Below are 57671 nucleotides of genomic sequence, written 5' to 3' on the forward strand. Positions count from 1 at the left end.
TGAGCAGCGCTGAGCTAACTCTGCTGCAGGCCCGCACCGAAGGCTGGATCACGGCATTGCACTTGGCGGCACTGGCATTGGCCCGACACCCGAATCGAGCAGCCTTTCTCGCGGGGTTGTCCGGTACCGAGCGCAACATCGCCGATTATCTGGCGAGGACGTGCTCGCCAGTCTGCCGGAGAGCTTGCAGCTGTTTCTTGACCAGACTTCGGTGCTCGATGAGTTCAATGCGGAGTTGTGCAATGCCCTGACTGGCAGGCGCGATGGCCTCGATATGCTGATGCGGCTACAAACGGAGCAGCTGTTCGTGATTCCGCTGGACGAGCAGGGTGAATGGTTTCGATTTCACCACCTGTTTGCCGAGTTTCTCCAGGGACGCTTGGCCAGGCGTAGCGATCCCGCGACGTTGCTGCATTCTGCGGCGCGCTGGTGTGAGAGCCATGACCTGCCGGATCGCGCGATCAAATACGCCTTGCGCGCCCGCGACTACAGCTTTGCGGCGGAGTTGCTGGAGCGGCAGGGTGCGCGACTGATCGCGAGTAATCGGGTCTATGGCATTCTCGCGATACTCAAGAGCGTGCCAACCGAGGTGATTCGCGAGCATGCCAGTGTTTCAGATTTTCTATGCCTGGCAACTGGCTTTCGAGCAGAAGTTCGCCGATGCCGAAGCGCTGATAGAGGAGGTCAGCACGCGCTTGCTGCAAGGCCGTGGCAAGGGTATGCACTTCGGCTTGCTGGAGTTGTTAGCGGCGGCGCAGGTCCTCAAGGCCTTGGTACTGCTGTATCAAGACAAATTGGAAAGCTGTTTGAAAGTCGCCCGGCAGTGGTTGGGTATGGCGCCGGATAACCAGCCGGTATTTCGCGCCAGCCTTTCCTGCGTGCAAGCGGCGGCTTATGCGCTACTCGGTGAATTCGGCGAAGCGGCCAAGTCGATTGCGCTGGCGCGTGACAACTTGCGCCTGTCGAAAGTGAATACCTGCATGTGATGACCAGCTTGATCGAGGCACTGATCTGCAAGGAGAACGGTGAACTCGAGCGCGGGCGCGCACTGGCCGAGGCCGCGCGCGGGCGGGTGGAGCGGGTGTTCGGTCGGCGCAGTCGGGTCGGCGGCCGTTGGCCCTGGCCTATGCGGATTTGCTCTACGAACAGGATCGGCATGCGGCCATTCTCGCCGAATTACCACTGGCCACGACCTGGCGCGACGTTGCGACACCGATCGAGTTGATTAGCCGGGGCAAATTGGTCATGGCACGGGCGCGTTTCTTCGCTGGCGAGCCCGAGCAAGGTCTGGCCCAGCTCGACGAATGGCTGGCAGAGCTGCACGGTGCAGGTTACGAACGCGTGTTTGCCCTGGGCATGAGTTGTAAGGTGCAGTTTCTACTCTGGTTGCGGCGGCCGAATGAGGCCGAGCGCGTGTGCTTGCAAATGCAGCGGCACTTGGCCGTGTTGCCGGCAGGGCGTTACCTCGATGCAGAGACTGCGCTGGCACTTTCCGAGGCACGCCTGGCTCTCTGCGAGCGGCGTGCGGATAAAGCGCAAGCCAGTCTGGAAGCCTGCTTGGCAAAACAAACCGCGGATCACCAGCGTGACCGCCGCTTGCGTCTGTCCTTGTTACTTTCTGTGGCGTATTGGCGCAAAGGTAACAGCGAAAAAGCCTTCGCCTTGTTTCAGCCAACCTCGAAGATGCCTGGAACAGTGGCTACCGCCGGTTATTCCAGGATGATGCGTTGTGGCTGCTACCGCTCTGGGACGCCTGGCGGGTGGCGGAACCGAAGCGTTCAGCCGCTTGGCAAGGGGTGGCGGAGTTGCTTCGTGAGCAATGCCGCCGGTTGGCCGTAGATCCTGAAAGTTTCAATGAGAATCAAGATGTTAGCCACCGCGAGCGGGAGATTTTGCGCTTCGTGGCGGCGGGCTTGTCGAACCGTGACATTGCCCAGGCGGTGCATTTGTCGGAGGCCACGATCAAATGGCATCTGCATAACCTGTTCGCCAAGTTAGGGGTGCGCAGCCGCACGCAAGCGGTACTCAAGGGTAAGAGCATGGGGTTGTTGAGCGAGGCTTGATCACGCGGTAGGGCTAGCCCTCGGCCGTGCTCCATCCCTTGGATGGGCTGGCAGGCGGGAGCGGGCCCAGTAGTTTTGTAACCAGGGCGGGAAGCACAGTGCTTCACGAGTCCAGAGCTGATGCGACTAGGGAAGCAGCGTCAGGCCTGGAGATCGGCGTGAGCCGATTCAGCTGCCAGTGACAGGAGTCGACGGTAGTGCCCGGGGAACAACCCATCTGTGATCTTTGGAGACAACAACAATGAAAAGCTTAAAACAACTGGCTCTTGTCGCTGCTGTACTGGCTGTTCCGTTCATGGCTCAAGCCGATCTGAAAGCGATGGATGACTCCGCTCTGTCGACTGTGACCGGTCAGGATGGGATCAGCATCTCCGGTAACTTCGGTGGCGCCATCGGCAACGTGGCCTACACCGATTCAGGCAATAGCCTGCACCTGAACAACATCGCTTTCTCTGGTTTCACTATTCTCGATACGGCCCCTGTGACCGTTGATGTGATCGATAACGGCGCCGGCTTGAAGCAACTGGCCATTGGCCTGCCGGGTATGACTGGCACCGTTTCCGTGGGCGGCATCTATGTCGGTGGCACCTATGCCGCCGGCGCCGTCACCGGCGCTGCCAGCATCGGCGCCCTGGCCATCAGCGACATGAACATGGCCGGTACCACTGTAAAGGTCTGGGGTCACTGAGTTAGTTTGGCAGGTTAGACCTGGAAAGCCTTATCGGCCTCGGCTGATAAGGCTTTTCTCCTAATAAAAGTCGCTCCATCAGGACTGCAAATGATCGAGATTCTCCTGGGTAGCCTGATCGGTGTATTTGGCTTCACCGAAGCGGTGGACACCAAGCCGCCGGCACAAGGCACCGTCAATCTCACCCAATCGCTGACGCCCAATGGCCCGCTGCGCGAGTCGGTGACGTTGGAGCCGATGAGCCAGTTGCAGTTTCGCAATGTGATCCGTCAGGCCTATGACTACAGCTGCGGTTCGGCGGCGCTGACCAGCATGCTCGACTATTTCCTTGGCCGTAATCTGCAAGAGCGGCAAGTGATGGAGGGGCTGCTGCGCTACGGTGAGGCGGACAAAATCGTCGAGCGGCGGGGTTTTTCGCTGCTGGACATGAAACGTTTCGTCGCCGCTTTGGGTTACAAAAGCGGCGGCTTCCGCGCGGCGTTCTCCGATCTGGACGAACTGGAGCATCCGGCGCTGGTGCCGATCGAATATGCCGGTTTCAAGCATTTCGTGGTGGTGCGCGATGTCTATAACGACCACGTCTTCGTCGCCGATCCGGCCCTCGGCAATATCAGTTTTACCCGTACCCGCTTCGAGGAAATCTGGGATCAGAACGTGCTTTTCGTGATCTTTCCCAGCGGGCAGGAACCGCATAACGCGATGGCTTTGACCGAGCGTGATTTGCGCATCATCGATGACCGTACGATAAGCCTGCTGGCCTTTCGCGAGTTCCCACAAATCACCAAGTTCTCCGAGAATCAGGCCACTGAACTGGGTTCCGGGGGCGATATTCAGTACATCCGGCGCAAGTGATGTTCACGGCAACCAATGCCCGGCATAACAAAAATAACTGGGGATAGCGTCATGGGTGTGAAGAGGTGTGCATGGCTAGTCATGCTGGCGCTAACTGTGGCGCAGTCGTTATGGGCTGCTGAGCCCTCGGTCGAGGATGCCCGTGAGGCGTTGAGCAAGAAGGAGGATGACGCTGACAGCGCCAAGGCGCTGGAACAGGTTTTTCAGGCGGCGGAAAAGAGCTACACGCTGCTGAAAAAGGGAGAGCGTACGCTGACCTATGGCTTCGACTACTCGCTGGTGCGCGACACCCAGATCCAGAGCGTGCGCACCGGCAACAATGTGTTCAGCGTGCTTGCGCAAAGCGAGGCACAGCATACCTTCACCAACTCTTTCACCTTCGATTACGGGGTCTGGGACAACCTGACCTTCAGCATGCGCCTGCCGTTTATTGCCAAGTACGACACCGAACGCGATTTGAACGCCTACAGCTTGGGCGATCTCTCTGCCAGCCTGCGCTGGCAGCCTTGGGCCTCGGTGCGTGGCAAGCCGGTGACGACCCTGTATGCCACCCTGGGTTTGCCCACTGGCACCAGCCCTACGACATCAACAGCGACAAAGACCTGTCGACTGGCAGCGGTTATTACAGCATCGGCGGTGGTGCCAACCTATCTTATGTGATCGACCCAGTGGTGCTCTTCGGCTCGCTGGGTTACACCTACAACGTGCCGGTGACCGACATCAATCAGGCGCGTGGCGGGCGCAAGCTGGAGAAAGTCGATCCGGGCTCGACCCTGTCGTTCAGCATGGGCTTTGCCTATGCGCTGTCCTATGACGTTTCGCTCTCCACTTCCTACCAGATGGCGCAGACCTTCAAGCCGACTTACACCTTCGCCGACACCAGCTTCGAGGGTACCGAGCAGACCAGTTCGATCATGAACTTCTCGCTGGGGCTGAGGACCTCGCCAGACTACATCGTCAACATCAATGCCGGCTTTGGCATGACGGAGGACTCGCCCGACGTGTTGTTGGGGGTGTCGATGCCACTGGATATCAAAGGCCTGAAGGCCCAATAACCCGCGAGCGAGCACGTCATGACTATGCGTATTTCGCCGCTGGCGCGGGCGATTGCCGGGATCGGCATGCTCTGGATGGGGGTCGCGCAGGCGCAACTGGCGCAGAACCTGACCATCGGCAACCCCAAGGCGATGGCCATGGGCAACGCGATTACCGCGGATTTCAGCGGTATCGACGCGGTGCATTACAACCCCGCGGCCCTGACTAAACTGAAAGGCCGGCAGACCACCGTCAAGTTCATCGCCGGGGTGATGGACATTCGTGCCGACTTCAACGCACCGCCCGGTTACGGCAGCAACTTTCTCGGTCTGAACGACGATCCAGTCGCCAACAGTTCCAGCCGCACCACGACGTCGGCCATGTATTTGCCGGGGTTGGGCGGCGCGACCGAGGTGCCGCTGTTGTTCGCGCCGCTGGCGGGCTTGTCGATCAATCCGCCGGGCTCGAAGTTCACCTTCGCCACCAACGTCTACACCCCGCAGGCGCTGGGTTATTCTCGCGATGACAACGATCCGGCGCGCTACCAGGGTAAGGAAGTGGTGCTGCAGCGCTTGACCTACTTTTCGCCCTCGCTGGGTTACCAGATGAATGACGAACTGTCACTCGGGTTGTCGATCGGCTTTTCCCATCAGGCGGTAGCGCTCAACCAGGATTTCCGCGCCCCCGGTGTGCTCACTGGTTTCACCGGCGTGGCCCAGGATGCGCTGTGCACCGTCGATGGCAACCCGTTCGAGGTGCTGCTGAACATTTGTGGCGGTGATCTGGGGCCCTTTACCGATATCGCCAACATCGATGTGGACATGCAACAGTCCTTGTCGCCGACCTGGAACGTCGGTTTTCTCTGGGAGCCGAGCGACTGGTTCGCCCTCGGCGCGGTGTATCAGAGCGAGGCCAAGATGCATCTGCAGGGCCAGTACCGGGTCGACTACTCGCAGGACTGGCAGGGCTTTTGGCAGGGCCTAGACAGCTCGCTGATCGGCGCGATCTTCAACAGCATCACCCGGATGGGGTGTTCGACGAGGAGAGGGGCAACGTCTCCATGGATCTGACCTATCCGGCGCATTTCGCCAGTGGGATCAAGCTCAAGCCGCATCCGCAATGGCAGATCAACTTCGACCTGAAGTGGACCGACTACAAGGCTTGGGAGAAGTTCGAGTTGGAGTTCGACCAGCCCCTGGATGTGCTTAAGATCGCCAGTCTGTTCTCACCGGACAATGCCACGGCGACCACCATCACCCTCGATCGTGACTACGAGTCGGTGTGGAGCTGGGCAGTTGGTGTCGAATATGAGCTCAATGAGCGCCTGAGCCTGCGTGTCGGCTATGAGCCGCGGCCTTCGGCCGTTCCAGGCAATAAGGCGGATATTCTTGCGCCGTTGGGCGATGCTCAGCTGTACGGGCTCGGCGCTGGTTATCGTTGGGACAAGGACACGGTGATCGATATCGGCTTCAACTATCTGGTCAGCAAGCAGAGCATTCCGGCACGCTCCAGTTGCAACATCAACTGCTCGGATATCGACAGCATGGTCTACAACCCCTATGCCGATCTCGATGTCGAAACCAGCGTCAAGGCTTATGTGCTGGCGCTGACTTATCGGACCACCTTCTGATATGCGTAGCCTACTGCTGCTCCTAACTCTCGTTGGTCTGGCCTCGGTGCAGGCCAGCAACGGCAAGTACTTGACCTGGGTCGATGATCAGGGGCGGGTGCACAACACCTTTGTCGATGGCAATTTCGCTAAACAGCAGCACCAGGCCGCGCGGCGAATCAGCCAAAGCGATCAGGCGCGGATGAACGATGATTCGGCAACGCGCTGGCCCGGCAGCAAAAACAATGGCGAAAGCAAACGCCGCTATTAACCTGGGTGGATGCCAGCGGCAATTTGCAGAACAGCTTCTATGCCGGCACCCAACAAACGGCAGGGAAGAGCGATGTGCTGCTGCCCAATGGCGAGCGTTCCGGTGAGTACATCGATGCCGATGTGCTGGAGGGGCGCAACTTTGTTCGCCCTGAGCACGGCAGCCCGTACTACACCTGGGTCGATGAGCAAGGGCGAATGCACAACTCAGCGGTGCCGGAGCAAGGTCGCGGGTCAGTGCAGAGGGCGACTGGTGACGGGCTGCCGGTCAAGTACACCGAGGGTCGCCAGGTCGAATTTGCCAACAAGACAGCGGTATTGCCATCCCTGGATGGCCAGCCCACGGCGGCGATGCAAGCATTATTGGCTGGAGCCCAGGGAAGCGCGGGGGATGGGCTCTATCAAAGCCTGCTGGACCAGTGCTGTGGGCAGCTGCCTGACGATGCGTTTACTGAACTGTCGGTGCAAGAACCTCGTTACGAGGAGCTCAATCGCTTCTCGCCGAGCTTTGATTTCCCCATGGGCCGCAGTTACTACGCGGCGCTGAAGCTGCCGCGCTCACAGCGTACGTATGGGTTGCGCGTACGCAGCTTTGCGAATAAGCAGGTGGTCTATCCCTCGCTACTGTTTCTCGATGAGGCCAAACGCCCAACGCGGCTAGTCAGCGATGCGGTCTATCAACTGCATGGCGAGACCTGGTATCGCTATGCCTTTATCGAAGGCACTGTGCCGGTCAAGGCTGCGGAAGGTGAACGCTACGTGTTGCTGCTCACCACGACGAGGATCGTCATCTACAGACCCTAGACAACAAGCTGTTCAAGCGGCCGTTACAGGACTGGCAGTGAATGACGCAGGAATGCAAACCCATGAGCATGCCGATCAGGGTGGTTTTGAGTTGGCGATCGTGCGTTAACCTCAACGCTGGCCAGCTAACTGCGAAAAGCCAAAAGCCCGCGCTAGGCCGGGCTTTTGGTGGTGGTGGTCAGCCTGCTCCTGGATCAGATCTCGCTTGATGCACATGGCCGAACAACTGCTGTGCGAAGCGCATGCGCTCTTCCGGGGTTTCCTGGATGCCTTGGGCTTTCAGTTCGCCAGCGCCTCGACAGGGCGCGATGTACCGCCATCGTTACGATCTGATTTCAGCGGGCGGGCGTTGAGTCAGAATCAACGGCCTGTCCTGATCAGCACCATGTCCAGCCGATAAACCCGCATAGTCAGCCGGAGCCATTGCATATCGTCGCGCAGCATGCAGGGCGTTGGGTTCGACTGGCAGGTACGCGCCAACAGTCAGCAACACCCACACCACAGCGGTGGACGCGTACAGCTCCGACTGGAGGCTTATGAAGCTGGCTTCCGGCTGCTATGAGCTATGTGGCCTGGGTTATATCGGCGTGGACATGGTGCTGGATCAGGACAAAGGCCCGTTGATTCTCGAACTCAACGCCCGCCCCGGCCTGAATATCCAGATCGCTAACGACTGCGGCTTGGTACATCGCGCCCATGCTGTCGAGGCGCGTCTGGCGGAACTGAAAGCCCAAGGCATCCAGGAAACCCCGGAAGAGCGCATGCGCTTCGCACAGCAGTTGTTCGGCCATGTGCATCAAGCGGAGATCTGATCCAGGAGCAGGCTGACCCACCACCACCAAAAGCCCGGCCTAGCGCCGGGCTTTGGCTTTTCGCAGTTAGCTGGCCAGCGTTGAGGTTAACGCACGATCGCCAACTCAAAACCACCCTGATCGGCATGCTCATGGGTTTGCATTCCTGCGTCATTCACTGCCAGGTCCTGTAACGGCCGCTTGAACAGCTTGTTGTCTAGGGTCTGTAGATGACGATCCTCGTCGGTGGTGAGCAGCAACACGTAGCGTTCACCTTCCGCAGCCTTGACCGGCACAGTGCCTTCGATAAAGGCATAGCGATACCAGGTCTCGCCATGCAGTTGATAGACCGCATCGCTGACTAGCCGCGTTGGGCGTTTGGCCTCATCGAGAAACAGTAGCGAGGGATAGACCACCTGCTTATTCGCAAAGCTGCGTACGCGCAACCCATACGTACGCTGTGAGCGCGGCAGCTTCAGCGCCGCGTAGTAACTGCGGCCCATGGGGAAATCAAAGCTCGGCGAGAAGCGATTGAGCTCCTCGTAACGAGGTTCTTGCACCGACAGTTCAGTAAACGCATCGTCAGGCAGCTGCCCACAGCACTGGTCCAGCAGGCTTTGATAGAGCCCATCCCCCGCGCTTCCCTGGGCTCCAGCCAATAATGCTTGCATCGCCGCCGTGGGCTGGCCATCCAGGGATGGCAATACCGCTGTCTTGTTGGCAAATTCGACCTGGCGACCCTCGGTGTACTTGACCGGCAGCCCGTCACCAGTCGCCCTCTGCACTGACCCGCGACCTTGCTCCGGCACCGCTGAGTTGTGCATTCGCCCTTGCTCATCGACCCAGGTGTAGTACGGGCTGCCGTGCTCAGGGCGAACAAAGTTGCGCCCCTCCAGCACATCGGCATCGATGTACTCACCGGAACGCTCGCCATTGGGCAGCAGCACATCGCTCTTCCCTGCCGTTTGTTGGGTGCCGGCATAGAAGCTGTTCTGCAAATTGCCGCTGGCATCCACCCAGGTGTAATAGCGGCGTTTGCTTTCGCCATTGTTTTTGCTGCCGGGCCAGCGCGTTGCCGAATCATCGTTCATCCGCGCCTGATCGCTTTGGCTGATTCGCCGCGCGGCCTGGTGCTGCTGTTTAGCGAAATTGCCATCGACAAAGGTGTTGTGCACCCGCCCCTGATCATCGACCCAGGTCAAGTACTTGCCGTTGCTGGCCTGCACCGAGGCCAGACCAACGAGAGTTAGGAGCAGCAGTAGGCTACGCATATCAGAAGGTGGTCCGATAAGTCAGCGCCAGCACATAAGCCTTGACGCTGGTTTCGACATCGAGATCGGCATAGGGGTTGTAGACCATGCTGTCGATATCCGAGCAGTTGATGTTGCAACTGGAGCGTGCCGGAATGCTCTGCTTGCTGACCAGATAGTTGAAGCCGATATCGATCACCGTGTCCTTGTCCCAACGATAACCAGCGCCGAGCCCGTACAGCTGAGCATCGCCCAACGGCGCAAGAATATCCGCCTTATTGCCTGGAACGGCCGAAGGCCGCGGCTCATAGCCGACACGCAGGCTCAGGCGCTCATTGAGCTCATATTCGACACCAACTGCCCAGCTCCACACCGACTCGTAGTCACGATCGAGGGTGATGGTGGTCGCCGTGGCATTGTCCGGTGAGAACAGACTGGCGATCTTAAGCACATCCAGGGGCTGGTCGAACTCCAACTCGAACTTCTCCCAAGCCTTGTAGTCGGTCCACTTCAGGTCGAAGTTGATCTGCCATTGCGGATGCGGCTTGAGCTTGATCCCACTGGCGAAATGCGCCGGATAGGTCAGATCCATGGAGACGTTGCCCCTCTCCTCGTCGAACACCCCATCCGGGGTGATGCTGTTGAAGATCGCGCCGATCAGCGAGCTGTCTAGGCCCTGCCAAAAGCCCTGCCAGTCCTGCGAGTAGTCGACCCGGTACTGGCCCTGCAGATGCATCTTGGCCTCGCTCTGATACACCGCGCCGAGGGCGAACCAGTCGCTCGGCTCCCAGAGAAAACCGACGTTCCAGGTCGGCGACAAGGACTGTTGCATGTCCACATCGATGTTGGCGATATCGGTAAAGGGCCCCAGATCACCGCCACAAATGTTCAGCAGCACCTCGAACGGGTTGCCATCGACGGTGCACAGCGCATCCTGGGCCACGCCGGTGAAACCAGTGAGCACACCGGGGGCGCGGAAATCCTGGTTGAGCGCTACCGCCTGATGGGAAAAGCCGATCGACAACCCGAGTGACAGTTCGTCATTCATCTGGTAACCCAGCGAGGGCGAAAAGTAGGTCAAGCGCTGCAGCACCACTTCCTTACCCTGGTAGCGCGCCGGATCGTTGTCATCGCGAGAATAACCCAGCGCCTGCGGGGTGTAGACGTTGGTGGCGAAGGTGAACTTCGAGCCCGGCGGATTGATCGACAAGCCCGCCAGCGGCGCGAACAACAGCGGCACCTCGGTCGCGCCGCCCAACCCCGGCAAATACATGGCCGACGTCGTGGTGCGGCTGGAACTGTTGGCGACTGGATCGTCGTTCAGACCGAGAAAGTTGCTGCCGTAACCGGGCGGTGCGTTGAAGTCGGCACGAATGTCCATCACCCCGGCGATGAACTTGACGGTGGTCTGCCGGCCTTTCAGTTTAGTCAGGGCCGCGGGGTTGTAATGCACCGCGTCGATACCGCTGAAATCCGCGGTAATCGCGTTGCCCATGGCCATCGCCTTGGGGTTGCCGATGGTCAGGTTCTGCGCCAGTTGCGCCTGCGCGACCCCCATCCAGAGCATGCCGATCCCGGCAATCGCCCGCGCCAGCGGCGAAATACGCATAGTCATGACGTGCTCGCTCGCGGGTTATTGGGCCTTCAGGCCTTTGATATCCAGTGGCATCGACACCCCCAACAACACGTCGGGCGAGTCCTCCGTCATGCCAAAGCCGGCATTGATGTTGACGATGTAGTCTGGCGAGGTCCTCAGCCCCAGCGAGAAGTTCATGATCGAACTGGTCTGCTCGGTACCCTCGAAGCTGGTGTCGGCGAAGGTGTAAGTCGGCTTGAAGGTCTGCGCCATCTGGTAGGAAGTGGAGAGCGAAACGTCATAGGACAGCGCATAGGCAAAGCCCATGCTGAACGACAGGGTCGAGCCCGGATCGACTTTCTCCAGCTTGCGCCCGCCACGCGCCTGATTGATGTCGGTCACCGGCACGTTGTAGGTGTAACCCAGCGAGCCGAAGAGCACCACTGGGTCGATCACATAAGATAGGTTGGCACCACCGCCGATGCTGTAATAACCGCTGCCAGTCGACAGGTCTTTGTCGCTGTTGATGTCGTAGGGGCTGGTGCCAGTGGGCAAACCCAGGGTGGCATACAGGGTCGTCACCGGCTTGCCACGCACCGAGGCCCAAGGCTGCCAGCGCAGGCTGGCAGAGAGATCGCCCAAGCTGTAGGCGTTCAAATCGCGTTCGGTGTCGTACTTGGCAATAAACGGCAGGCGCATGCTGAAGGTCAGGTTGTCCCAGACCCCGTAATCGAAGGTGAAAGAGTTGGTGAAGGTATGCTGTGCCTCGCTTTGCGCAAGCACGCTGAACACATTGTTGCCGGTGCGCACGCTCTGGATCTGGGTGTCGCGCACCAGCGAGTAGTCGAAGCCATAGGTCAGCGTACGCTCTCCCTTTTTCAGCAGCGTGTAGCTCTTTTCCGCCGCCTGAAAAACCTGTTCCAGCGCCTTGGCGCTGTCAGCGTCATCCTCCTTCTTGCTCAACGCCTCACGGGCATCCTCGACCGAGGGCTCAGCAGCCCATAACGACTGCGCCACAGTTAGCGCCAGCATGACTAGCCATGCACACCTCTTCACACCCATGACGCTATCCCCAGTTATTTTTGTTATGCCGGGCATTGGTTGCCGTGAACATCACTTGCGCCGGATGTACTGAATATCGCCCCCGGAACCCAGTTCAGTGGCCTGATTCTCGGAGAACTTGGTGATTTGTGGGAACTCGCGAAAGGCCAGCAGGCTTATCGTACGGTCATCGATGATGCGCAAATCACGCTCGGTCAAAGCCATCGCGTTATGCGGTTCCTGCCCGCTGGGAAAGATCACGAAAAGCACGTTCTGATCCCAGATTTCCTCGAAGCGGGTACGGGTAAAACTGATATTGCCGAGGGCCGGATCGGCGACGAAGACGTGGTCGTTATAGACATCGCGCACCACCACGAAATGCTTGAAACCGGCATATTCGATCGGCACCAGCGCCGGATGCTCCAGTTCGTCCAGATCGGAGAACGCCGCGCGGAAGCCGCCGCTTTTGTAACCCAAAGCGGCGACGAAACGTTTCATGTCCAGCAGCGAAAAACCCCGCCGCTCGACGATTTTGTCCGCCTCACCGTAGCGCAGCAGCCCCTCCATCACTTGCCGCTCTTGCAGATTACGGCCAAGGAAATAGTCGAGCATGCTGGTCAGCGCCGCCGAACCGCAGCTGTAGTCATAGGCCTGACGGATCACATTGCGAAACTGCAACTGGCTCATCGGCTCCAACGTCACCGACTCGCGCAGCGGGCCATTGGGCGTCAGCGATTGGGTGAGATTGACGGTGCCTTGTGCCGGCGGCTTGGTGTCCACCGCTTCGGTGAAGCCAAATACACCGATCAGGCTACCCAGGAGAATCTCGATCATTTGCAGTCCTGATGGAGCGACTTTTATTAGGAGAAAAGCCTTATCAGCCGAGGCCGATAAGGCTTTCCAGGTCTAACCTGCCAAACTAACTCAGTGACCCCAGACCTTTACAGTGGTACCGGCCATGTTCATGTCGCTGATGGCCAGGGCGCCGATGCTGGCAGCGCCGGTGACGGCGCCGGCGGCATAGGTGCCACCGACATAGATGCCGCCCACGGAAACGGTGCCAGTCATACCCGGCAGGCCAATGGCCAGTTGCTTCAAGCCGGCGCCGTTATCGATCACATCAACGGTCACAGGGGCCGTATCGAGAATAGTGAAACCAGAGAAAGCGATGTTGTTCAGGTGCAGGCTATTGCCTGAATCGGTGTAGGCCACGTTGCCGATGGCGCCACCGAAGTTACCGGAGATGCTGATCCCATCCTGACCGGTCACAGTCGACAGAGCGGAGTCATCCATCGCTTTCAGATCGGCTTGAGCCATGAACGGAACAGCCAGTACAGCAGCGACAAGAGCCAGTTGTTTTAAGCTTTTCATTGTTGTTGTCTCCAAAGATCACAGATGGGTTGTTCCCCGGGCACTACCGTCGACTCCTGTCACTGGCAGCTGAATCGGCTCACGCCGATCTCCAGGCCTGACGCTGCTTCCCTAGTCGCATCAGCTCTGGACTCGTGAAGCACTGTGCTTCCCGCCCTGGTTACAAAACTACTGGGCCCGCTCCCGCCTGCCAGCCCATCCAAGGGATGGAGCACGGCCGAGGGCTAGCCCTACCGCGTGATCAAGCCTCGCTCAACAACCCCATGCTCTTACCCTTGAGTACCGCTTGCGTGCGGCTGCGCACCCCTAACTTGGCGAACAGGTTATGCAGATGCCATTTGATCGTGGCCTCCGACAAATGCACCGCCTGGGCAATGTCACGGTTCGACAAGCCCGCCGCCACGAAGCGCAAAATCTCCCGCTCGCGGTGGCTAACATCTTGATTCTCATTGAAACTTTCAGGATCTACGGCCAACCGGCGGCATTGCTCACGAAGCAACTCCGCCACCCCTTGCCAAGCGGCTGAACGCTTCGGTTCCGCCACCCGCCAGGCGTCCCAGAGCGGTAGCAGCCACAACGCATCATCCTGGAATAACCGGCGGTAGCCACTGTTCCAGGCATCTTCGAGGGTTGGCTGAAACAAGGCGAAGGCTTTTTCGCTGTTACCTTTGCGCCAATACGCCACAGAAAGTAACAAGGACAGACGCAAGCGGCGGTCACGCTGGTGATCCGCGGTTTGTTTTGCCAAGCAGGCTTCCAGACTGGCTTGCGCTTTATCCGCACGCCGCTCGCAGAGAGCCAGGCGTGCCTCGGAAAGTGCCAGCGCAGTCTCTGCATCGAGGTAACGCCCTGCCGGCAACACGGCCAAGTGCCGCTGCATTTGCAAGCACACGCGCTCGGCCTCATTCGGCCGCCGCAACCAGAGTAGAAACTGCACCTTACAACTCATGCCCAGGGCAAACACGCGTTCGTAACCTGCACCGTGCAGCTCTGCCAGCCATTCGTCGAGCTGGGCCAGACCTTGCTCGGGCTCGCCAGCGAAGAAACGCGCCCGTGCCATGACCAATTTGCCCCGGCTAATCAACTCGATCGGTGTCGCAACGTCGCGCCAGGTCGTGGCCAGTGGTAATTCGGCGAGAATGGCCGCATGCCGATCCTGTTCGTAGAGCAAATCCGCATAGGCCAGGGCCAACGGCCCGCCGACCCGACTGCGCCGACCGAACACCCGCTCCACCCGCCCGCGCGCGGCCTCGGCCAGTGCGCGCCCGCGCTCGAGTTCACCGTTCTCCTTGCAGATCAGTGCCTCGATCAAGCTGGTCATCACATGCAGGTATTCACTTTCGACCAGGCGCAAGTTGTCACGCGCCAGCGCAATCGACTTGGCCGCTTCGCCGAATTCACCGAGTAGCGCATAAGCCGCCGCTTGCACGCAGGAAAGGCTGGCGCGAAATACCGGCTGGTTATCCGGCGCCATACCCAACCACTGCCGGGCGACTTTCAAACAGCTTTCCAATTTGTCTTGATACAGCAGTACCAAGGCCTTGAGGACCTGCGCCGCCGCTAACAACTCCAGCAAGCCGAAGTGCATACCCTTGCCACGGCCTTGCAGCAAGCGCGTGCTGACCTCCTCTATCAGCGCTTCGGCATCGGCGAACTTCTGCTCGAAAGCCAGTTGCCAGGCATAGAAAATCTGAAACACTGCATGCTCGCGAATCACCTCGGTTGGCACGCTCTTGAGTATCGCGAGAATGCCATAGACCCGATTACTCGCGATCAGTCGCGCACCCTGCCGCTCCAGCAACTCCGCCGCAAAGCTGTAGTCGCGGGCGCGCAAGGCGTATTTGATCGCGCGATCCGGCAGGTCATGGCTCTCACACCAGCGCGCCGCAGAATGCAGCAACGTCGCGGGATCGCTACGCCTGGCCAAGCGTCCCTGGAGAAACTCGGCAAACAGGTGGTGAAATCGAAACCATTCACCCTGCTCGTCCAGCGGAATCACGAACAGCTGCTCCGTTTGTAGCCGCATCAGCATATCGAGGCCATCGCGCCTGCCAGTCAGGGCATTGCACAACTCCGCATTGAACTCATCGAGCACCGAAGTCTGGTCAAGAAACAGCTGCAAGCTCTCCGGCAGACTGGCGAGCACGTCCTCGGCCAGATAATCGGCGATGTTGCGCTCGGTACCGGACAACCCCGCGAGAAAGGCTGCTCGATTCGGGTGTCGGGCCAATGCCAGTGCCGCCAAGTGCAATGCCGTGATCCAGCCTTCGGTGCGGGCCTGCAGCAGAGTTAGCTCAGCGCTGCTCAGCGACAGCTGTTTGACTTCACGAAAATAGGCCTCGGTCTCATCAGGCGTCAGCCGCAAATCTTCGGCTTTAAGCCAGAAGGCCCAACGCTCTAGCGATGGCTGTTCGATCAACAACTGTGGCTGATAGCGCGTGCTCGTGAGCAGATGCACCGTCGGCGGCAGATGCTCGATCAGGTAGCGTGCGGCCGGCCCCAATGCAGGATGCCGGATGCGATGGAAATCATCCAACATCAGGTAGATATGGCCATCCAGGCGTTTAAGATCAGCGAGAAAAGCGTCAATCAGTGCCTCCTGCGGCCAACTCACATCGCCCTGCAACAACCCCGCGGTGTTGCTGCCGAAACCTGGGTGTACCGCGTTGATCGCCGCCACCAGGTATTGCAACAGGCGTTGCGGTTCGCTATCCGACTCATCGCAAGACAACCAGGCGACTCGCGCCCCAGTACTCAGCAGACGCTGGCGATACTGGCTGAGTACGGTGCTTTTACCAAAGCCGGCTGGCGCACTGAGGATCACTAAACGCTGTTCGCGCGCCGCGAACAACCGCTCGATCAAAGCGGCACGCGTCAACTGCGGCCGGCCGCCGGCATCCGCGGGGAACAGCTTGGTGCGCAGTAAGGGGAAACCCTGAAGGTGCGTCAAAGGAATGGTCATGACTGGAGTAGCCCCAGCTCGCGGGCGCGACGGATGGCTTGCGTCCGATTACGCACCTTGAGCTTCTCGTAGATGTTATGCAGATGCCATTTGACAGTGCCCAAGGCCAGCGCCAATTGCTGGCCAATCTCGTCATTCGACATCCCCTTGGCCGCCAACAAGACCACTTCGCGCTCGCGCTCGGTAAGCCCCTCTTCCAACACTTCAAGCGACTTACGCGCACCCTGCCCTGGCCAAATCGCCAACAAGCCACGAACAAAGCCTTGCAATGCTGGCTGCCGCTCGGCCGCTTCCAAGTTCTGCAAGAGCAGGCGGATCGCCTCGCCTTCCTCGATAAACAGGCTGCGCACACCTTCACGCTCGGCGCTGATCAAACATTGCACCAGCAGCGTCTGCGCCCGCTCCTGATAGCCCAAGCGCTGGTAACTGAGCGCCGCCAGCAGGTCCAGGTGTAGCCGTTGCAGACCATGCCAGCCGTTTTGCAACTGACCACGCAGCTGGGTGATCTCATGCAGCGCTTCGCTGTAATGAGCACGCGCCTGTTGCAAACGAATCCGCGTCAAACCCTGGACCCAGAGCACAGGGTTAAAGGCCATATGCCGATAATTGGCGGCCAACTTGTTCCAGTCCACACTCTGAAAACGCTGCTCGGCGCGTTTGACCCGGTCCGGCGCCGGCTCCTGCAGGATCAGCGCGATCTCATCACCGGCGGCTTGCGCATAGAAGCGCCAGGACTGGTTCCGCGCCGCCAGGTTCTGCATTAACACCAGGCTGGCGAGCGCTTCCTTTGGTTTGTCCTGCATGCACTGGGTGCGCGCCAGACTCAGCATGCCCTGGGCATAGAGGTCGATCGGATTGATCACATCGACGGTCGCCAGCGCCCAGCTCAGACGCTTCTCGACACCCTCCAAACGCGCCTGATGGTAGGCAATCAGCGCCTCGGTGATGGTCGGTAGCACCAAGGCCCGCGATTTTTCCCCGAACCAGGGAATAAGCCGAGCACGCAATTGTTCGAACCGCAGTTGCGCCTGCTTGATTTGTCCTTGTTCAAGGCACAGAAGAATCTCGACATTCGCCAGCTGCATGTCCAGGTAGCGGCCTTCGAGGAAGTGTTTGCGCTGTTGCGCCAAGGCCAGCAGACGCCGGGCCTGCTCGGGTTGCGCGAGCATGACCTGGGCCAAGGCGCCAATGATCAGCATGGCCACCTCCAGAAAGGCGGTATGTTGCCCCAGTTGCGCCTCAACCTTGCGCGCCAAGCTGACGCACGTTTCCAGGTCATCCTTCTGTAGGGCCAGCACTGCTTTGATCGCCAGGATGGCCAACATGTTGTCGCCCAAGGGGCCTTCGGACTTGTCCTTGCCCCAGCGCGCCAGCAGCTCATCGAGCATGCCGTTTGCTTCCGGCAACGACAGCTCCGCGGCGCGCGTCCAGACATCGGCCAAAACCAGCACCGGAAAGCGCTCGGCAATCTCATTCGGCACATGCTGACGCCAGCGATGGATCAGGTTGAGTTGACCGCGATTGATCAGCTCGAGGCCGCAACCATCGACCAGCGCGGCCAGCATCTGCGGATCCTCGGCCAGGCACGCGTGTTCGATAGCCAGGTTCTGCATATGGTGGTTGGTAAACCACAGGCTGGCATTGAAGTGCAACTGGTTGAGCCGCTCCGGATCGCGCTCCTTCAGCCGCGCACGGAGGAAATCCGCGAACAGGTTATGGAAGCGATACCACTGCCGCTCGCGATCCAACGGCAAGAGAAACAGCTGCATCGCCTCTAACCGCTCCAGCAAGCGTTGACCATCCTGGCGGCCGGTCAGCGCGTTGGCCAGATCGCCACTCAGTTGCCTGGCCACGCCGAGAGCCAAGAGCACTTCCTGCATCTCCACTGACAACTGCTCGAACACGCTGCGCAGCAGGTAGTCACCGACCGCAGCCTGATCGCCGCCCATCTCGGCCATTTGCTGGGAGGCTTGCGGCTGATGACGTAACCACAGGCTGGCGAGATGCACGCCGACCATCCAGCCTTCGGTATGTCCATGGAGTGCCGCGAGTGCCGCATCGTCCAAATGCAGGCCACCACGATCGAGGTAATCGCGGGTTTCCGACTTGGTCAGGCGCAGCTCTTGGGAACCGACTTCCAGCAGCAATTCCTTGGCCCGCCAGGTCGCCAGATTCAGTGCGGGCTGCGAACGGCTACCGACAGCCAGGGCAAAGCCGGCCGGGGCGAACTTCACCAGCCGATTGAGGCCGCTAAGCAACTCGACATCGTGGATCAGATGCAAATCATCGAGCACCAGCAGCAACGGCTGCTCGTGCTGGGCCAGGTCGACCAACAGGCTTTCCATCACTGCCGCGACTGGGACCCGCATGGTGTTCTGCAGATAGCCTAGAGCGTCCTCACCGAGCCCCGGAATCGCGGCGCTCAGCGCTTCGATCAACTGCAGGAAGAACCGCGAAGGGTCATCGTCCTCAGGGCTCAGCGAAAACCAGGCGACAACGCTACCGGCGAGGCCGCGGGCTTGGGCCATGGCCGCCATCGCGGTGGTCTTGCCAAAGCCGGCAGGCGCGGAAAACAGCAGTAAACGCGCATGCGGGTGAGCAGCCAAGGCCGCTTGCACCTGTGGTCGGGTCAAATAGTCAACGGGCACTGGCGGTGGCGTCAGCTTTGAGCGCAGTAAACTACCGGCGGCTGGATCTATCACTACGTCCATGGCCTGGATCCCTTGATAATTATTGTTGTGGTGCGACCGTTCTAACACTTGGGATCTATCCATACTAATCAGCTCGCTATCTCCGAGTAAACCCACGCAGAAGCTCTAGGATGAATGCTGGCGGCGGTCTACAATCGGCTTCCGCGCTCGCCTGACCGTCTCCATGCCTACTTGTTCGTTACACCCACTGCCTTATCGCGCAGATCCTGCCGACTACTTTGCCGCCGTGCGCCAGGCACCCGGCGCGGTGTTGCTGGACTCCGGACGGCCGATGGCCCAGCGTGGACGCTATGACCTTATCAGCGCCTGGCCATTGGCGGAGCTGGCGCCGGGCGCTGACGAATCGGCCAACGACTTTCTCCAACGCCTACGCGCAGGGCTGGCCAAGCTGGGTTCAGCCACAGCCCCGGCAGATTGCGAGTTGCCCTTTATCGGTGGGCTGATTGGCTACCTGGCTTATGACTTTGGTCGCCGCCTAGAGGCAATACCCATTCAAGCCGTGAATGACCTGAACTTGCCCGATGCGCACTTCGGCCTCTATGCCTGGGCCTTGATCAGCGATCACCAGCTCGGCACCAGCCAATTGGTGTTCCACCCGGCCCTGGCAGATGCGGAACGTGAGCGCCTGCGTAAACTGTTCAGCCAACCGACGGCCGAGCCAGCCCAGCCCTTTCAGCTAGACCCTGCGTTCCACGCTGACTTGAGCGAAACGGCCTACCACCAGGCGTTTGAACGTATTCAGGCCTATATCCAGGCCGGCGACTGCTACCAAGTCAACTTCGCCCAGCGCTTCCAGGCGCCCTGCCAGGGCGATCCCTGGACGGCTTATTGCGCTTTGCGGGCTGCCTGCCCGACACCGTTTGCCGGTTACCAGACGTTGGCCGATGGCGGCGCGATTCTCAGCCTGTCGCCGGAGCGCTTTCTGCGGGTCAGCCAAGGCCAAGTCGAAACCCGCCCGATCAAAGGCACCCGCCCCCGCGGCCTGACGCCGGAAGACGATGTCGCGCAGGCCAACGAGTTGCTGGCCAGCCGCAAGGATCGCGCGGAAAACCTGATGATCGTCGACCTGCTGCGTAACGACCTGGGGCGTAGCTGTAAGACCGGCTCGGTACGGGTCCCAGAACTGTTCGCCCTGGAGAGCTACCCCAACGTCCATCACTTGGTCAGTAGCGTCACCGGCGAGCTGGCCGCGGGCAAGGATGCGCTGGATCTCATCGCCGGCAGTTTCCCTGGCGGCTCCATCACCGGCGCGCCAAAAATCCGCGCCATGCAGATCATCGATGAACTGGAACCGACGCGCCGCGCGCTGTATTGCGGCTCACTGCTGTATCTGGATGTGCGCGGCGAAATGGACAGCTCCATCGCAATCCGCAGCCTGCTGGTGAAAGACGGCCAGATCAGTTGCTGGGGCGGTGGCGGGATAGTGGCGGACTCCAACTGGCAGGCGGAGTATCAGGAATCCATCACCAAGGTTCGGGTTCTGCTGGAAACCCTGGAAAACCTCAACTCCCCCGTTATTCCCGCGTAGGCGGAATCCAGCCCACAGGAAAAACCACAAAGAAGGCCCGCATTGCGGGCCTTTTTACTTACCGCTTGCAGCCTTAAAGGCTGAGTTCGCGGTCGGACGCCTTGAGGAACTCGCGTTTGAGGTCTTCATAGGTGTGCACGGCCGGGAACTGCGGGAACTCACGAATGACGTTTTCCGGCGCATGGAACAGAATACCGGCGTGAGCCTCGCTGAGCATGGTGGTGTCGTTGTACGAATCCCCCGCCGCGATAACTCGGTAGTAGAGGCTTTTGAAGGCCAGAACAGACTGACGCTTGGGGTCCTTCTGGCGCAGCTGGTAGCTCACCACGCGGTCGGTTTCGTCAGTGATCAACTTGTGGCAAAGCAAAGTCGGGAAGCCCAGCTGACGCATCAACGGCTGAGAAAACTCGTAGAAGGTGTCGGAGAGAATTACCACCTGGAAGCGCTCACGCAGCCAGTTCACAAACTCCACAGCGCCGTCCAGCGGCTTCAGGGTGGCAATCACTTCCTGAATATCGGCGAGCTTCAGGCCGTGCTCATCCAAGATCCGCAGGCGCTGCTTCATCAGCACGTCGTAGTCCGGAATATCCCGGGTGGTTGCCTTGAGCGCGTCGATACCAGTTTTTTCCGCGAAGGCGATCCAGATTTCCGGCACCAACACACCTTCCAGGTCGAGACAGGCGATTTCCACGGGACACTCCTAGAGAGGATTTAAAAGAAGGCGGCACTCTAGCCGCTCGCCCGGCGCCGTGCAACGCGGCGTTATGCCCGTATAACGGCCGATGCAGGTACTTGGTTATTTAGGCGCTTAACGGCTTTTTGTTACCATCGGCAGCACAGAGCGTTCAGCGCCACTAAAACTAGGAAGCCTGCCTGATGAGCACCCCCTTCGATGTCGCCGAACTGGCCGCGACTTACGCCAGCAAATCCCCCCAGGAAATTCTCAAACTCGCCTTCGAGCACTTCGGTGATGAGCTATGGATTTCCTTCAGCGGCGCCGAGGATGTGGTGTTGGTGGATATGGCCTGGAAACTGAACAAAAACGTCAAAGTCTTCAGCCTGGACACCGGCCGCCTGCACCCGGAGACCTACCGGTTTATCGAGCAGGTGCGCGAGCATTACGGCATTGCCATCGAGCTGATCTCGCCCGATCCGCGTCTGCTGGAACCCATGGTCAAGGAAAAGGGCCTGTTCAGCTTCTACAAGGACGGTCACGGCGAATGCTGCGGCATCCGCAAGATCGAGCCGTTGAAACGTAAACTTTCCACCGTCAAAGCCTGGGCCACCGGCCAGCGCCGCGACCAGAGTCCCGGCACCCGCAGCCAGGTGGCTGTCCTGGAAGTGGACAGCGCCTTCTCCACCCCAGACAAACCGCTGTACAAGTTCAACCCGCTGGCGAATATGACCAGCGAGGAAATCTGGGGTTATATTCGTATGCTCGAACTGCCCTACAACAGCCTGCACGAACGCGGCTTCATCAGCATCGGTTGCGAGCCCTGCACCCGTCCGGTACTGCCCAACCAGCACGAGCGCGAAGGCCGCTGGTGGTGGGAAGAAGCGACTCAGAAGGAATGCGGGCTGCACGCCGGCAATCTGATTGCGAAAAAATAACGCTTGCTGGCCCTACCCGCTTGAACCCACGACCAACAAAGCCCGGCACTTGGCCGCAATGCTGTTCACTTAAGCATACGTCTTCGCCTTTTATCCCCTCGCCCCTCTGGGGAGAGGGTTAGGGAGAGGGGTGCATGCCAGATGAATTCACTTTTGCCCGCTATTTACCCTCTCCCCCAGCCCCTCTCCCGTAAACGGGAGAGGGGAGCTCAGGCGCACATCGCTTAAGTGAACAGCATTGGGCACTTTTGGCCGGGCTTTTGTTGTTGGAACACCCTCAGTAGGTCGGCAACTCCACACCGTGGAACAACTCTTCCAACTCGGACTTGTTGTGGCACTGCACGGCCTTAGCCATCACATCACGAGTCAGGTGTGGAGCGAATTTCTCGATGAAGTCGCACATGAAGCCACGCAGGAAGGTGCCGCGACGGAAACCGATCTTGGTCACGCTGGACTCAAACAACTCGCTGGCATCCAGCACCACCAGGTCCGGATCGAGTTTCGCATCCACAGCCATTTTGGCCACGATACCAACCCCCAGCCCCAACCGTACGTAGGTTTTGATTACGTCGGCATCGGCCGCAGTAAAGACCACCTTAGGGGTCAAACCACGGTGGCTGAAGGCTTCGTCAAGTTTGGAGCGCCCGGTAAAGCCGAATACGTAGGTCACGATCGGATATTCGGCCAAAGCCTCCAGCGTCAGCTTCGGCAACTTGCTTAGCGGATGCCCTTGTGGCACCACGACACAGCGATTCCAGCGATAGCAAGGCATCATCACCAGGTCGTTGAACAACTCCAGCCCCTCGGTAGCAATCGCGAAATCGACGGTGCCGTCCGCCGCCATCTCGGCGATCTGCATGGGCGTACCCTGGTGCATGTGCAGGGCGACATCCGGATATTGCTTGATAAAGCCGCTGATCACTGACGGCAAGGCATAGCGCGCCTGGGTGTGCGTGGTGGCGATGGACAGCGTGCCCTTCTTCTCATTGGAAAATTCTTGGGCTATCTGCTTGATACTCTCGACCTTGCGCAGAATTTCCCCAGCAGTGGTGATGATCCGCTCGCCGGCTGGCGTCACCCGAGTCAAATGCTTGCCACTACGGGCAAACACTTCAACGCCCAACTCATCTTCCAGCAGTCGGATTTGCTTACTGATCCCCGGCTGCGAGGTGTAAAGGCTTTGTGCCGTGGCGGAAACGTTGAGGTCGTGGTGCGCCACTTCCCAGATGTAGCGCAATTGCTGGAGCTTCATAAATATCCCTCAAAGCAAATAGACGGCGCTGCGAACGCCAGCGGCGTTATATAACCATATTAGTGGTTAGAAGAATAAAACTAGACGATTTTTTCAGCGTTGCACGCCATTCGTCTAACAGTCCGTCAAAGCTCCCCACGGCCGCGATGCTGCAACATGGGCACTAAATAAACCGGCACTTCAGATAATTGCACCAAGCGCGCGGCCGTCCGCCCCAGCGGGATATCCTGCGCCGCGCCATGGCTATGACTGCCCACAACCAGCAAATCCACCGAAAATCTCTGCACCTCATCGAGAATCACCAGCGGCGGATCACCTTGCACCACGCGCACCGCACGGATCAGCGCCATGTCCTGCTGTGCCTCGCCCAGCTCATCACGAAAGCCCTCGAACACTCGCTGCTCAATGCTCGCCATGACGGTGCTGAGGCCATTGCTGCGCATCTCCTTAAGGAGGTCTTCGTCGAGGTAGGTCTGTAACACTGACTCGGCGAACAAGCCCATCGGCTCTACCGCATGCACCACATAGAGCTCGGCATTAAAGGCTCGCGTTAATGCCAAGGCGTGCTGCAAGACGTAGGGGGCGTACAGGCCAAGATCGGTAGCGTAAAGAATCGAACGAATCATGCGGCCTCCTCAACTGCCAGCTTACGGGCCTTGCTTGAGCTTAGCAGCGCTAACCGCAAATCGAGGCAGCGGGAGCCTTCCGAGACGAATGGCTGAGCGTGGTTCTACCGCTGGACGTTTATAGCTACAGATATAACTACAGACGCCCGACCACAGACTTATAACTGCGGCTCGTTGCTGATGCCATGCGGCACATGCCCGGTGGCGACCACCTCGCGGGCTTTTTCGCAATGACCCGCTTGATCGTCGAAGAACACATCGGCGCCGAAAGTTTCGAGGATCGCCGCCTTTTCCAACCCGCCGAGAAAATAGGACTCATCGAGGCGGATATTCCAATCGCGCAAAGTGCGAATGACTCGTTCATGCGCCGGTGCCGAACGCGCCGTCACCAGCGCGGTACGGATCGGGCAAGCCTCTTGCGCAAACTCTTGTTGCAAGCGATGCAGCGCCGCCAGAAACGGCTTGAACGGCCCACCTCCCAGCAACTCCCGCGCCGACTCGCGCTCGTGGGTCTGGAAGGCGGCCAGGCCACCCTGCTGATACACCCGCTCGGATTCATCGGAAAACAGTACGGCATCACCGTCAAAAGCTATCCGCAACTCCGTGCTGGCCGCCCGCCGCGCACCACCGGAGAGAATCGTGGCCGCGCCGAAGCCGGCCTTCAGGGCGCTGCGCACGTCCTCTGCGTGAGTAGATAGAAACAAGTGGCAACCGAACGCAGCCAGGTAAGGATCAGGACTACGTCCGCCGACAAAGGCCGCGCGGGAAATGCCGAGACCGTGGTGCTGGATCGAGTTGAACGCACGCAGGCCGGTGTCCGCACTGTTGCGCGAGACTAAAATCACTTCCACACGCTGCTGGCCCAGCGAGCCGTTCAGAGCGAGCAGCTTCTCCACCAATGGAAAGGCATCGCCTGGCGCGAGGATCTCTTCTTCATGTTCAATCTGATACTGGCGATAAGCCTCAACGCCCTCGGTTTCGTAAACCCGATGACTTTCGCGCAGGTCAAACAACGCCCGCGAGGAAATCGCCAATACCAGCTTATCGCCCAGTCCCTTGCTCATGTCGACCTCAGCTCAGATTGCGCGCATCGAGAAAAGCTAATGCCTGATACAGCGTCTGGATTCGCGGCAATTCACAACCGACCTGCCCCGCAGCCGCCAGAGGCGCAGCGTAGATGGCCCGCAACTCTAACGGCCGGTGTTGAACGTGGTCGTGGTACATGCTTGGCAGGTAATCTGACATGCGGTCAGTCGCGGCGAGCAACTTGCCGGCAAAACCTTCTGGCAATTGATGGCCGCATGCCGCCGCGCCCTGCACCACTTCTTGCATGATCGCCTGGATCAGCGCGCGGCTATCGGCATTGGCCATCAACGCCGTGGTGCCCGCATTCAGCAAGACCGACAAACCGTTATAGGGCACATTCCATACCAGTTTCTGCCAACGTGCCTGCTCTAGATTAGGCATGGAGCTGGAGTCCAGCCCGGCGGCTTTGAACAGTGCCGCGCCCTCTTCCGCGATACTCAGTTGGGCAGCCCGATCGACCGCCGGTCCCGAGTGATAGCCCAGATTCACCCCGCCCAGCGCCTGGTGCTCAATCACACCTGGCGCCGCACGATGGACACAAATAAAGCAGAGACCGCCGAGCAAATGCAGTGACTCTGGCAACAACGGGCGCAAGGCCTCCTCTACCGCCAAGCCATTCTGTAGCAATACGACCTTGGCGCCCGGCACGGCAGCCTGCTCGATAAGCGGCGCCAGCGCCGCATTACTGGTGCTCTTGGCTCCCACCAAAAGCCAATCACAAGGTGGCATCTCGGCAGCAGAACGATAGGCCTGCACCGGCTTCAGACTGAGCGCCCCATGTACCGAGCTATTCAACTGTAAGCCTTGCTCAGCGACCGCCGCGAACTCGCTGCGCAATAAGAAATGCACATCAAAACCCGCGCGCGCCAGCATCAAGCCATAAAAACCACCGATAGCACCGGTGCCGATAATGCCAATACGCGGGCGTTTGAATTCAGACATCAGGGAAGCTCCTCTGCCGAGCGAGTCAAAGCCTCGCCCAGGACATTTACTAAATCGACGGTGCTCAAACGCGACTGCACCGCGCCGAAAAACCGACCATCACGCACGATAAACAATGCCGGCAGATGAAATACCTCATAGCGCTCGACCAGGCCGCCATTCTCGCCGGCATCTATCCAGCAGAGCCGGTCTATCGGCAGGGCCAGTTTCGGCAGTTCGCGGCGGGCCCAACGACAACTGGCACACCCTATGCTGGTAAAGATCAGCAGAGAGATTCCAGACAGGTCGAGCAGACGATGATCCGCATCGAAATCCGTCAGTTCCAGTTCGGCCACTATACTGTTCAAAGCGATGTCCATCTGCCGACATCCGGAGTCAATTTTCATGCGACAGTTTCTGCGTCACCCCAGCGATATGCCAGTGGAGTTGGTTCTGCGCAAGCACGCATTCCTACCCCGGCAGCGGCTGCACAATATCAGTCTGGGCGGGGTCGCATGCAACTCCAGCAAAGGCTTCCGCCGAGGCACCGCGGTGGAACTGCGCATTCCGCTGCTCGGCGAGCAAGCGCGTTACCCTGGCGTTGTCGCCTGGTGTCGTAAGCAGTCCGATGACTATCTAGTCGGCATCGCCTTTATCGACGAAGACACGTTGTTTCGCGCACGGATGGTCGAGCAAGTTTGCCAAATCGAGCATTACCGCCACCAGCGCGAACAGGAGCTGGGCGAGCAACTGCCGGTCGAAGCCATTGCCCACGAGTGGATCGCGCAACATGCCGCAGCATTCTCCAACGTCAGCCCGAACTAGGCATTTCGCCACTTTCCGCCCGATTAAAGCACCCCGGCCCCATTGTCTAGGCGACCTCTAACGCGCTAAGGTTCCGTTCCCTGCTGCGTTCATTGCTGTGTTCCGCCGCGCGGGGATGGCTGGCGGCTGGCACCCGTGACCTGACGAACTGTGACCTGACGAGTAGCACGATGGCTGATTTACCGATCGACGACCTTAACGTTGCCTCCAACGAAACCCTGATCACACCGGATCAGCTCAAGCACGAAATACCTCTCACTGACGCTGCCCTGCACACCGTTGTCCATGGCCGCGAGGTGATCCGCAATATCCTCGATGGCAAAGATCATCGCCTGTTCGTGGTGGTGGGCCCCTGCTCGATCCACGATATCAAGGCCGCGCACGAGTATGCAGAGCGCCTGAAAGTGCTGGCTGCCGAAGTGTCCGACAGCCTGTACTTGGTGATGCGCGTGTATTTCGAAAAGCCGCGAACCACCGTTGGCTGGAAGGGCCTGATCAACGATCCGTACCTGGATGACTCGTTCAAGATCCAGGATGGTCTGCACATTGGCCGTCAACTGCTGCTCGACCTAGCCGAAATGGGCCTACCGACAGCCACCGAAGCGCTCGACCCGATCTCTCCACAATACCTGCAGGATTTGATCAGTTGGTCGGCGATTGGCGCCCGCACCACCGAATCGCAGACTCACCGCGAGATGGCTTCAGGTCTGTCCTCTGCAGTGGGCTTCAAAAACGGTACTGACGGCGGCCTGACGGTTGCGATCAATGCCCTGCAATCGGTGTCCAGCCCGCATCGTTTCCTCGGTATCAACCAGGAAGGCGGCGTATCCATCGTCACTACCAAGGGTAACGCCTACGGTCACGTGGTTCTGCGCGGTGGTAACGGCAAGCCGAACTACGACTCGGTCAGTGTCGCCATTTGCGAGCAAGAACTGACCAAAGCCGGCATCCGCCCGAACATTATGGTCGACTGCAGCCACGCCAACTCCAACAAGGATCCGGCTTTGCAGCCACTGGTGATGGAGAACGTCGCCAATCAGATCCTCGAAGGCAATCAGTCGATCGTCGGCCTGATGGTGGAAAGCCATCTCGGCTGGGGTAGCCAGTCGATTCCGAAGGATCTCAGCGAGCTCAAGTATGGCGTCTCCATCACCGACGCCTGTATCGATTGGGACAGCACCGAGAAAACCTTGCGCAGCATGCACGCCAAACTCAAGGACGTACTGCCCAAGCGCCAGCGCGGCTGATAAGCGCAGGCATAAAAACGCCGGGCATTGCCCGGCGTTTTTGTGTGTCTAAATCAAACTCTTCAGCCCTTCGCCGCGTGCCGCTGACGACGCTCCATATAGCGCTCCACGTAGGAGCAAGATGGAATCACCGTATAGCCCATGCTCTCGGCATACTCCAAAGCCCGCTCAGTCAGCGCCGCAGCGATACCGCGACCGCGCAACGAATTCGGCACGAAAGTACGATAGATATCCAGCGTCTGCTTACCCAGATCCATATAGGCCAGGTAAGCACGATCACCATCCACAGTGGTCTCGAATTGATGACCAGCCTGGTCATGGTTGATAGACAACGCCTCGCTCATCACTACTCCTCAGCAGGTCTTAAAACATGACCCTTACCTTATCGATCTTTTCCAGGCGAAGAAACATCTCCGCTGACCCAGCGCCAAATTGGACACTGAGATACGCCTTGCCATTCTCCACCTTGCGCAGCACACCCTGATAGTACGCGCCATCGTGGGTGATGAACTGCAAACGCTTACCGGAATAGCCCTGCAAGCTGGCTACATTGACGAACTCATATTGCGGCGTAGCACCCGTTGACTCAACTTTTTCTGCAGCCACAACCTCATCGGCCAGCGGCTCCTTATGCGCAGTCGGATCGACCCAGGCAAACCCCAGAGGCGTAACCAATTGCTGATTGATCAGCAAGGTAGGACGCAGCATGGCCAATACATCCTTGGCCTCGAAGAACTGCAGCCCGTCCCAGGTCATGCCTTCACTCGGATTCAGCTCCAAGCGTAGTGACTGCGGGTCTTTTAGATAGCGCCCATAGGCCTCGAGCACCGGCGGATCAAGAGCGACACGCTGGCTGCGGAGTACTCGGTCAAACTGCTCCACCGCCGTTTTCAGGTAGACCTCAGTGGACTGGCCAAGCTTGCCCGCGCAGTACTCCTGCACCTTGCGCTGATATTGGTTGTCGTTTAATTCGACCGTTACCAGCGCCACCTTCGGCGGGTTAACCCGCAGATCACCGGGCTTTTCAGACATGTTAGCCAGCGACAACCCCAGACGCAGTTCGCCCATCTCACGGGTATCGGAGGTCAGATTGAAGGTCAGCTTCTGCGCACCAGGCTGGAACAGATAAGAGAATTGCGCATCGGTCTCAAAGGTGCGATAGCCCATATCCAACAGCTCGCTAGTGCCAATGTTACGCACCTTGCCGCAAGCCACCTCACTCATTGCCGTGAACACACTACGCTCAGCCGGGGTGTCATACAGTTGTTGCATAAATGGGCCATGGACATCCAGCGCCACCCCTTTGAGGTTGACGGCCATCTGCTCAGGGAACTTGCCTTCGGCCAGCCGCTCCTTGAAACGCAGCAATTCACCCAGGCCATTGAACTTCAGTTCAGCGTGCGCTACTCGTACGCTATCGCGCAGAGCCGGCACACGCACATTGACTTTCTCCAGGCCGACCCGACCATCGAAAGACGACGTGATACCGCCGTAGCTGATGTCCATATAAGGCGACAACTGGCCAATGGCATCGTCCATGATCGAGCGCACCGACAACCAGAGCGACAGCTTGATCAGCACGGCGATGGCCAGTGCAGCGAACAAGCCCCATTTAAGAATCTTCGACATGTGGACGTCCTTGATTTCTAACGACATGCTCACCGCTGTAAGCCTAAGCTCGCGAGCTTATCAGGCCGGCATATTGCCAGTCACTGCTCGACACTAAGCAAACTCACACAGATGGCTTTAATGTCGTAAATGAGATCAGCACTGGTCATCGCCCGATAAAGTTATGCACAGTTGCGCTCCCGCTCTCGGCAGCCAAGCGCAGCCTCGAAATGGATCACCGGCTTACTGCGGCAAGATAATGATGTTTGAGCGAGTCGCGAGCAAAGTTGGATACTTTTTATACAAAGACATTGCGAGTTGCTTACCAAACACCCAATTAGCCGAAAAAAAGTGTCGCGCTGGCGCTCTGTCAGTTTACTTACTACAAGTAATGAGTAGTATGTAGGCCGGCTAATTCCTCGAGCTCGGGGAGTTGCTTTTATGGAAAAATTCCACCTTAAGGGGAACACGATGAACAACGTTCTGAAATTCTCTGCTCTGGCATTGGCCGCAGTTCTGGCCACCGGTTGCAGCAGCGTATCCAAAGAAACTGAAGCCCGTCTGACTGCAACTGAAGACGCAGCAGCTCGTGCTCAAGCTCGTGCTGATGAAGCCTACCGTAAGGCTGACGAAGCTCTGGCAGCTGCTCAGAAGGCTCAGCAAACTGCTGACGAAGCCAACGAGCGCGCTCTGCGTATGCTGGAAAAAGCCAGCCGCAAGTAATAGTCTCTCGGGGCTATATAAGCCGACCCAGTTTTTGGGTCGGCTTTTTTTTGCCTGCATTTCGTCTGAAGCCAAGTAAGGCACAATAAAAAACCCGCTGAGCGTCACCACGCAGCGGGTCTTGTCACAGCCGATAGATCAGAACTCGTTGGGAACGCTGCTCGCCACTGCAGCGCTCGGCTCGGCAATTTCTACTGGCAGGCCATCTTCGGCGGCCACCACCTCGCGCACCACTTCCCAATCGAGACGCAGGCTGCCGAGCTGATCCTCGCGCTTGAGCAGCGCATTGATCACCGCCGTGTGCTTGTCGACCACCGACGGCACACCCTGATCATCCAACGGCGTGTGCGCCTCGAGATAGACCTTGCCACCGCTGACACCAAATTTATAGGGATCGTTAAGGATGCGCACCTTGGTCCCCACTGGAGCCATATTGGAAAGCTCCAGCACATTCTGGTTCAGCATACGGAAGCACCCGTGACTGACGCGCATCCCAATGCCGAACTTCTTATTCGAACCGTGGATTAAGTAACCTGGCACCCCGAGGGTGAACTTGAACGGACCCAGCGGATTGTCCGGCCCCGGCGGCACAACTGTCGGCAATGGATCGCCATCCGCCGCATGTTCTTCACGAATCGACTTTGGCGGATACCACGCTGGGTTCGGTGTTTTGGCCGTGATGGTGGTGGCCGCGATGGGCGAGCCCCAGCCTTCACGACCAATCCCCAAGGGATAGGTGTGCACGACGTTCTGCCCTTTCGGGTAGTAGTACAACCGGTATTCCGCCAGATTGATCACTATGCCTTCACGCGGGCCAGGCGGCAGCACGAAACGCGTCGGCAAAATGATCTCGGTGCCCTCACCCGGCAGCCAAGGGTCAACGCCTGGATTGGCTGCGACCATTTCCAGATAGCCCAGATCGTTCGCCACACCGATATCGGCAAAAGTATCTTCATACTTGGCTTTAATCACTTGCACTTGGCCGACGATATCTTCGCCCGGCGGCGGCAAAGGCAGCTCCAGAGCTGCGACTGGGCCGACCGAGAACAGCGCGGCGAGAGACAGGGAACGGGCGACGGCAGGAGCGCACGACAACATCCGGAAATCCTTGGCGTAATTAGCGAATTAGAAAAAATGCAATTGTACACTGGCACTCGAGCTGCCGGGAGGGTTCAAACACCTGGCCAGACCGGGCGCTCGCCGCCACGCTGCGCTTGCAGGGTGGCATAGCAGGCCGAACACAGGCGTTTATCGCGCAGCATAGGCTTTTTCACATCCAGCCAGCGCGGCTGCGCCGGCAGCAAACCGCCACAAAGGGTGCGATCTGCAAAGCCGCTCAACTCAAGTTGGCGTGCAACTAAATGCAAGCGCACTTCACGGCAAGCGAACAGATCAAGCTGCTCGTCTGGCTCGATCAGTTGATAGGCATGCAAAGACCAGGCGGGACGCGGCATTGAGGGCTCCTGAGCGGGGCCGCCACCTTAGCCGAAAGGTGGCGCGCGGAAAAGCCTCAGAACCTGTTCAAGATCTAGTCGAGCGCCGCTCAGGCAAGGCGAAAACGGACGCAGCGCAGCGCAGCGGAGTAACAGCCGAAGGCTGGCCCGCAGGGCGAGCGTAGCGAGTCAAAAGCGCAGTTTACGCGTGATAAATGAGCATTTCATTCGCTTCGCTCACCCCTTCGGGGCCGCGCTAAAGCGCGTTCAACGCTTCGCTTTTGTGAGTTCGTTTTCAACGCAGCATGAGCAAGCGCAGGCAGAGATCGAACAGGTTCTCAGAGCAAGGGTTTCAGGGCTGGCCAAAGGTTGTCCAGCAACCTCGGCTGCGCTCTCGCCGCAGGATGAATGCCATCCCCCTGCATCAATTCCGGTACGCCCCCCACCCCCTCAAGGAAAAACGGCACGAGCGATACCTGTTTTTCCTCAGCCAGCGTGGTGAATACCTGGGCGAAAGCCTTGTTGTAACGTCCGCCGTAATTCGGTGGCAGGCGCATGCCCAGCAGCAGCACCCGAGCCCCTTGGGCACGCGAGTCATCAATCATCGCTGCAAGATTCTGTTGCAATTGCGCTGGCGGCTGGCCACGCAGCCCATCATTACCGCCCAACTCGATAATCACCACGCTCGGGCGATGCTCTGCAAGCAGCGCCGGTAGGCGCGCTAAGCCTCCGGCACTGGTGTCACCACTGATCGAAGCATTCACCACTTTCTGCTCAAAACCATTATCTACTAGACGCTTTTGCATCAAGGCTACCCAGCCTTGGCTGGTTTCCAGGCCCAAAGCGGCGCTGATACTATCGCCAACGACCAGCACGGTGCCCGCCGCAGCCCCTTGAGCCCACAGCAACAGCATCAGGGCACTACTTACCCACCACGTACGCATCGGATTCTCCATGAGCGCAAGCATTCTCACTGCGCGGAACCTTAGCAAAGTGGTTCCCAGCGCGGAAGGCGAGTTGACCATCCTGCACGACCTCTCACTGGATCTCATGCGCGGCGATAGCCTGGCGATTGTCGGCACTTCCGGCTCGGGTAAATCCACCCTGCTCGGCCTCCTCGCCGGCCTGGATCTGCCTAGCGCCGGCGAGGTCACCCTGGCAGGTCGTAGCCTGAGCACCCTGAATGAAGACCAGCGAGCGCGGGTGCGCGCGGAACATGTTGGTTTTGTCTTCCAGTCTTTTCAGTTGCTGGATAGCCTCAATGCACTGGAAAACGTCATGCTACCGCTGGAGTTGGAAGGTCGCCGGGATGCCCGCGAGCGGGCGCGCAACCTACTTGAACGGGTTGGTCTCGGGCAGCGCCTGAGCCATTCGCCGCGCCAGCTCTCAGGTGGCGAACAACAACGTGTTGCCATCGCCCGCGCCTTCGCCGCCGAACCAGATGTGCTGTTTGCCGATGAACCCACCGGCAACCTCGACAGCCACACCGGTCAGCGTATCTGTGACCTGTTGTTCGAACTGAACCAGGAACGCGGCGCCACCTTGGTTTTGGTCACCCATGACGAGCGCCTGGCTCATCGCTGCCAGCGCCTGATCCGCCTCGAAGGCGGTCATCTCGTCGACCGTGTGGAGCCCTGATGGCGCGCCTACCCTTTCCCCGCCTGCTCGCCCTGGCACTGCGCCAGTTGCTGCGTGATGCCCGCGCCGGCGAGTTGCGCGTGCTGTTCTTTGCCTTGCTCGTGGCCGTCGCCGCCAGCACCGCCATTGGCTACTTCAGCGCCCGTCTGAACGGCGCCATGCTGCTGCGCGCTACGGAGTTCCTCGGCGCGGACTTGCTGCTCAGCGGTAGCTCACCGGCTAGCGCCGAACAAATTGCGGCGGGCCAGCGACTGAGCTTGCAACACGCCCAAGTGGTGGAGTTCTCCAGCGTCATCGCGACCGATGAAAATATCCAATTGGCCAGCGTCAAAGCCGCCGACAGCGCCTATCCGCTGCGCGGCGAGTTGAAAAGCGCCGCCGCACCTTACCAGACAGAAACCGTCGGCGGCGGCCCGCAGCCTGGCGAAGCCTGGGCCGAGCCACGTCTGCTGGCCGCCTTGAACCTCAAAATCGGCGATAGCATCGAGGTCGGCGCCAAGACGTTGCGACTCAGTCGTGTGCTCACCTATGAGCCCGACCGCGCGGGCGACTTTTATAGCCTGACCCCCAGGCTGCTGATGAATCTCAGCGACCTCTCCGCGACCGGCATCGTGCAACCAGGCAGCCGCGTGCGTTACCGCGAGCTATGGCGCGGTACAGCAGATGCGCTCGCCAGCTATCGCAAGGCAATCAAGCCCACACTCGCCGCACACCAGCAGCTGGAGGATGCGCGCGATGGCAACCGGCAGATCGGCGGAGCCCTCGGCCGTGCCGAGCGTTACCTGAACCTTGCCAGCTTGGCGGCAGTGCTGCTCGCCGGCGTAGCGGTGGCGCTCTGCGCGACGCGCTTCGCCGCCCGGCGCTTTGACGCAAGCGCCCTGCTGCGCTGCCTGGGTCTGTCGCGTAGCGAAGCCTTGGGCCTTTACAGCCTGCAACTGGCCATGCTTGGTTTAGCCGCCAGCAGCCTCGGTGCCCTGCTCGGCTGGCTGGCGCAACAGGGGTTGTTTTATTTATTACAAGGCCTGTTGCCCGCCGAGGTACCGGCCGGTGGCCTGCCCCCTGCCTTGGCCGGGATCGCCACGGGCTTGGTTGCCCTGGCAGGGTTTGCTTTACCGCCGCTGGCCGCCCTTGGGCGCGTACCGCCGCTGCGGGTACTGCGGCGCGATCTGCTACCGGTGCCGCCGAGTTCCTGGCTGGTCTACGGCGCCGCCCTGCTGGCGCTGACCCTGATTATGTGGCGCCTGAGCCTGGATCTGAGCCTGACCCTGGCCCTACTTGGCGGCGGCCTGATTGCAGCTCTACTGCTCGCAAGCCTGCTCATCTTCGCCCTGCACGGCCTGCGTCGTTTACTGACCCGCGCGTCGCTACCTTTGCGCCTGGGCCTCGGCCAGTTGCTGCGCCACCCACTGGCAGCCGCCGGGCAAGCCTTGGCATTCGGCCTGATCTTGCTGGCCATGGCACTGATCGCGCTATTGCGTGGCGAACTGCTGGATAGCTGGCAAGATCAACTACCAAAAGAGGCACCCAATCATTTTGCCTTGAATGTGCTATCGGCCGAGAAGGAGGCCTTCGCCGCACGTTTAGCTGTGCTCTCGCCACATCCCGCACTGCTCTACCCGGTGGTGCCAGGACGCTTGGTCGCCATCAATGGCGAAACCGTCAAGCGCGTGGTGAGTAAGGATACGACCGGCGACCGCGCCATCCGCCGCGACCTCAGCCTCACCTGGGCTGCCGAGTTACCACAAGGCAATCGCCTAAGCGCCGGCCGTTGGTGGACCAGCACTCACGCCAACGGGTTACCCGGCGTTTCAGTCGAGACCAAACTCGCCGCAAGCCTGCAACTCAAACTCGGCGACCGCCTGAGCTTCAGCGTCGGCGGACTCAGCCGTGATGCCCAAGTCACCAGCTTGCGCGAGGTCGACTGGGATAGCTTCCAGCCCAATTTCTACATGGTCTTCGAGCCCGGCACCTTGCAGGATCTACCCGTCACCTACCTGACCAGCTTCTATCTGCCGCCGCAGCACGAGCGGCAGTTGGTCGAACTGGCCCGCACCTTCCCCGCCGTCACGCTGCTGCAGGTCGAAGCGCTGCTGGCGCAGCTACGCAGCATCCTCGCCCAGGTCACTTTGGCGGTGGAGTATGTGCTGCTGTTTGTGCTGGCCGCCGGCCTTGCGGTGCTCTTCGCCGGCCTGCAAGCCACGTTAGATGAGAGGATTCGCCAAGGTGCCCTGTTGCGGGCCCTCGGTGCTGAGCGCGGATTGCTGATCAAGGCGCGGTGTGCCGAGTTTGGCGTCCTCGGCGCCGCCAGTGGCATGCTGGCGGCGCTGGGCTGCGAATTGGTGAGCTTTCTGCTCTATCGCTTGGCTTTCGACATGGCCTGGCAGCCGCATCCCTGGTTGCTGCTGTTGCCGTTGCTTGGCGCCCTGCTGGTCGGCAGCGCCGGTGTGCTGGGCACCAGTCGCGCGCTGAACATCAGCCCACTGACAGTGCTGCGTGAGGGCTGAGCTTGTTAAACTCGATCTTCATTCTCAATAATAAAACATCATGAGCCGCTACCGCCCACCGCGTTCCGCTGGTACCCCGCTGATCACCCCCGAAGGCGAAGCACGAATGCGCGCCGAACTGCACGAACTGTGGCATGTACGCCGACCACAGGTCACCCAGGCCGTTAGCGAGGCCGCCGCGCTGGGTGATCGTTCGGAGAACGCCGAGTACATTTACGGCAAAAAAATGCTGCGAGAGATCGATAGTCGCGTGCGTTTTCTCAGCAAGCGGCTGGAAAACCTCAAGGTGGTCAGCGAGCACCCGTCCGATCCGAATAAGGTCTATTTCGGCGCCTGGGTCACGATTGAAGATGAAGGAGGTCAGCAGGCGTGCTACCGCATCGTTGGCCCGGACGAGTTGGACCTTAAGCAACACCTGATTAGCATCGACTCACCGCTGGCGCGCGCACTGATCGGCAAAGCGCTGGATGCCGAGGTGCGAGTTCAGGCGCCGACCGGCGAGAAAACTTGCTACATCGTCGAGATCCAATACCGCTAAGCCCAGCCGGTCTTGCTTGCCGGTGAGATAAGGTCGGCGGCGCAGCCAAAGGCCGACTTAGCGCCGGGTAATCAACCCCTGCCGTGCCACACGCGTCAGTTCCCGCACGACTTCCTGCAAACGCTCGGCAGTCGGCGCCTGCACCACTGCCAAGTCGAAACTGTCGGCCGCGAAGCGCGCCAGCGACTCGTCATCGCGAGAAAATTGGATCAGGAAAGTGCGTGATCCATGCCAGCGCTTCGGCCAGCCATCGAGATAACGCAGCAATGTCGGCTGGTGATTGCCGCCGAGAAGGATTTTCGGATTGCGTTGAACCAACCCGGAAGTGATCGGGGCCAGACGTACCAGAGGCTTAGGACAGCTCATACAGTTGTGTCTCCGCCTCAAGAATTCCGCTAGGCAGCGGTGAGAGGCGACACCGAACCAGCGCTTTAGCGGTATTTCGAAGCCTTGGTGAAAGACTTCTATGAGAAACCTTCGTGGAAGGTGCTCGGCGCCCCGCAAGTAGCTGTTTAAATCGGCGCATGGGGCGGAATCCTAGAGAAGCACAGGCAATACTGTCAAGACGCCCCCCTGGAGCAGTCAGCCATGAGCACACCACCTCTGCACTTATTCTTTGCCCTAGCCTGCCCGCCCGATCTGGCCCGAAACATCACCGCCTGGCGTGACGATCTGCAACTGGACGGCCGTCCGGTTGCCGCGAGCAATCTACATCTGACCCTGGCCTTTCTCGGCAGCCAGCCACGTGGACGTTTGGGCGATCTGAAAGCGCTTGCTGCCGGTCTGCAGGCGCCGGCCTTTAATCTGCAGTTGGACTCGCTGTGCCGCTGGCGCAATGGCCTGCTCTATCTCGCCCCCAGCCAGCCGCCAGCGGCACTGCTGGCTTTGGCCCAGCGGCTGCGCGACGATTTGCTCAGCGCGGGTTTCAGCCTGGAAAGCCGCCCCTTCCACGTTCACCTGACCTTGACTCGCCGCTGCCCTCTGTTTCCGGCCGATGCCAACCCATCCTTCGATTGGCCAGTAAGCGAGTTCGCCTTGTTCGCCTCGGAAAACACTGCCCGTGGCACGCACTATCGGCTACTAGAACGCTGGCAATTACACCCAAACGGCAGCGCTGTCGTTTCACCGCGTAACAGCAGAAGCTCCTTGCAGGGCCCCTGAAAACTCTCAAATCGCGCGCTAAAGCTCGCCCCAGAGCCCCTGCCTGCTGCTGCCTGAAAATGGCATGAAATGTGCGCTGTCCCCTGCGCTGAAGTACCCGCCCTCGGATGGGCGTGGGGGCTCGCAAGGACTGCGCTGCCAGCCTTATTCACACCCTTACGAGAGCGCACATGAACAACAATAAAACCCTGCTCGCCCTCTGCCTCGCTTCTGGCTTGCTCATCTCAAGCCAAGCCGATGCAGGCTTGTTCGGCTCATCCGGCTATACCCAAACCAAGTACCCGGTGGTGCTCGCCCACGGCATGCTGGGTTTTGACAGCATCCTCGGCATCGATTACTGGTACGGCATCCCCTCAGCACTGCGCAGCGATGGCGCCAAGGTCTACATCACCGAAGTCAGCCAACTCGACACCTCCGAAGCACGCGGCGAACAACTGCTCGCCCAGGTGGAAGAAATCGTCGCGATCAGTGGCCAGCCCAAGGTCAATCTGATTGGCCATAGCCACGGTGGCCCAACCATCCGCTATGTCGCCGCTGTGCGTCCCGAACTGATCGCCTCCGCGACCAGTGTCGGCGCGCCGCACAAAGGCTCGGCCACCGCCGACTTCATTCGCCAGGTCCCGCCCGGCTCGGCGGGTGAAACCCTGTTGAGCGGGATCGTCAACGGCCTCGGCGGGCTGATCAATTTCTTGTCCGCCAGCTCCAGCACCACACCGCAAAATGCGCTGGGCACGCTGGAGTCACTGAACAGCGCTGGCGCCGCCGTGTTCAACGCCAAGTTCCCGCAAGGCATCCCCACGACTGCCTGCGGCGAGGGTGCTTACAGCGTCAATGGCGTGCGTTATTACTCCTGGGGCGGCACCAGCCCGCTGACCAACATCCTGGACCCCAGCGACATTCTGCTCGGCGCCACGTCGCTGACATTCAACGGTGCCGCCAACGACGGCCTGGTCGGCCGCTGCAGCTCGCACCTGGGCCAGGTGATCCGCGATGACTATCGGATGAACCACCTCGATGAGGTTAACCAGGCCTTTGGACTGACCAGCCTATTCGAAACCGATCCCACCACGGTTTACCGCCAGCAGGCTAACCGCCTGAAAAACGTCGGGCTGTAAACACGGGCACCGGGGCCCGGCAGGGCCCCGACTTCCCACTGAACATGCTGATCATGACCCGCTCAATATGAGTAACACCCGTGAAGAAACTCTTGCTGCTTCTGCCTGTTGCGTTTACTGCCTGTGTGGCGCTGATGCTCTACCTGCAACCGCGCGATATACCGGCCAAGGTAGCCCTGACACCAGCGCCGGCCGATACGGCCGAGCCGTCTAACACTCATGCTTCGACTGCGCCCAGCAACGTGCCAGCAGCACGTTTGCCGGCCACGCTACAACCGCTCCCACCCTCCTTCAGTGGCACGCAGGTCGACGGTAGCTTTCATCTCGACGCAGCCGGCAACCTGCTGCTCAGCGAGGACATCCGGCGGATCTTCGATTACTTTTTGAGCTCGATTGGCGAGGAGTCATTGCACATCAGCGTCAAGCGGCTGCAAGACTACATAGCCAGCCAGCTCGAGCAGCCAGCCGAAAGCCAGGCCCTGGCCCTGCTCGATCAGTACCTGAACTACAAACGTGAACTGGCACTGCTGGAGCGCGACATGCCACAGCTGAGCAGCCTGGACGCGATCCGTCAGCGCGAAGCCGCGGTCCAGGGACTACGGGCGCGACTGTTTAGCCCTGAGGCGCATCAGGCGTTTTTCGCCCAAGAAGAGGCCTACAACCAGTTCAGCCTGCAACGCCTGGCCATCAGCCGCGACGACAGCCTGGATGCCGCCGCCAAAGGAGCCGCGCTGGATCGTCTGCGCGAAAGCCTGCCACCGGAGTTGCAGGACAGCGTACTGCCACAATTGCAAAACGAGTTGCACACGCAGACCGCGCAACTGCAAGCACAAGGTGCCAGCGTCGAGCAGATCCGCGCGCTGCGCCAACAATTGGTAGGCGCTGAGGCCACCGCTCGACTGGAAGCGCTGGATCAGCAGCGTGCTGGTTGGAATCAGCGCGTGGCGAGCTACAGCGCCGCGAAAGCCAAGATCCAAGCCCAGCAAGGGCTGAGCCCTGCGGATAAAACCAACGCTATCACCCAACTGGCTGAAGAGCAGTTCAACGAGCATGAACGCCTGCGCCTGGATGCTGCCATACAGCTCGCTGCTCGTAGCCAGGGCAAACCCTAAAACGCCGAAAGCCCGCATAAGCAGGCCGTGTGAAAGCGTAGTGAGCGAAGGTCAGGGCCGCACCCGTTCCCTACGGGTAGCGGCATTCCCCACATCCATGTGGGTCACAAGGCGCAACGCAGTAGAGCGGAGCGGAGTAACAGCCGCAGGCTGGCCCGAAGGGCGAGCGCCAGCGAGTCAAAACAGGCGAAAAAGCGCAATTTACGTGTTGTAAATGAGCATTTGAGCCTGTTTTTAACGCCGTGTAACCGAGCACAGTAGTTTCCACACCGCCTGACAAGGCGGGCTTTCGTTTATCACGTAAGGCTTCAGCTGGCGATACGACGATCTAGCGACAGCTTGCCAGCCCCTTCGATCAGCAGTACTGCACTGATCATCGCCAGGATCATCGCGTACTCAAAGCCATTCGCGGTGATAAAGAAGCCGTTGAGCCAATGCACAGTCAACACCGCCACCAGCATCGCTACTGCCAGAGCAATCGCTGCCGGGCGCACCAACAAACCAATCACCAATGCCAGGCCGCCGAAGAACTCCACACTACCGGCCAACAACGCCATCTGGTAACCGGGCGTGATACCCACGCTCTCCATCCACTGACCGACGCCCACCAGGCCGTAGCCCCCAAACCATGCGAACAACTTCTGCGAGCCATGAGCGGCGAAGGTCAGGCCGGTGGCCACGCGAAGAAGGGTAATGCCATAGCCCGCATGAGTAGAAAGCATGGATTTGATCAGGTTTTTCATTGCTGTTGTCCTTTTGCTTGTGAGGTGTTGTTGGACAATAGCCTAGAAGATATTTTCGATATTAAAACCGCAAATTATCGTTATTCACCATCGAATAATCGGATCACTTTCGCAAACTCGCTACCCGACCCTGCGGCTCCAGTCGATAACGCTCACGGTCATAGGCCAGGTAGTACTTGTTGACCGCGTTGACATAACTGACGACGCCCATCCCCACCTGCTCCATGGCAATACGCTCGACCTGGAAGAACCACTGATTAGGGTTCAGACCCCGGCGGCGCGCCTCCGCACGAAAGCCTTGCACGCGCTGCGGCCCCAGGTTGTAAGCGGCCAGGGTAAAGGCCATGCGCTCACGCTCGTTGATCTGGGCGCTGTTGAAAAAGTTGCGGCGCAACATGGCCAAGTACTTGGCGCTAGCCTGCACATTGCCGTCCAGCGCCTGCACATTACTGACCCCGACGCTACGCGCTGCCGCGGGGGTGATTTGCATCAGCCCGGTCGCCCCACCAGCGCCACGCGCCCCCGGGTTCATCGTCGACTCTTTGTAGGCCAGCGCAGCCAGCGCTAGCCAATCGAAGTCCTGCTGCTCGGCATAACGCTGCAACACCGGGCGGACTTTCTCCAGACGCTGTCGATCAGCCCGCGCCAGCGGATAATGCACCTGGTACAGGCGGCGATAGACGCGCTGAAACACCGCGTCTTGATCCGTCGGGTTGTGATAGGTCTTGAGAAAACGGTCGATGCTGGCGCGCAGCATTGGCGTATCGCGGCGCACGAACCAGTTGATATCGCCCTCGTTAGTCAGCATCAGATGACGCTCAATGCGCAGTTTCGGCATGACCTTAACCCAACGTTCGGCAATCGGCTGCTCGACCGCAGTCAGGGTAAAGATGCCGGCCTGCACCATCTCCAGCACGTCTTCTACCGCCAGGCTGGGGTCAACCCACTCGACCAGGATGGGCGGCAGTTTACGTTGCGCCAGCTTCTGGTTAACCGCGCGCAGTGCCTCGGCGGCAGCGCTACCCGCCGGCAAGGCCAAGCTGCGGCCCGCCAACTGCTCCAAGCGCTGGTAACGCCGACCGCCCTGACGGCCGACCAAGACCAACGGCACATCACTGCGAATCGCCACGCTCGGGCTGACATCCTGCCCGCTACGAGCGCTCAGCAACTCGCCAGGGACAACCAGATCGCCTTCGCCACGCTGCAGAGCGCCAAGCAACTGATCTTTGGCTTTCGGGATAATCTTCAGGGTCAGGCTGCGGCCATTACCCGCGTTGCGATTGAGGTACTGCTCGAAAGCACGCAAGCGGTGATATTCGACGCCAATCGCCTGCCCCTTGACCTCGCCAGAGCTATTGCGGCTCTGGTTGACCAATACGCGCAATACCCCGCTACTGCGAATCTGCCCCAGGTCGCGGGCATCACTTGGGTGCTGCCAGCCTTCCGGTGGTCCAGCCAAGCGCGCAGCCGCCGGTAACGGCAGCAGCGCCAGCAGGCAGAACAGAAGCAACAGCGGTCGCGTCATCAAGTCTCCAGAAGAGGGTCAGGCTGGTCGCAGCCAACCTGGCCGACTGAGAGCACTGCACCCGGAAACAAGTTCCCGGCGCGCGCGGGGCGCGGAGGTTCGCATAGCTCGCCTCCAGATGCCAGCCTCAGCACGTATTCGACATTAACAACAACCGCTAAATATCTGTAATTATTGAATTTATTTATAAACAAATAGCTCTGTTATGCTGCACCGCTCAGCACTGAGGTGGCACCATGCAACTCATCGACATCGGCGTCAATCTGACCCACGCCAGCTTTGCGCAGAAGCATGAAGCAGTCCTCGCTCGCGCCTACGCAGCAGGCGTTACTCAGTTGGTGCTGACTGGCACCAGCCTGGAAGGCAGCGAACAGGCGCTTGCGCTCTGCCGCCAAGAGGATGAAACCGGCACTCGGCTGTTCTGCACCGCCGGTATTCATCCGCATGACGCCAGCAGTTGGAACAGCGCTAGCGCGAGCCAGTTGAGCACCTTGCTGAAGGAGCAAGAAGTGCGTGCCGTCGGCGAATGCGGGCTGGACTTCAATCGCGATTTCTCGCCACGCCCGCAACAGGAAAAAGCCCTGGAAGAACAACTGGCGCTGGCCGTGGAACTGCAGCTCCCGGTGTTCCTGCACGAACGCGAGGCCGACCAGCGCCTGCTAGAAATTCTGCGCGACTACCGTGATCGTCTACCGGCTGCGGTGGTGCATTGTTTTACCGGCGAGAAACGTGCGCTGTTCAACTATCTCGATTTGGATCTGCATATCGGCATTACCGGCTGGATCTGCGATGAGCGCCGAGGCACTCATCTGCACCCATTGATGCGGGAAATTCCCACGGGGCGACTGATGTTGGAAAGCGATGCACCCTTCCTGCTACCCCGCAGCCTGCGCCCGAAACCGAAGAATGGGCGCAACGAGCCGGCCTTTCTGCTAGAGGTGCTGCACGAAATTGCCCGCCACCGCGGGGAAAGCCCAGAACAGTTGGCCGAGCACACCACCGCTTGCTCCCGCGCCTTCTTCGCCCTACCAGAGATCGCCAACGCCTAGGCTGTAGCCGCCCTCAACGAGCCATTCAGCCGGCACGAAATAACCAGTAGGAACAGGAACTGTAGGAGCCAGCTTGCTGGCGAAAGCCGTCGCGCAAAAGCATCGCCAGCAAGCTGGCTCCTACAAAGGCCCCCGCCATTTCATTTTGCTTAGCTGCAGCGTCTATTAAGTAGCCTCTGTCTGACCGGGCCAGCCATACGCCAGACACCAGCGCGAACCTCAACAGCTGCCTAAACTCTCTGCAAACCTTCCGAGGATTGCATCATGGGCAGACACCGCCCTAACCTGCTGACCTGGCAATGGCGCGGCTACGCCGCCACCCACCGCAATCCGATCAACTTGATCGTGCACCTGATCGCCGTGCCGCTGTTTGTCCTGGCCAGCCTGGTGCTGCTGTCCGCCCTGTTCCAGCTCAGCGTACTGCCGCTGATCCTGGGCGTGATCGGCCTGCTCGCCGCCCTCGCACTGCAGGCCCATGGCCACCGCCTGGAGAGCAAGCCCCAGGAGCCGTTCAGCGACACGACCGATGCCGTACAGCGGCTGTTGCTCGAGCAGTTCTTCACCTTCCCGCGCTTTGTCCTCAACGGCGGCTGGTGGCGGGCCTGGAAAACCCGTCAGCGGCGTTAAGTGCAGCGGTGCCGACGAGCCTCAGCCGAACACCGATACGGTCTGCCTACTCAGCGCGATCAGCTCGCCATCCGGCGTCCACAGCCCGGCGGCGATATGGCCGTAGCCATCACGGGCATGCTCGATCTGCGCGCGGTACAGGCACCAATCGAAGGTGATCATTTTCGGCGTCGGCTGCACGAACTCAATGGTCCAGGTCAGCGAACTCCCAGGCGCCGGGGCGCGCAAATGTGACAGTACTGCGGGCGGCCAGGCATCGACCAACGCCAGAAGATGAGCCGCGTCGACCACCTCGGCTTCGGTCTCGCCGCGTAACCGCACCCACCCGCCCATTTCCCGCGCCGGGTTATTGGTGAACGGCATGCCGCCGATCCCCCAGCGCATCGCCAGGTAACGGGTGAACTCCGGGGTCACGCCTTCGATATAGGGCAGTTCCTGGCATTCCTCGACGGGTTTGATCAGCGGTGCGGGTTCGGCTACGACGTCGATTGCCGAATCGCGGGAGGCACCGAAGCTGCCCTGCACCAAGGTCACGACTTGGCCGTTCTGCACGGCACGACCGAGCACCTGACTGACCGCCTTACCCTCGCGCAGCACCTCCACCTCGAAGCTCACCGGCGTATCGACGGCTAACGGTCCCACAAAGGAGATCGCCAACGAACGGACTGGGCGCCCTGTCGGCACTTGCGCACGCATGGCTTCGTACACCAGCACCGCCGCCACCCCACCAAAAACTGCGCGGCCCTGGCCCCACTGACTCGGCACCACGACGGACTGGGGATTGGCGCGAACGGCTTTAAGCAACTCGGAAAAGATCATGCTTGCCTCTGAACAAAAATTCGTCAGCGATCTTAGGGGATAGGCCACCCCTGGCGGTAGCCATCTAAAGTGCCGGTTAGGCCAATTCAACGGGGGAAATGGACAGCCCTGCAAACCAGGCGTGTCAGCGGCCTGGAAAGTACTGGTGCAACGGCAATAGCGCCTGATCAGCCAGTAGCTCAGCGGCAGCCAGCGCCAGGCGCCAATCTGCCACCCGCGGCGCCAAATCGGTGCACGCGACTAAGCGCGCACGACAAGCCTGCAAGTTGATCTCCAGCCGCAACACCTGGGCAATCAAGGCGTCGACAAATCCAGCCATGGCACACGTCCTGAAGTAATAGGCTTCAGCTTGATTGCTCACTCGCCACGGACAAGTGAGCGACAGTCACAAGCTCAGCGCTCGACGCGAGTCCGGCGCCAAGGCAAGGCACGCCGCAGTTGCACCAGTCGTTGGCGCAGTTCGGCCGGCGCTGCATCCCGGCCGGCATAGCGCTGTGCCTCGAAAGCGGCGGCGAACGCACGAATAGGCTCGGCCTGCGCCGGTAACGCTTGCCCAGCGCGCTCGGCAAAGGCCCGTGCGCCCTCGCCCGCAGCGCGCTGCAAGCCATGCCGCGAGAGCAACCGCTCAAAGTGCTGATACAGACGCTGCTGCAGATCCCGCTCATGACGCCAGGGTTTGAACAGCACTAGCGCAAGCAACCCCAGCAACAACCCACCACCGCCCACCAGCGCGATCACCAGGTCGCGCGCATCCAAACGGCCAAACCAGCGCTGCAACAACTGCAACTGCTGCTCGCCCTGATAGCCCAACACCCAGCGCTGCCAGCCGTAATTGAGGTTATCCCAACCCATTCGTAGCTGGTTCAGCCAACTGATATTGCGATAACGCAGCAGCGACAACGGCGAGCCTTCGAGAAAACTCTGCTCCCCGGCAATGGCTTGCTCCAGCCCCTGTTCGATCCGCTCCGGCGCCACCTGAAACGTCGGATCGACACTGACCCAACCCTGTTCCGGCCGCCAGTATTCGACCCAGGCATGGGCATCGAATTGCCGCACCTGCACGTAATTGCCCGTAGCACTCAGCTCACCGCCCTGATAACCCGCCACCACCCGTGCAGGTATGCCGGCCGCGCGCAGGACGAAGGTCATGGCCCCGGCGAAATGCGCGCAGAAACCACTGCGAGTGCGAAACAGGAACTCATCGATACTATCAACCCCAACCGGCGGTGGCCGAAGGGTGTAAGCGTAGGGCTCACGGTTGAAATGCCTCAGCAGTGCCTGCACCAACGCCTGCGGCTGCGGGTATTGGCGCTTCAGCTCCAGCGCCCATGCCCGGCTACGTGGGTCACCCTGCTCCGGTAACTGCAAGGCGCGGAGCAAAACAGTGGCGGAGGCTACGGGCTCGCGCAAGGCCAGCGGCCAGGAAGTCACCCGATAGAGTAACGCTTGCTCAACCGGCTGTTGCCGCTCCAGGCGGAAATCGCTCATCTGCCGGGTCTGGGCTAAATCCGTCGTCGCCACATCGAGGCTAAACAACCAGGACCGCGCGCTGGGCTGCATGATGATGCTGTAACTCAGCGGCTCACCGCGCTTTTCCCAGGCGGGTTGAGAGGCTGATTGCGCGCCGACGGACTGCGACCAGCGCCGACCATCGAAGCGCTCCAGGGTCAGGGCGCGCCAGTACAGCTGGTTGCGCGGCGGCGCCGAGCCGTCAAAGCTGGCGCGAAAAGCCAACTCGGCGGAACGGCTCAGCTCGGCAATATCCGCCGGCGCCATGCTGTCGGAAAGCCCGCTAACGCCCTGCTCGCTCGGTCCCGGCAGCGACCACAGTGGCCCCAGTCGTGGGAAGAACACAAAGAGCAGCAACATCAACGGCAGTGCTTGCAGGAGCAAGCCGCCCGCCAGGCGCAAGGTCGGCCAAGGGCGCATGGCGAACGTGCTTTGTTGCAAGCCGATCAGCGCCGCCAGCAGAGCAGTGACCGGCAGCAGGCTGAACAGAGCGGCGAGCATGCTGTCATCGAATAAGTAGGCGGTAACCACCGCGAAAAAACCGAGCAGGATCAGCACTAAAGCATCGCGGCGCGTGCGCATTTCCACCAGTTTGAGAATGAAGGCGGCAATCAACAGCACCACCCCAGCGTCCAAACCAATCAAACTGCCGCGCGAGAGCAACACCCCGCAGCCGGCACCCACCGCCAGCCCCACCTTGGCCCAAGCGTTCGGGTAACCCGCGCGCATGCGGAAGATCTGGATGCGCCAGGCCGCGCACCCAAGCCACAAACCGACGATCCACAGTGGCAAATGCGTCAGGTGCGGAATGATCACCAACGCCTGGGCCACCAATAGCCAGGTCAGGCTGACCCGTGGAATCGGCTGGGCTGCACTCATGGCCGACCTAACCGCCGGTCGAGGATCCTGCCGACTTGCCCCCTCCGCTCCGAAGAGGGTTGGCTGAGAGGAAGCTCCCCGAATAATGCCAAGGCGCGCAGGCAGGCTGAGCGATGGCTATCGCCGCTATCCGGCGCCAGCACGCTACCAGGCAGGCTGAGCGCGAAGGGTTGTTGGCGCTCGGACAGTTGCAAGACCCAGTGGCAAAGCAGCGACAGGCGCGCCTCCACGTCACCCTCCAGAGCTGCGAAGTCCAGCCACAGCTCACGCCCGGCCAGCGCCGCAAAATCTTTGACCAGCAAACCCTGCCCCCGGGAATAGGCCTTCCAGTGCAAACGGCGCTTGGAGTCGCCGGGCTGATAGCTTTTCAAACCTTGGAAGTCATCCGCGCCAAGCCCGAGGGTTCGCGCACCGTCATCCTCATCGTCCGCACGGGCACCGGCGGCCAGCGGCAATTCACCCGCGAGCGGACATGGATAGACCAGCAGTGCCTGATCCAGATCGACCCAACTCCAGGCCACCAGAATGCCCAATGGGAAGCGACTTTCCACCCGCAAGCGACCAGGCCGCAGCCAACCACGGTGCAGCGCCGGCCAGCTCAGTTCGCACTCGCTGACGCCCTCTTGCGCCACATCCAGCGTCTGTAGTTCGGCCGACGGCCAGCCCAGGGCGATGGCTTGATGTGCGCGGCCACTACTGACCAGACGCACGCGAAAACGCGCCAACTCACCGACAAACAGTGTCGCGCTTCCCGCGGCCTGCAGCGTCAGGCCCGCCAGATTGCGGTAGGTATGCAGGATGGCGACGATAAATACCGAGGCCAACAGGAAGGTCAGGCCATACGCCAGGCTGTTCTGGTAATTGATCGCGGCCAGCAGCATCAGCCCCAGTGCCAAACCGAACGCGGCGCCGATGCGGGTCGGAATGATAAAGATCCGCCGCTGAGTCAATTGCACACTGGCCGCTGGCGGAATCCGTCGCACCAACCAGCGCCGCCAGCGTGTTTTCAACAGCGCAATCAAAGCGCCGGCACTTCGCGCAGCAGCCACTGGACTAACGCGCCGCCACCATGCCCCGTCGGGTCGGCCCGCTCACGCAGCCGATGGCCGACCACGGACGGCAGCACCGCTTGCACATCTTCCGGAATCACATACTCGCGCTCCGCCAGGAAGGCCCAGGCGCGGGCCGCCGCCAGCAAGGCCAAGCTGGCGCGCGGCGATAAGCCCCAGGCGAACTGCGGCTGAGTCCGGGTGGCCTCGACCAAACGCAGCACATAGTCGACCAGCGCATCGCTGGTGCGGATTTTCGGTACTTCGGCCTGCAACGCCGCCAGTTCGACATGGCTGAGAATCGCCGCAAGGCGCGGCAACAATTCGCGGCGGGCCTCACCGAGCAACAGGGCTTTTTCCGCTGCCTTGGCGGGGTAGCCGAGAGACAGACGCATCAGAAAGCGATCGAGCTGCGACTCCGGCAAGGCGAAAGTGCCGCCCTGGCTGACCGGGTTTTGCGTGGCGATGACAAAGAACGGTTCCGGCAGCGGGCGGGTTGCGCCCTCGATGGTCACCTGCCCTTCCTCCATTGCCTCCAGCAGCGCACTTTGGCTTTTCGGTGTGGCGCGGTTGATCTCATCGGCCAGCACCAGCTCGGCGAAGATCGGGCCGGCATGGAAGGCGAACTGCCCAGTGTCCTTATCGAACACCGAGGTGCCGAGGATATCGCCGGGCAACAAGTCGGAAGTGAACTGAATACGCTGGAAGCTTAGGCCGAGCACTTTGGCCAGAGCATGGCTGAGGGTGGTCTTGCCCATCCCCGGCAGGTCTTCGATCAACAAATGCCCGCGCGCCAACAGACAGGCCAGCGCCAGCCGCACCTGCGGTTCCTTGCCAAGCAGCACCTGATTCACCGCGTACAGACAGGCATTCAGTTTGGTGTGCATGCGTCACTCCTGTTGATCGGACGCTCGATGCTACCGGTGCGCCGGCCTGCGGCAAAGCGTCAGCGACCTTTATCGTGACGGAATACTGAAGCTGGTGGCCTGAGCGGTTGATTCGTTTACTTATCGCGGTACCCGTAGGCTGGATAGAGCCGATTTTGGCGAAACCCAGCCTACGGTCTAGAGCCACCCGCCCCCGCGCTCCGGCCTAGCTGGGGCGGGCCATGTCGAAACGATCGCGGGTCGTGCAATAACGGCTGCCGCCCAGACGCCCGATCAGATCCAGCTTTTGCGGATCAACCCGACCGTGACCATCCAAGATCTGATCATCGATATGCGCCAACAGCACACGGGCGAAGATCAGGTAACAGTTGGGGTTATCCCGTGGATACGGCTGCACTTCAGCCAAAGCGCATTCGAAAGCCACCGCCGCGCCCGCCACCCGTGGTGGCTTGACCTGGCTGGCAGGCACAGTGGCGATACCACAGTGTTCGAACTCGCTGACGCCGTGCGCCAGCTTTGCCGCCGAGGCATTCATCGCTGTCGCCTGCGCAGCCGAAACCAATTGGATCACCAACTCGCCAGTGTCCTGCACGTTGCGCAGGGTGTCCTTGAGGCTACCGTCGTCATGCGCGCCGACATTGACCAGCAGGGTTGGTGGCTCATCGCTGATCACCTGGAAAAAACTGAACGGTGCCAGATTACTCACGCCGTCTTTTGCCAGCGTGGAAACCCAGGCGATGGGCCGCGGCGTGACGGTCGAGGCCAGCCAACGGTAAGTCTCCAACGGGGTCAGGGTGGCGAAATCGAGTTGCATCAACATCTCTCTTTATCTGAACACGGCACAGCTAAACGCAGAGCCATGCGCTTTACCAGCGCCAGCTTCGAATTGAATTGCAAGGGTGTCATACCCACCGTGCTGTACAGCAAGGTTGCCCGGATTCAGTGGGGTTACCAGCGCACCGAATACACCATTGAGATGCGGGGCTGTAGTAGGTAGGCGGTCTATATCACCTATTACCGGAACGAAGAGACCTGCAATGCAATCAGCGATACCGCTCGGGTAGGTGGTCATTAAAACCTACAACACCCTGATCGGCCTGCTACGGGCCTGATCAGGGTGTATCCCGCCAAGTGCTCTCAGCGCCCGGCACGCGACTCGCTGATGTAGAAGCGGGCTTTCTGCGCTTTGGCCGCGCAACCTTCAAATGCTTCGAACTGCTGCTGGGTCTTTGCTGCAGTAAGCAGCGAAAGGGCTTTGGAATAGCTCACGGTGCCGGCAAAACCCTCGGCTTTGGCAAGATCCAGCTCCCGCCAGGCGGTATCCAGTTGACTACCACAGCTATCACGGTAGGCCGTTTTACCGGCGCAACCGGCCAATACCAAAACCATCAGGGGTAAGCAGATCCAAGCTTTCATCAACAACGCTCCTCGAAAAGGGAAAACGGCAAGAGTCTAGTCTGTCAGTAGGACGATGCGGAACCGGAAAAGTGCAGTTCATGACGCAACCGGCAACCGTCCGCTAACCCGGCCGTGTGAATTGGATCACGACGACTGACCGGCGTTTTAAGCCTAGCCCGCCTTGGCGCAGCCGGATGGCACGCGTATCGTCTAAGACACTGCGTTGTGGGGGATCGGCAATGAGCAAACGAGTAGCGCTAGTTCTAGGTTCAGGGGGTGCGCGCGGTTACGCACATATCGGCGCAATCGAAGAGTTGGAGCGGCGCGGCTATGACATCGCCTGTATCGCCGGCTGTTCGATGGGTGCGGTGATCGGCGGGATCTATGCCACCGGTAAGCTGAAAGAATACCGCGAGTGGATCGAGAGCCTGGATTACCTGGATGTGCTGCGCCTGCTCGACGTCAGTTTCCGCCTGGGTGCCATCCGCGGCGAGAAGGTGTTTGGCAAGATCCGCGAGATCGTCGGCGAGATCGATATCGAAGATCTGAGGATTCCCTACACCGCCGTCGCCACCGACCTGACCAACCAACAGGAAATCTGGTTCCAGGAAGGCTGCCTGCACCAGGCCATGCGTGCCTCGGCGGCGATTCCGAGCTTGTTCACGCCGGTCATCCAAGGCAAGCGCATGCTGGTCGACGGCAGCCTGCTCAATCCGTTGCCGATCGTCCCGGTCGTCTCCAGCCATTGCGACCTGATCATCGCGGTCAACCTGAACTCGACGAACCAAAAGCAATACCATCTGCCGGTAATCGAGCGACCGCCGGCGATCAAGAGCCGCATAGACCTGCTGATGGGCTCGCTCGGCGCGCGCCTGCCCTTCCTGCGCAAGGCTGAAGGCAATGGCGAAGAGCTTGTGCTGCAGGAAGAGCAAGCCCTGCCCGCGAGTACGGCCAGCCATAACCCCTGGCTCGGCGAACCGAGCGCAGCGCAAGTGCAAGTGAATGGCACGCCCAAGTCCGCCAGCGGTTCGCGGGTGGCCGAGACCGGCGGCCCGGCGTCGCTGCTGGAGTTGGTCAACCAAAGCTTCGAGGTGATGCAGACTTCGTTGGCGCAGTACAAGATCGCCGGCTACCCGCCGGATATCCTGATCAACGTGCCCAGGCGGGTCTGTCGCTTCTTCGAGTTCTACAAGGCACCGGAGCTGATTGAGCTGGGCCGACAGATCACCAGCGATACGCTGGATAAATACGAAGCGGATTACTGAGGCAGGTCGCGCCAGAGGGGCGAACCGGCAAGCCCCTCAGAACTTGTTCAATATCTGCTGCGCTTGGTCATGCTGCGCTCGCGACGATCTTGGACAAGCTTTCAGCGCTCTCGTAAGCGGTAACCGACACCCGCCTCGGTACTGATAAATCGCGGGTTGGCGGGATCATCCGCGAGCTTCTGCCGCAGATGGCCGACTACCACGCGCAGGTAGTGGCTGTCCTCGACATGGGTTGGCCCCCAGATGTCTTTCAACAGCTGCTGCTGGGTCACCACCCGCCCGGCATGCCGCGCCAATTGAGCCAGCACTGCATATTCCTTACGCGTCAGGCTGATTTCAGCGCCGTCCAGGCTGACCCGGCGATAGGCAAAATCAACACTCAGCGGGCCAATCGTCACCACCACTTGCGGGCTGTCACCGGCTTGCACCTGGCGCAGCAACGCCCGTACGCGGGCGAGAAACTCCTGAATACCGAAGGGTTTGGTCACGTAATCATTCGCGCCGCTGTCCAGCGCCTGGACTTTCTCGGCCTCGCCGGCGCGCACGGAAAGAATCAACACCGGCACCGGCGACCACTCGCGCAGTTCCTTGAGCACGCTATGGCCGTCCATATCCGGCAGACCAAGATCGAGCACCAGTAAATCCGGTTTGCCCAGCGCGGCCTGGGCCAAACCCTCGGTGCCATTGCCGGCTTCGATGACCTTGTAGCCCTGAGCGGCCAGGCTGATGCGTAGGAACTTGCGGATCTGCGGTTCGTCGTCGATGACCAGAATGGTCGATTGGTTGGTCGTCATAAACTCTCGAATCATTGGCGGCGGATGCAGAGTGTAGGGCGAACAAGGCTGCGCCATGTCCAGCCTAGGGTGCTGTCTCGGAAATACGTTCAAGAATTGGCGAGTGAATTTTGTTGCCAGGCAAGGCGCAGTGACGAGTCATAGCCCAGCTATGGCGAGGATCGGCAACGCTGCATGGCGGCAAAAGGCACCGGCAAAATTGAACAGTTATTTTTGAGACAGCACACTACAGGTCATCCTCCAAAACGGGTTGCGGGTGTAACGGTAGATGCAGGGTCAGGCTCGCACCCCGACCGTCCAGCCCCTCACCCACCGTCACGCGGCCACCGTGGGCGCCGAGCATGCCTTGGCAGATGGCCAAGCCCAAGCCCGTACCCTGCCCGCCGCGATCACCACGGGCGGCGGTGTAGAACATGTCGAAGATTTTTTCCCGCTCGGCCTCAGGGATTCCTGGCCCCTGGTCGCTGACGACGATGCGCAGCTCGCCCCCTTCCTGCAAGGCCTCGCCATCAGTCTCAACCGCTATGCGCAGACGACCACCGGCAGGCGAAAAGCGCGCGGCGTTTTCTAGCACATTGATCAACGCCTGCTCGATCAATGCCGGATGTACATAGAGCAACGGCAGCTCAGCGGGCACCTCGGTTTCCACCGCCAGTGGCGTCAGCAGCGGGCGCAACCGCTGCAGAGCGCTGGCGACGATATCCACCGGCGCCACCCAGTCGCGCGCGAGTTTGAGACCGCCATGGCCAAGGCGGGTCATGTCCAGCAGGTTCTGGATATAACGATCGAGCCGCTCGGCTTCATCACGGGTGCTTTCCAGCAACTCGCGACGGTCTTGCGGGCCAATCTGGTCATCCAGCGTCAGCAAACTGTCGATGGCGCCGCGCATGGAAGTCAGCGGTGTGCGCAGGTCATGCGACACCGAGGCGAGCAAGGCACTGCGCAACTGCTCGGTTTCACCATGCAAACGCGCGGCTTCCAGGTCCTCCGCCAACTGTGCACGCGCCAGGGCCTGAGCCAACGGCTGGCCGAGCGCCGCGAGCAAACGCCGGCGAGCAGCCGGTAACGGCTGCTCACTTTTCGGGCTGACCCCAAGCAGCGCCAGCGGGCCGTCTTCGCCAGACAACGGCCACCACCACCAGCGCCCGCTGGGCAAGGTGTCGGTGCCGAGACCGGCCGGTTGATCATGCTGCCAGGCCCATTCCGCCGCGACCCGTTCGGCGTCGCTGAGCTGACGCGAGACACCTGCCTCGACCTTCCAGGCACCATCGTCGCTACGACCGAGCAGACAAACATCCATGTCACTCCAACCGGCGAACTGCTGGCCCGCGGCAGTCAGCACCGCCTGGCGATCAGTGGCAGCGGTAAGTTTGCGAGACAAATCGAGCAGCGCGCCGGTTTCGCTCTGGGTCTCACGCAGGGCATCCAGTTGCCGACGCTGGCGAGCGGCCAGGTTGCCGGTCAGTGCAGCCATCAGCAGAAAGAACAACAGGGTCAGCACATCCTCATGCCGATGGATGGTGAAAGAGAAAATAGGCGGGATAAACAGAAAATCGTAAGCGAGAAAAGACAGTACCGCGCTGGCCAATGCCGGGCCGGAGCTGGTGCGTACCGCCACCAGCAACACGGCAGCGAGGAACACCAGGGAAATGTTCGGCAATTCTAGAACATGCGACACACCCCAGGCCAAGGCAGTCGCCAGCAGCGTGGCGAAAAACGCCAGAGCATAATCGCCCACGCGTGCTGGATAGCGTGGACGAAATGTCGCCGGCACGCGATCGGCCTCGGTATCCAACACGCTGACTTCCAAACCTTCGGCATGCCGCAGCAAACGCTCGGCAACGCCCAGGCCGAACAAGCGGCGGCGCAAGCGCTGCCGACTACGACCGACCAGCACCAGACTGGCCTGGCGCTCATAGGCATGCTGGATCAAGGTTTTCGCCACTTCACCGGCACGCAGGCTAACCACCTCACCGCCGAGGCGTTCAGCCAGTCGCTGGGCCGCCTGCAGATGCGTGCGCGCGACCTCATTGCGCACCCCGCCGGTATCCACATGCACCAAGCTCCAGGGCAGATGGCGCCGTTCGGCCACCCGGCAGGCGTGGCGTACCAGGCGCTCGGCCTGCTCGTCCCCATCCACCGCCACCAACAGGCGGCCGCGTACGGTCGGGGCTTCCTGACCCAGCTGGCGATAACGCTGGTTGAGGTCGGCATCCACCCGCGCCGCAGCGGTCTGCATGGCCAGCTCGCGCAGGGCGGTGAGATTGGTCTGACTGAAGAAGGCGTCGATCGCCGCGCGCGCCTGCTCCGGGACATAGACCTTGCCCTCACGCAGGCGCTCCAGCAGTTCGCGCGGCGGCAGGTCGATCAGCACCAGCTCGTAGGCCTCCTGCAACACCCAGTCCGGCACGGTCTCGCGCACCTGCACGCTGGTGATATCGCGCACCTGGTCATTGAGGCTTTCGATGTGCTGCACGTTGACCGTGGTGTAGACGTCGATGCCAGCCGCCAGCAACTCCTGGATATCCTGCCAGCGCTTGGCGTGGCGGCTGCCGGGGGCATTCGTGTGGGCCAGTTCGTCCACCAGCGCCAGCTTGGGCGGCTTGGCCAGCAGGCCATCGAGGTCCATCTCGGCCAGCTTGATGCCGCGGTAGAGGCTGCGCATCGGCGGCTGCTGCGGCAAGCCGGCGAGCAGCGCTTCGGTTTCGGCGCGGCCATGGGTCTCGACCACCCCGGCGCGCAGGTCGACGCCCTGGCGCAGCTGCGCCTGCGCCGCCAGCAGCATGGCGTAGGTCTTGCCTACCCCCGGCGCGGCGCCGAGAAAGACCTTGAGTCGGCCGCGGCCGCCACGGTTATCCTGATCGGGCGGCAGATCCGCCAGAAAAGCATCGGCGCGGCCGGCATCACTCATCGATGAATTCCCTCAAGGGCTAGGTTAAGCGCCAGCACGTTGACCACCGCCGGCCCCACCAACGGACGTTCGGTATGACTCTCGACCAGGCGCTCGAGCGATTCGCTCGACAGGTTGCGCGCGGCAGCGATGCGCGGGATCTGGTAGCTGGCGGCAGCCGGCGGCAGATGCGGGTCCAGGCCGCTGGCGGAGGTGGTGACCAGCGCCAAGGGTACCGGAGCACCGGTGCCATTGGCCAACACCGCGGCGTCCTTGCCGATGCGTTCGGCCAGGGTCGGGTTGGATTGCGCCAGGTTACTCGCGCCGCTGGAGACGGTGGCGTAAGCGGCCGCCGATGGACGTACATGGAACCAGTCGTCACCCTCGAAAGGCTGGGCGAGCAAGCTGGAGCCGCGGATCTTACCCTCGCTGTCGGCGACCAGGCTGCCCCCCGCCTGCGCGGGGAAGGCGAGCTGAGCCACGCCGGTGACAACCAGGGGATAGGCAACGCCAGTAATCAGGGTCATCAGGGCCAACAGGCTCACGGCGGGACGGAGTTGCTTAAGCATGGTGTTTCTCCAATCTTCAGGGTTTGCACCGAATCAGTCCCCTCTCCCATTCATGGGAGAGGGTTAGGGAGAGGGCTGCGTCGAATAAAGCTACCCTCTCCCCCGCCCTCTCTCCCGTAAACGGGCGAGGGGAGTTAAACCAGGCCTAGCGCGGTCAGCAGCAGGTCGATCAGTTTGATCCCGACGAAGGGCGCGACAATGCCGCCCAGGCCATAGATCAGCAGATTGCGCGCCAGCAGGCTGGAGGCGCTCGCCGCCTTCACCTTGACCCCGCGCAGGGCCAGCGGGATCAACGCGACGATGATCAGCGCGTTGAACACGATGGCCGAGAGGATCGCGCTCTGCGGGCTTGCCAGTTGCATGACGTTGAGCACGCCGAGCTGCGGGTAGAGGCTGGCGAACAGCGCCGGCAGGATGGCGAAGTACTTGGCCACGTCGTTGGCCATGGAGAAGGTGGTCAGCGCGCCACGGGTGACCAGCAGCTCCTTGCCCACCTGCACCACGTCCAGCAGCTTGGTTGGGTCGGAGTCGAGATCCACCAGGTTGGCGGCCTCGCGGGCGGCCTGGGTGCCGTCGTTCATCGCCATGCCGACGTCGGCCTGGGCCAGCGCCGGGGCATCGTTGGCGCCGTCGCCGCACATGGCGACCATCTTGCCGTCGGCCTGCTCCTGGCGGATACGCTGGAGTTTCTTCACCGGCGTGGCCTCGGCGATCACGTCATCGACACCGGCTTCAGCGGCAATCGCGGCAGCGGTCAGTGGGTTGTCGCCGGTCACCATGACGGTGCGAATACCCAACTGGCGCAGCTCGGCGAAACGTTCGCGGATACCCGGCTTGACCACGTCCTTCAGGTGGATGACACCGCGCAGCTTGCCGTCGGCAGTTACCAGCAACGGGGTGCCGCCGCTCTTGGCGATCTTGTCGATTTCCCGCGACAGGGTCGCCGGCACCTCGCCACGCTCAAGGCCAATAAAGGCCAGGGCCGCATCGACCGCACCTTTACGATAGACGTGGCCATTCCAGTCAACCCCGGACAGACGCGTTTCAGCACTGAACGGGATGGCCTCGATCTCGGTCCGCGCCGGCTCAACCATCGGGTACAGGCCACGCAGGTATTCGACGATCGACTTGCCTTCCGGCGTGTCATCGGCCAGCGAGGCCAGCAGCGCAGCCTCGGCCAGTTCCTTGGAGCTGACCCCGGGAGCGGCATAGACCGCGCTGCAGCGACGGTTGCCGAAGGTGATGGTGCCGGTCTTGTCCAGCAGCAGCACATGCACGTCACCGGCGGCTTCCACCGCACGGCCGGACTTGGCGATCACGTTGAGGTGCACCAGGCGATCCATGCCGGCGATGCCGATGGCGGACAGCAGGCCACCAATGGTGGTCGGGATCAGGGTCACCAGCAGCGCCACCAGGAACACCAGCGGCAACTTGCCGCCGGCGAAGATCGCGAACGGCTGCAGGCTCACCACCACCAGCAGAAAGATCAGGCTCAGGCCGATCAGCAGGATGTCCAGCGCCACCTCGTTAGGGGTCTTCTGCCGCTTTGCGCCTTCCACCAGGGCGATCATGCGGTCCAGGGTCGACTCACCCGGGTTCACGCTGATTTTCACCAGCAACCAGTCGGACACCAGGCGGGTATTCCCGGTCACCGCCGAACGGTCGCCGCCGGACTCGCGGATCACCGGCGCGGACTCGCCAGTGATGGCCGCCTCGT

Annotated in this window: 48 protein-coding genes and 6 pseudogenes (1 of these 54 running past the window's edge); 21 read left to right on the forward strand and 33 right to left on the reverse strand. The window is 60.5% G+C overall.

The genetic code is table 11. The features are described 5' to 3' along the window. The 6 genes and pseudogenes from D3879_RS16075 to D3879_RS16100 all read left to right on the forward strand — a co-directional run. Nucleotides 1–2063: pseudogene (locus tag D3879_RS16075) on the forward strand (helix-turn-helix transcriptional regulator); the annotation flags it as partial. Nucleotides 2064–2304: 241 nt separating this feature from the next. After that, nucleotides 2305–2751, forward strand: a complete 447-nt coding sequence (locus tag D3879_RS16080; protein WP_119955293.1) for a DUF6160 family protein — start codon at nt 2305–2307, stop codon at nt 2749–2751. A 90-nt stretch (nt 2752–2841) separates the two neighbouring features. After that, nucleotides 2842–3603, forward strand: a complete 762-nt coding sequence (locus D3879_RS16085; RefSeq protein WP_119955294.1) for a C39 family peptidase — start codon at nt 2842–2844, stop codon at nt 3601–3603. 81 nt (nt 3604–3684) lie between these two features. Beyond that, nucleotides 3685–4658: pseudogene (locus tag D3879_RS16090) on the forward strand (transporter). Nucleotides 4659–4676: 18 nt separating this feature from the next. Further along, nucleotides 4677–6268: pseudogene (locus D3879_RS27645) on the forward strand (outer membrane protein transport protein). Nucleotide 6269: 1 nt separating this feature from the next. Next, nucleotides 6270–7430 (forward strand): annotated as a pseudogene (locus D3879_RS16100) (MalM family protein). Nucleotides 7431–7499: 69 nt separating this feature from the next. On the opposite strand, the pseudogene D3879_RS27170 reads toward D3879_RS16100, so the two are convergent. Beyond that, nucleotides 7500–7607 (reverse strand): annotated as a pseudogene (locus D3879_RS27170) (hypothetical protein); the annotation flags it as partial. Nucleotides 7608–7818: 211 nt separating this feature from the next. Between D3879_RS27170 and D3879_RS16105 the strand changes: the two are divergent. After that, nucleotides 7819–8133: pseudogene (locus D3879_RS16105) on the forward strand (sugar-transfer associated ATP-grasp domain-containing protein); the annotation flags it as partial. Nucleotides 8134–8219: 86 nt separating this feature from the next. Here the strand turns inward: D3879_RS16105 and D3879_RS16110 are convergent. The 7 genes from D3879_RS16110 to D3879_RS16140 all read right to left on the reverse strand — a co-directional run bounded on the left by D3879_RS16110 (nt 8220) and on the right by D3879_RS16140 (nt 19023). Next, nucleotides 8220–9383, reverse strand: coding sequence for a MalM family protein (locus D3879_RS16110; protein ID WP_119955295.1), 1164 nt, complete (start codon nt 9381–9383; stop codon nt 8220–8222). A 1-nt stretch (nt 9384) separates the two neighbouring features. Then, nucleotides 9385–10977, reverse strand: a complete 1593-nt coding sequence (locus D3879_RS16115; RefSeq protein ID WP_119955296.1) for an outer membrane protein transport protein — start codon at nt 10975–10977, stop codon at nt 9385–9387. Nucleotides 10978–10995: 18 nt separating this feature from the next. Then, a complete protein-coding gene (locus D3879_RS16120) occupies nt 10996–11970 on the reverse strand; it encodes a transporter (RefSeq protein WP_119955297.1) in 975 nt (324 codons plus the stop codon). Nucleotides 11971–12051: 81 nt separating this feature from the next. Beyond that, nucleotides 12052–12813 (reverse strand): C39 family peptidase, encoded by a 762-nt coding sequence (locus D3879_RS16125; RefSeq protein WP_119955294.1) that lies wholly within the window; start codon nt 12811–12813, stop codon nt 12052–12054. 90 nt (nt 12814–12903) lie between these two features. After that, nucleotides 12904–13350 carry a DUF6160 family protein gene (locus D3879_RS16130; RefSeq protein WP_119955293.1) on the reverse strand — a complete coding sequence of 149 codons (447 nt, stop codon included), beginning with the start codon at nt 13348–13350 and terminating at the stop codon, nt 12904–12906. A 241-nt stretch (nt 13351–13591) separates the two neighbouring features. Next, nucleotides 13592–16312, reverse strand: coding sequence for a helix-turn-helix transcriptional regulator (locus tag D3879_RS16135; protein WP_119955298.1), 2721 nt, complete (start codon nt 16310–16312; stop codon nt 13592–13594). Further along, on the reverse strand, nt 16309–19023 hold the full coding sequence (locus tag D3879_RS16140; RefSeq protein WP_177412446.1) for a winged helix-turn-helix domain-containing protein: 2715 nt from the start codon (nt 19021–19023) through the stop codon (nt 16309–16311). The genes D3879_RS16135 and D3879_RS16140 overlap by 4 nt, the downstream gene beginning before the upstream one ends. Nucleotides 19024–19186: 163 nt before the next feature. On the opposite strand from D3879_RS16140, the gene pabB reads away from it, so the two are divergent. Then, nucleotides 19187–20551 carry an aminodeoxychorismate synthase component I gene (gene pabB, locus D3879_RS16145; RefSeq protein WP_119955299.1) on the forward strand — a complete coding sequence of 455 codons (1365 nt, stop codon included), beginning with the start codon at nt 19187–19189 and terminating at the stop codon, nt 20549–20551. Nucleotides 20552–20624: 73 nt separating this feature from the next. Here the strand turns inward: pabB and thrH are convergent, their stop codons facing one another. Next, nucleotides 20625–21242, reverse strand: coding sequence for a bifunctional phosphoserine phosphatase/homoserine phosphotransferase ThrH (gene thrH / locus D3879_RS16150; RefSeq protein WP_119955300.1), 618 nt, complete (start codon nt 21240–21242; stop codon nt 20625–20627). 185 nt (nt 21243–21427) lie between these two features. Here thrH and D3879_RS16155 point away from each other — a divergent pair, with 185 nt between their 5' ends. Then, nucleotides 21428–22162 carry a phosphoadenylyl-sulfate reductase gene (locus D3879_RS16155; RefSeq protein WP_119955301.1) on the forward strand — a complete coding sequence of 245 codons (735 nt, stop codon included), beginning with the start codon at nt 21428–21430 and terminating at the stop codon, nt 22160–22162. A 277-nt stretch (nt 22163–22439) separates the two neighbouring features. Here D3879_RS16155 and cysB read toward each other — a convergent pair whose 3' ends face one another. The 5 genes from cysB to D3879_RS16180 all read right to left on the reverse strand — a co-directional run bounded on the left by cysB (nt 22440) and on the right by D3879_RS16180 (nt 26454). Beyond that, complete coding sequence (cysB, locus tag D3879_RS16160; protein WP_119955302.1) at nt 22440–23414, reverse strand: HTH-type transcriptional regulator CysB; 975 nt, start codon at nt 23412–23414, stop codon at nt 22440–22442. A gap of 125 nt (nt 23415–23539) precedes the next feature. Continuing rightward, a complete protein-coding gene (locus tag D3879_RS16165; RefSeq protein WP_119955303.1) occupies nt 23540–24040 on the reverse strand; it encodes a universal stress protein in 501 nt (166 codons plus the stop codon). A 158-nt stretch (nt 24041–24198) separates the two neighbouring features. Beyond that, complete coding sequence (locus D3879_RS16170; protein ID WP_119955304.1) at nt 24199–25104, reverse strand: 5'-nucleotidase; 906 nt, start codon at nt 25102–25104, stop codon at nt 24199–24201. A gap of 7 nt (nt 25105–25111) precedes the next feature. Continuing rightward, nucleotides 25112–26068 carry a putative 2-dehydropantoate 2-reductase gene (locus tag D3879_RS16175; protein WP_119955305.1) on the reverse strand — a complete coding sequence of 319 codons (957 nt, stop codon included), beginning with the start codon at nt 26066–26068 and terminating at the stop codon, nt 25112–25114. Then, complete coding sequence (locus D3879_RS16180) at nt 26068–26454, reverse strand: YbbN family protein (RefSeq protein WP_119955306.1); 387 nt, start codon at nt 26452–26454, stop codon at nt 26068–26070. The genes D3879_RS16175 and D3879_RS16180 overlap by 1 nt, the downstream gene beginning before the upstream one ends. Between D3879_RS16180 and D3879_RS16185 the strand changes: the two genes are divergently transcribed. After that, nucleotides 26453–26872 carry a PilZ domain-containing protein gene (locus tag D3879_RS16185; RefSeq protein WP_119955307.1) on the forward strand — a complete coding sequence of 140 codons (420 nt, stop codon included), beginning with the start codon at nt 26453–26455 and terminating at the stop codon, nt 26870–26872. The two genes, D3879_RS16180 and D3879_RS16185, sit on opposite strands and share 2 nt — an antisense overlap. Before the next feature lie 170 nt (nt 26873–27042). After that, entirely contained in the window at nt 27043–28119 is a 1077-nt protein-coding gene (locus D3879_RS16190) for a 3-deoxy-7-phosphoheptulonate synthase (RefSeq protein ID WP_119955308.1), read from the forward strand. 62 nt (nt 28120–28181) lie between these two features. On the opposite strand, the gene D3879_RS16195 is transcribed toward D3879_RS16190, so the two are convergent. Both D3879_RS16195 and D3879_RS16200 read right to left on the reverse strand, forming a co-directional pair. Further along, entirely contained in the window at nt 28182–28463 is a 282-nt protein-coding gene (locus D3879_RS16195) for a GNAT family N-acetyltransferase (protein WP_119955309.1), read from the reverse strand. Between the two features lie 19 nt (nt 28464–28482). Continuing rightward, nucleotides 28483–29748 (reverse strand): hypothetical protein, encoded by a 1266-nt coding sequence (locus tag D3879_RS16200; RefSeq protein ID WP_119955310.1) that lies wholly within the window; start codon nt 29746–29748, stop codon nt 28483–28485. 450 nt (nt 29749–30198) lie between these two features. Here D3879_RS16200 and oprI point away from each other — a divergent pair, with 450 nt between their 5' ends. After that, nucleotides 30199–30450, forward strand: coding sequence for an outer membrane lipoprotei OprI (gene oprI, locus D3879_RS16205; RefSeq protein ID WP_003448337.1), 252 nt, complete (start codon nt 30199–30201; stop codon nt 30448–30450). A 138-nt stretch (nt 30451–30588) separates the two neighbouring features. Here the strand turns inward: oprI and D3879_RS16210 are convergent, their stop codons facing one another. From D3879_RS16210 to D3879_RS16220, 3 genes are all read right to left on the reverse strand, one after another. Beyond that, nucleotides 30589–31548, reverse strand: a complete 960-nt coding sequence (locus D3879_RS16210) for a L,D-transpeptidase family protein (RefSeq protein ID WP_119955311.1) — start codon at nt 31546–31548, stop codon at nt 30589–30591. Nucleotides 31549–31622: 74 nt separating this feature from the next. Continuing rightward, entirely contained in the window at nt 31623–31904 is a 282-nt protein-coding gene (locus D3879_RS16215) for a hypothetical protein (protein ID WP_119955312.1), read from the reverse strand. Between the two features lie 317 nt (nt 31905–32221). After that, nucleotides 32222–32827: an arylesterase gene (locus tag D3879_RS16220; protein WP_119955313.1), complete on the reverse strand. Its 606-nt coding sequence runs from the start codon at nt 32825–32827 to the stop codon at nt 32222–32224. A gap of 10 nt (nt 32828–32837) precedes the next feature. Here D3879_RS16220 and D3879_RS16225 point away from each other — a divergent pair, with 10 nt between their 5' ends. From D3879_RS16225 to greB, 3 genes are read left to right on the forward strand one after another with little or no spacing between them, the layout of a single operon-like run. Further along, entirely contained in the window at nt 32838–33521 is a 684-nt protein-coding gene (locus D3879_RS16225; RefSeq protein ID WP_119955314.1) for an ABC transporter ATP-binding protein, read from the forward strand. Continuing rightward, the gene (locus D3879_RS16230; RefSeq protein WP_119955315.1) at nt 33521–36025 is read left to right on the forward strand and encodes an ABC transporter permease; all 2505 of its coding nucleotides are present in this window, start codon (nt 33521–33523) and stop codon (nt 36023–36025) included. The genes D3879_RS16225 and D3879_RS16230 overlap by 1 nt, the downstream gene beginning before the upstream one ends. Nucleotides 36026–36065: 40 nt before the next feature. After that, nucleotides 36066–36563, forward strand: a complete 498-nt coding sequence (gene greB, locus D3879_RS16235) for a transcription elongation factor GreB (protein ID WP_119955316.1) — start codon at nt 36066–36068, stop codon at nt 36561–36563. Between the two features lie 57 nt (nt 36564–36620). On the opposite strand, the gene D3879_RS16240 is transcribed toward greB, so the two are convergent. After that, complete coding sequence (locus D3879_RS16240) at nt 36621–36929, reverse strand: class I SAM-dependent methyltransferase (RefSeq protein WP_119955317.1); 309 nt, start codon at nt 36927–36929, stop codon at nt 36621–36623. A 222-nt stretch (nt 36930–37151) separates the two neighbouring features. Here D3879_RS16240 and thpR point away from each other — a divergent pair, with 222 nt between their 5' ends. The 3 genes from thpR (at nt 37152) to D3879_RS16255 (ending at nt 39951) form a co-directional block, all read left to right on the forward strand. Further along, nucleotides 37152–37724 (forward strand): RNA 2',3'-cyclic phosphodiesterase, encoded by a 573-nt coding sequence (gene thpR, locus D3879_RS16245; protein WP_119955318.1) that lies wholly within the window; start codon nt 37152–37154, stop codon nt 37722–37724. Between the two features lie 170 nt (nt 37725–37894). Then, a complete protein-coding gene (locus D3879_RS16250) occupies nt 37895–38839 on the forward strand; it encodes a triacylglycerol lipase (protein ID WP_119955319.1) in 945 nt (314 codons plus the stop codon). An 80-nt stretch (nt 38840–38919) separates the two neighbouring features. After that, on the forward strand, nt 38920–39951 hold the full coding sequence (locus D3879_RS16255; protein ID WP_119955320.1) for a lipase secretion chaperone: 1032 nt from the start codon (nt 38920–38922) through the stop codon (nt 39949–39951). Between the two features lie 308 nt (nt 39952–40259). On the opposite strand, the gene D3879_RS16260 is transcribed toward D3879_RS16255, so the two are convergent. After that, on the reverse strand, nt 40260–40694 hold the full coding sequence (locus tag D3879_RS16260) for a DoxX family protein (protein WP_119955321.1): 435 nt from the start codon (nt 40692–40694) through the stop codon (nt 40260–40262). Nucleotides 40695–40797: 103 nt separating this feature from the next. Continuing rightward, the gene (locus tag D3879_RS16265; protein WP_119955322.1) at nt 40798–42219 is read right to left on the reverse strand and encodes an MltF family protein; all 1422 of its coding nucleotides are present in this window, start codon (nt 42217–42219) and stop codon (nt 40798–40800) included. A gap of 236 nt (nt 42220–42455) precedes the next feature. Between D3879_RS16265 and D3879_RS16270 the strand changes: the two genes are divergently transcribed. Further along, nucleotides 42456–43268 carry a TatD family hydrolase gene (locus D3879_RS16270; protein ID WP_119955323.1) on the forward strand — a complete coding sequence of 271 codons (813 nt, stop codon included), beginning with the start codon at nt 42456–42458 and terminating at the stop codon, nt 43266–43268. Nucleotides 43269–43532: 264 nt separating this feature from the next. Next, nucleotides 43533–43895 carry an Mpo1-like protein gene (locus D3879_RS16275; protein ID WP_119955324.1) on the forward strand — a complete coding sequence of 121 codons (363 nt, stop codon included), beginning with the start codon at nt 43533–43535 and terminating at the stop codon, nt 43893–43895. A gap of 21 nt (nt 43896–43916) precedes the next feature. Here the strand turns inward: D3879_RS16275 and D3879_RS16280 are convergent, their stop codons facing one another. From D3879_RS16280 to D3879_RS16310, 7 genes are all read right to left on the reverse strand, one after another. After that, the gene (locus D3879_RS16280; RefSeq protein WP_119955325.1) at nt 43917–44714 is read right to left on the reverse strand and encodes an acyl-CoA thioesterase; all 798 of its coding nucleotides are present in this window, start codon (nt 44712–44714) and stop codon (nt 43917–43919) included. Between the two features lie 124 nt (nt 44715–44838). Continuing rightward, nucleotides 44839–45033: a hypothetical protein gene (locus D3879_RS16285; RefSeq protein WP_119955326.1), complete on the reverse strand. Its 195-nt coding sequence runs from the start codon at nt 45031–45033 to the stop codon at nt 44839–44841. Between the two features lie 74 nt (nt 45034–45107). Continuing rightward, a complete protein-coding gene (locus D3879_RS16290; protein WP_119955327.1) occupies nt 45108–47102 on the reverse strand; it encodes a transglutaminase TgpA family protein in 1995 nt (664 codons plus the stop codon). Next, nucleotides 47099–48124, reverse strand: a complete 1026-nt coding sequence (locus tag D3879_RS16295; protein ID WP_119956329.1) for a DUF58 domain-containing protein — start codon at nt 48122–48124, stop codon at nt 47099–47101. Before D3879_RS16295 ends, D3879_RS16290 begins: the two co-directional genes overlap by 4 nt. After that, a complete protein-coding gene (locus tag D3879_RS16300) occupies nt 48121–49038 on the reverse strand; it encodes an AAA family ATPase (protein WP_119955328.1) in 918 nt (305 codons plus the stop codon). Before D3879_RS16300 ends, D3879_RS16295 begins: the two co-directional genes overlap by 4 nt. 205 nt (nt 49039–49243) lie before the next feature. After that, the gene (locus D3879_RS16305) at nt 49244–49852 is read right to left on the reverse strand and encodes a flavin reductase family protein (protein WP_119955329.1); all 609 of its coding nucleotides are present in this window, start codon (nt 49850–49852) and stop codon (nt 49244–49246) included. A 323-nt stretch (nt 49853–50175) separates the two neighbouring features. After that, nucleotides 50176–50454, reverse strand: coding sequence for a hypothetical protein (locus D3879_RS16310; protein ID WP_119955330.1), 279 nt, complete (start codon nt 50452–50454; stop codon nt 50176–50178). Nucleotides 50455–50675: 221 nt separating this feature from the next. On the opposite strand from D3879_RS16310, the gene D3879_RS16315 reads away from it, so the two are divergent. Continuing rightward, the gene (locus D3879_RS16315) at nt 50676–51701 is read left to right on the forward strand and encodes a patatin-like phospholipase family protein (protein ID WP_119955331.1); all 1026 of its coding nucleotides are present in this window, start codon (nt 50676–50678) and stop codon (nt 51699–51701) included. A gap of 101 nt (nt 51702–51802) precedes the next feature. On the opposite strand, the gene D3879_RS16320 is transcribed toward D3879_RS16315, so the two are convergent. From D3879_RS16320 to kdpB, 4 genes are all read right to left on the reverse strand, one after another. Continuing rightward, on the reverse strand, nt 51803–52495 hold the full coding sequence (locus tag D3879_RS16320; protein ID WP_119955332.1) for a response regulator: 693 nt from the start codon (nt 52493–52495) through the stop codon (nt 51803–51805). A gap of 226 nt (nt 52496–52721) precedes the next feature. Beyond that, nucleotides 52722–55406: a sensor histidine kinase gene (locus tag D3879_RS16325; RefSeq protein ID WP_119955333.1), complete on the reverse strand. Its 2685-nt coding sequence runs from the start codon at nt 55404–55406 to the stop codon at nt 52722–52724. Next, nucleotides 55403–55954: a potassium-transporting ATPase subunit KdpC gene (gene kdpC / locus D3879_RS16330; RefSeq protein WP_119955334.1), complete on the reverse strand. Its 552-nt coding sequence runs from the start codon at nt 55952–55954 to the stop codon at nt 55403–55405. The genes D3879_RS16325 and kdpC overlap by 4 nt, the downstream gene beginning before the upstream one ends. A gap of 134 nt (nt 55955–56088) precedes the next feature. After that, a protein-coding gene (gene kdpB / locus D3879_RS16335) for a potassium-transporting ATPase subunit KdpB (protein ID WP_119955335.1) crosses the window boundary here: on the reverse strand, nt 56089–57671 show its 3' portion. It continues 469 nt past the right edge of the window; only the last 1583 of its 2052 coding nucleotides appear in the window; its start codon lies beyond the right edge, outside the window; its stop codon occupies nt 56089–56091.

Origin of the sequence: Pseudomonas cavernicola, from assembly GCF_003596405.1 — a bacterium.
GTDB lineage: Bacteria > Pseudomonadota > Gammaproteobacteria > Pseudomonadales > Pseudomonadaceae > Aquipseudomonas > Aquipseudomonas cavernicola.

Coding starts and splice junctions, on each gene's coding strand:
- D3879_RS16125 (WP_119955294.1), bottom strand. CDS start 12,813: ATGATCGAGATTCTCCTGGGTAGCCTGATCGGTGTATTTGGCTTCACC.
- D3879_RS16260 (WP_119955321.1), bottom strand. CDS start 40,694: ATGAAAAACCTGATCAAATCCATGCTTTCTACTCATGCGGGCTATGGC.
- D3879_RS16250 (WP_119955319.1), top strand. CDS start 37,895: ATGAACAACAATAAAACCCTGCTCGCCCTCTGCCTCGCTTCTGGCTTG.
- kdpC (WP_119955334.1), bottom strand. CDS start 55,954: ATGCTTAAGCAACTCCGTCCCGCCGTGAGCCTGTTGGCCCTGATGACC.
- greB (WP_119955316.1), top strand. CDS start 36,066: ATGAGCCGCTACCGCCCACCGCGTTCCGCTGGTACCCCGCTGATCACC.
- D3879_RS16180 (WP_119955306.1), bottom strand. CDS start 26,454: ATGAAAATTGACTCCGGATGTCGGCAGATGGACATCGCTTTGAACAGT.
- D3879_RS16320 (WP_119955332.1), bottom strand. CDS start 52,495: ATGACGACCAACCAATCGACCATTCTGGTCATCGACGACGAACCGCAG.
- D3879_RS16115 (WP_119955296.1), bottom strand. CDS start 10,977: ATGACTATGCGTATTTCGCCGCTGGCGCGGGCGATTGCCGGGATCGGC.
- D3879_RS16170 (WP_119955304.1), bottom strand. CDS start 25,104: ATGAGCAAGGGACTGGGCGATAAGCTGGTATTGGCGATTTCCTCGCGG.
- D3879_RS16305 (WP_119955329.1), bottom strand. CDS start 49,852: ATGCAACTCGATTTCGCCACCCTGACCCCGTTGGAGACTTACCGTTGG.
- D3879_RS16325 (WP_119955333.1), bottom strand. CDS start 55,406: ATGAGTGATGCCGGCCGCGCCGATGCTTTTCTGGCGGATCTGCCGCCC.
- pabB (WP_119955299.1), top strand. CDS start 19,187: ATGCCTACTTGTTCGTTACACCCACTGCCTTATCGCGCAGATCCTGCC.
- D3879_RS16280 (WP_119955325.1), bottom strand. CDS start 44,714: ATGATCTTTTCCGAGTTGCTTAAAGCCGTTCGCGCCAATCCCCAGTCC.
- D3879_RS16155 (WP_119955301.1), top strand. CDS start 21,428: ATGAGCACCCCCTTCGATGTCGCCGAACTGGCCGCGACTTACGCCAGC.
- D3879_RS16300 (WP_119955328.1), bottom strand. CDS start 49,038: ATGCACACCAAACTGAATGCCTGTCTGTACGCGGTGAATCAGGTGCTG.
- cysB (WP_119955302.1), bottom strand. CDS start 23,414: ATGAAGCTCCAGCAATTGCGCTACATCTGGGAAGTGGCGCACCACGAC.
- D3879_RS16195 (WP_119955309.1), bottom strand. CDS start 28,463: ATGAGCGAGGCGTTGTCTATCAACCATGACCAGGCTGGTCATCAATTC.
- D3879_RS16230 (WP_119955315.1), top strand. CDS start 33,521: ATGGCGCGCCTACCCTTTCCCCGCCTGCTCGCCCTGGCACTGCGCCAG.
- D3879_RS16165 (WP_119955303.1), bottom strand. CDS start 24,040: ATGATTCGTTCGATTCTTTACGCTACCGATCTTGGCCTGTACGCCCCC.
- D3879_RS16110 (WP_119955295.1), bottom strand. CDS start 9,383: ATGCGTAGCCTACTGCTGCTCCTAACTCTCGTTGGTCTGGCCTCGGTG.
- D3879_RS16185 (WP_119955307.1), top strand. CDS start 26,453: ATGCGACAGTTTCTGCGTCACCCCAGCGATATGCCAGTGGAGTTGGTT.
- D3879_RS16140 (WP_177412446.1), bottom strand. CDS start 19,023: ATGGACGTAGTGATAGATCCAGCCGCCGGTAGTTTACTGCGCTCAAAG.
- D3879_RS16290 (WP_119955327.1), bottom strand. CDS start 47,102: ATGAGTGCAGCCCAGCCGATTCCACGGGTCAGCCTGACCTGGCTATTG.
- D3879_RS16315 (WP_119955331.1), top strand. CDS start 50,676: ATGAGCAAACGAGTAGCGCTAGTTCTAGGTTCAGGGGGTGCGCGCGGT.
- thpR (WP_119955318.1), top strand. CDS start 37,152: ATGAGCACACCACCTCTGCACTTATTCTTTGCCCTAGCCTGCCCGCCC.
- D3879_RS16120 (WP_119955297.1), bottom strand. CDS start 11,970: ATGCTGGCGCTAACTGTGGCGCAGTCGTTATGGGCTGCTGAGCCCTCG.
- D3879_RS16190 (WP_119955308.1), top strand. CDS start 27,043: ATGGCTGATTTACCGATCGACGACCTTAACGTTGCCTCCAACGAAACC.
- D3879_RS16265 (WP_119955322.1), bottom strand. CDS start 42,219: ATGACGCGACCGCTGTTGCTTCTGTTCTGCCTGCTGGCGCTGCTGCCG.
- D3879_RS16080 (WP_119955293.1), top strand. CDS start 2,305: ATGAAAAGCTTAAAACAACTGGCTCTTGTCGCTGCTGTACTGGCTGTT.
- D3879_RS16085 (WP_119955294.1), top strand. CDS start 2,842: ATGATCGAGATTCTCCTGGGTAGCCTGATCGGTGTATTTGGCTTCACC.
- D3879_RS16225 (WP_119955314.1), top strand. CDS start 32,838: ATGAGCGCAAGCATTCTCACTGCGCGGAACCTTAGCAAAGTGGTTCCC.
- D3879_RS16130 (WP_119955293.1), bottom strand. CDS start 13,350: ATGAAAAGCTTAAAACAACTGGCTCTTGTCGCTGCTGTACTGGCTGTT.
- D3879_RS16220 (WP_119955313.1), bottom strand. CDS start 32,827: ATGCGTACGTGGTGGGTAAGTAGTGCCCTGATGCTGTTGCTGTGGGCT.
- D3879_RS16310 (WP_119955330.1), bottom strand. CDS start 50,454: ATGAAAGCTTGGATCTGCTTACCCCTGATGGTTTTGGTATTGGCCGGT.
- D3879_RS16240 (WP_119955317.1), bottom strand. CDS start 36,929: ATGAGCTGTCCTAAGCCTCTGGTACGTCTGGCCCCGATCACTTCCGGG.
- D3879_RS16210 (WP_119955311.1), bottom strand. CDS start 31,548: ATGTTGTCGTGCGCTCCTGCCGTCGCCCGTTCCCTGTCTCTCGCCGCG.
- D3879_RS16285 (WP_119955326.1), bottom strand. CDS start 45,033: ATGGCTGGATTTGTCGACGCCTTGATTGCCCAGGTGTTGCGGCTGGAG.
- oprI (WP_003448337.1), top strand. CDS start 30,199: ATGAACAACGTTCTGAAATTCTCTGCTCTGGCATTGGCCGCAGTTCTG.
- D3879_RS16275 (WP_119955324.1), top strand. CDS start 43,533: ATGGGCAGACACCGCCCTAACCTGCTGACCTGGCAATGGCGCGGCTAC.
- D3879_RS16175 (WP_119955305.1), bottom strand. CDS start 26,068: ATGTCTGAATTCAAACGCCCGCGTATTGGCATTATCGGCACCGGTGCT.
- D3879_RS16270 (WP_119955323.1), top strand. CDS start 42,456: ATGCAACTCATCGACATCGGCGTCAATCTGACCCACGCCAGCTTTGCG.
- D3879_RS16215 (WP_119955312.1), bottom strand. CDS start 31,904: ATGCCGCGTCCCGCCTGGTCTTTGCATGCCTATCAACTGATCGAGCCA.
- D3879_RS16200 (WP_119955310.1), bottom strand. CDS start 29,748: ATGTCGAAGATTCTTAAATGGGGCTTGTTCGCTGCACTGGCCATCGCC.
- D3879_RS16135 (WP_119955298.1), bottom strand. CDS start 16,312: ATGACCATTCCTTTGACGCACCTTCAGGGTTTCCCCTTACTGCGCACC.